The sequence below is a fragment of the Pseudonocardia nematodicida genome, assembly GCF_040105385.1.
GTDB lineage: Bacteria > Actinomycetota > Actinomycetes > Mycobacteriales > Pseudonocardiaceae > Pseudonocardia > Pseudonocardia nematodicida.
This window is the reverse complement of the sequence record NZ_JBEDNQ010000014.1, coordinates 169,496-226,203: the sequence shown is the minus strand read 5'-3', so window position 1 is coordinate 226,203 and position 56,708 is coordinate 169,496. Positions and strand designations below refer to the sequence as shown.

At 73.9% G+C, this 56,708-nt stretch carries 50 protein-coding genes (1 of these 50 cut by a window edge); 23 read left to right on the top strand and 27 right to left on the bottom strand.

Annotation, left to right across the window (positions count from 1 at the left end; translation table 11 throughout):
* Positions 1-214 precede the first annotated feature (214 nt).
* Entirely contained in the window at positions 215-703 is a 489-nt protein-coding gene (locus WIS52_RS28770; RefSeq protein ID WP_349301544.1) for an RDD family protein, read from the bottom strand.
* Positions 704-897: 194 nt separating this feature from the next.
* On the opposite strand from WIS52_RS28770, the gene glnA (WIS52_RS28765) reads away from it, so the two are divergent.
* A complete protein-coding gene (gene glnA, locus WIS52_RS28765; protein WP_349301543.1) occupies positions 898-2,319 on the top strand; it encodes a type I glutamate--ammonia ligase in 1,422 nt (473 codons plus the stop codon).
* Between the two features lie 407 nt (positions 2,320-2,726).
* Here the strand turns inward: glnA (WIS52_RS28765) and WIS52_RS28760 are convergent, their stop codons facing one another.
* The 8 genes from WIS52_RS28760 to WIS52_RS28725 all read right to left on the bottom strand — a co-directional run bounded on the left by WIS52_RS28760 (position 2,727) and on the right by WIS52_RS28725 (position 9,759).
* Positions 2,727-2,993, bottom strand: a complete 267-nt coding sequence (locus tag WIS52_RS28760; RefSeq protein WP_349301542.1) for a GlsB/YeaQ/YmgE family stress response membrane protein — start codon at positions 2,991-2,993, stop codon at positions 2,727-2,729.
* 205 nt (positions 2,994-3,198) lie between these two features.
* Positions 3,199-3,480 (bottom strand): GlsB/YeaQ/YmgE family stress response membrane protein, encoded by a 282-nt coding sequence (locus WIS52_RS28755; protein WP_349301541.1) that lies wholly within the window; start codon positions 3,478-3,480, stop codon positions 3,199-3,201.
* A gap of 213 nt (positions 3,481-3,693) precedes the next feature.
* Positions 3,694-3,966, bottom strand: a complete 273-nt coding sequence (locus WIS52_RS28750) for a GlsB/YeaQ/YmgE family stress response membrane protein (protein ID WP_379612320.1) — start codon at positions 3,964-3,966, stop codon at positions 3,694-3,696.
* A gap of 513 nt (positions 3,967-4,479) precedes the next feature.
* Complete coding sequence (locus WIS52_RS28745; RefSeq protein ID WP_349301540.1) at positions 4,480-4,914, bottom strand: GlcG/HbpS family heme-binding protein; 435 nt, start codon at positions 4,912-4,914, stop codon at positions 4,480-4,482.
* Positions 4,915-4,947: 33 nt separating this feature from the next.
* Complete coding sequence (locus tag WIS52_RS28740; protein WP_349301539.1) at positions 4,948-5,376, bottom strand: nitroreductase/quinone reductase family protein; 429 nt, start codon at positions 5,374-5,376, stop codon at positions 4,948-4,950.
* 56 nt (positions 5,377-5,432) lie between these two features.
* Positions 5,433-6,146, bottom strand: coding sequence for a M50 family metallopeptidase (locus WIS52_RS28735; protein WP_349301538.1), 714 nt, complete (start codon positions 6,144-6,146; stop codon positions 5,433-5,435).
* A 61-nt stretch (positions 6,147-6,207) separates the two neighbouring features.
* Positions 6,208-9,261, bottom strand: coding sequence for a bifunctional [glutamine synthetase] adenylyltransferase/[glutamine synthetase]-adenylyl-L-tyrosine phosphorylase (locus WIS52_RS28730; RefSeq protein ID WP_379612323.1), 3,054 nt, complete (start codon positions 9,259-9,261; stop codon positions 6,208-6,210).
* A gap of 57 nt (positions 9,262-9,318) precedes the next feature.
* Positions 9,319-9,759 (bottom strand): Rid family hydrolase, encoded by a 441-nt coding sequence (locus WIS52_RS28725; RefSeq protein WP_349301536.1) that lies wholly within the window; start codon positions 9,757-9,759, stop codon positions 9,319-9,321.
* 67 nt (positions 9,760-9,826) lie between these two features.
* Between WIS52_RS28725 and WIS52_RS28720 the strand changes: the two genes are divergently transcribed.
* Complete coding sequence (locus WIS52_RS28720) at positions 9,827-10,312, top strand: MarR family winged helix-turn-helix transcriptional regulator (RefSeq protein WP_349301535.1); 486 nt, start codon at positions 9,827-9,829, stop codon at positions 10,310-10,312.
* Here the strand turns inward: WIS52_RS28720 and glnA (WIS52_RS28715) are convergent.
* Together glnA (WIS52_RS28715) and WIS52_RS28710 are read right to left on the bottom strand one after the other, a co-directional pair.
* Complete coding sequence (gene glnA / locus WIS52_RS28715) at positions 10,309-11,652, bottom strand: type I glutamate--ammonia ligase (protein ID WP_349301534.1); 1,344 nt, start codon at positions 11,650-11,652, stop codon at positions 10,309-10,311. The genes WIS52_RS28720 and glnA (WIS52_RS28715) overlap by 4 nt on opposite strands.
* A gap of 95 nt (positions 11,653-11,747) precedes the next feature.
* Positions 11,748-13,370 (bottom strand): alpha/beta hydrolase, encoded by a 1,623-nt coding sequence (locus tag WIS52_RS28710; protein WP_349301533.1) that lies wholly within the window; start codon positions 13,368-13,370, stop codon positions 11,748-11,750.
* A 208-nt stretch (positions 13,371-13,578) separates the two neighbouring features.
* Here WIS52_RS28710 and panB point away from each other — a divergent pair, with 208 nt between their 5' ends.
* Positions 13,579-14,433 carry a 3-methyl-2-oxobutanoate hydroxymethyltransferase gene (panB, locus tag WIS52_RS28705; protein ID WP_349301532.1) on the top strand — a complete coding sequence of 285 codons (855 nt, stop codon included), beginning with the start codon at positions 13,579-13,581 and terminating at the stop codon, positions 14,431-14,433.
* Between the two features lie 81 nt (positions 14,434-14,514).
* On the opposite strand, the gene WIS52_RS28700 is transcribed toward panB, so the two are convergent.
* A complete protein-coding gene (locus tag WIS52_RS28700) occupies positions 14,515-15,714 on the bottom strand; it encodes a glutamate-cysteine ligase family protein (protein WP_349301531.1) in 1,200 nt (399 codons plus the stop codon).
* A 185-nt stretch (positions 15,715-15,899) separates the two neighbouring features.
* On the opposite strand from WIS52_RS28700, the gene WIS52_RS28695 reads away from it, so the two are divergent.
* A complete protein-coding gene (locus tag WIS52_RS28695; RefSeq protein WP_349301530.1) occupies positions 15,900-16,064 on the top strand; it encodes a hypothetical protein in 165 nt (54 codons plus the stop codon).
* 5 nt (positions 16,065-16,069) lie between these two features.
* Complete coding sequence (locus tag WIS52_RS28690; protein ID WP_349301529.1) at positions 16,070-16,963, top strand: hypothetical protein; 894 nt, start codon at positions 16,070-16,072, stop codon at positions 16,961-16,963.
* Positions 16,964-16,981: 18 nt separating this feature from the next.
* On the opposite strand, the gene WIS52_RS28685 is transcribed toward WIS52_RS28690, so the two are convergent.
* The 3 genes from WIS52_RS28685 to WIS52_RS28675 all read right to left on the bottom strand — a co-directional run bounded on the left by WIS52_RS28685 (position 16,982) and on the right by WIS52_RS28675 (position 21,092).
* Positions 16,982-17,773 (bottom strand): maleylpyruvate isomerase family mycothiol-dependent enzyme, encoded by a 792-nt coding sequence (locus WIS52_RS28685; protein ID WP_349301528.1) that lies wholly within the window; start codon positions 17,771-17,773, stop codon positions 16,982-16,984.
* Positions 17,770-18,609 carry a fumarylacetoacetate hydrolase family protein gene (locus tag WIS52_RS28680; protein WP_349301527.1) on the bottom strand — a complete coding sequence of 280 codons (840 nt, stop codon included), beginning with the start codon at positions 18,607-18,609 and terminating at the stop codon, positions 17,770-17,772. The genes WIS52_RS28685 and WIS52_RS28680 overlap by 4 nt, the downstream gene beginning before the upstream one ends.
* Before the next feature lie 101 nt (positions 18,610-18,710).
* Positions 18,711-21,092, bottom strand: a complete 2,382-nt coding sequence (locus WIS52_RS28675) for a xanthine dehydrogenase family protein molybdopterin-binding subunit (RefSeq protein WP_349301526.1) — start codon at positions 21,090-21,092, stop codon at positions 18,711-18,713.
* A 180-nt stretch (positions 21,093-21,272) separates the two neighbouring features.
* On the opposite strand from WIS52_RS28675, the gene WIS52_RS28670 reads away from it, so the two are divergent.
* Positions 21,273-22,922, top strand: a complete 1,650-nt coding sequence (locus WIS52_RS28670) for a fumarate hydratase (protein WP_349301525.1) — start codon at positions 21,273-21,275, stop codon at positions 22,920-22,922.
* Between the two features lie 349 nt (positions 22,923-23,271).
* Here the strand turns inward: WIS52_RS28670 and WIS52_RS28665 are convergent, their stop codons facing one another.
* The 3 genes from WIS52_RS28665 to WIS52_RS28655 are packed head-to-tail and all read right to left on the bottom strand — an operon-like array spanning position 23,272 to position 28,169.
* The gene (locus WIS52_RS28665; protein WP_349301524.1) at positions 23,272-25,983 is read right to left on the bottom strand and encodes a bifunctional acetate--CoA ligase family protein/GNAT family N-acetyltransferase; all 2,712 of its coding nucleotides are present in this window, start codon (positions 25,981-25,983) and stop codon (positions 23,272-23,274) included.
* 13 nt (positions 25,984-25,996) lie between these two features.
* A complete protein-coding gene (locus tag WIS52_RS28660) occupies positions 25,997-27,169 on the bottom strand; it encodes an acetoin utilization protein AcuC (RefSeq protein ID WP_349301523.1) in 1,173 nt (390 codons plus the stop codon).
* Between the two features lie 34 nt (positions 27,170-27,203).
* Positions 27,204-28,169, bottom strand: coding sequence for a sulfurtransferase (locus tag WIS52_RS28655; protein WP_349301522.1), 966 nt, complete (start codon positions 28,167-28,169; stop codon positions 27,204-27,206).
* Between the two features lie 90 nt (positions 28,170-28,259).
* Between WIS52_RS28655 and WIS52_RS28650 the strand changes: the two genes are divergently transcribed.
* Complete coding sequence (locus WIS52_RS28650) at positions 28,260-28,979, top strand: metal-dependent transcriptional regulator (protein ID WP_349301521.1); 720 nt, start codon at positions 28,260-28,262, stop codon at positions 28,977-28,979.
* A gap of 78 nt (positions 28,980-29,057) precedes the next feature.
* Entirely contained in the window at positions 29,058-30,026 is a 969-nt protein-coding gene (gene galE, locus WIS52_RS28645) for a UDP-glucose 4-epimerase GalE (RefSeq protein ID WP_349301520.1), read from the top strand.
* A gap of 5 nt (positions 30,027-30,031) precedes the next feature.
* Here galE and WIS52_RS28640 read toward each other — a convergent pair whose 3' ends face one another.
* On the bottom strand, positions 30,032-31,339 hold the full coding sequence (locus tag WIS52_RS28640; protein WP_349301519.1) for a DUF4192 domain-containing protein: 1,308 nt from the start codon (positions 31,337-31,339) through the stop codon (positions 30,032-30,034).
* A gap of 213 nt (positions 31,340-31,552) precedes the next feature.
* Here WIS52_RS28640 and WIS52_RS28635 point away from each other — a divergent pair, with 213 nt between their 5' ends.
* Together WIS52_RS28635 and sthA are read left to right on the top strand one after the other, a co-directional pair.
* A complete protein-coding gene (locus WIS52_RS28635) occupies positions 31,553-33,043 on the top strand; it encodes an FGGY-family carbohydrate kinase (RefSeq protein WP_349301518.1) in 1,491 nt (496 codons plus the stop codon).
* A 90-nt stretch (positions 33,044-33,133) separates the two neighbouring features.
* Complete coding sequence (gene sthA, locus WIS52_RS28630; protein WP_349301517.1) at positions 33,134-34,606, top strand: Si-specific NAD(P)(+) transhydrogenase; 1,473 nt, start codon at positions 33,134-33,136, stop codon at positions 34,604-34,606.
* On the opposite strand, the gene WIS52_RS28625 is transcribed toward sthA, so the two are convergent.
* Positions 34,597-35,595 carry a M23 family metallopeptidase gene (locus WIS52_RS28625; RefSeq protein ID WP_349301516.1) on the bottom strand — a complete coding sequence of 333 codons (999 nt, stop codon included), beginning with the start codon at positions 35,593-35,595 and terminating at the stop codon, positions 34,597-34,599. The genes sthA and WIS52_RS28625 overlap by 10 nt on opposite strands.
* Before the next feature lie 500 nt (positions 35,596-36,095).
* Between WIS52_RS28625 and WIS52_RS28620 the strand changes: the two genes are divergently transcribed.
* From WIS52_RS28620 to WIS52_RS28610, 3 genes are all read left to right on the top strand, one after another.
* Complete coding sequence (locus WIS52_RS28620) at positions 36,096-36,929, top strand: SGNH/GDSL hydrolase family protein (protein WP_349301515.1); 834 nt, start codon at positions 36,096-36,098, stop codon at positions 36,927-36,929.
* Positions 36,930-37,028: 99 nt separating this feature from the next.
* Complete coding sequence (locus WIS52_RS28615) at positions 37,029-37,874, top strand: glycerophosphodiester phosphodiesterase (RefSeq protein WP_349301514.1); 846 nt, start codon at positions 37,029-37,031, stop codon at positions 37,872-37,874.
* A gap of 117 nt (positions 37,875-37,991) precedes the next feature.
* A complete protein-coding gene (locus WIS52_RS28610) occupies positions 37,992-38,456 on the top strand; it encodes a hypothetical protein (RefSeq protein WP_349301513.1) in 465 nt (154 codons plus the stop codon).
* Here the strand turns inward: WIS52_RS28610 and WIS52_RS28605 are convergent.
* The gene (locus tag WIS52_RS28605; protein ID WP_349301512.1) at positions 38,432-38,827 is read right to left on the bottom strand and encodes a DUF1232 domain-containing protein; all 396 of its coding nucleotides are present in this window, start codon (positions 38,825-38,827) and stop codon (positions 38,432-38,434) included. The genes WIS52_RS28610 and WIS52_RS28605 overlap by 25 nt on opposite strands.
* A gap of 94 nt (positions 38,828-38,921) precedes the next feature.
* Positions 38,922-39,365 (bottom strand): CBS domain-containing protein, encoded by a 444-nt coding sequence (locus WIS52_RS28600; protein WP_349301511.1) that lies wholly within the window; start codon positions 39,363-39,365, stop codon positions 38,922-38,924.
* A gap of 171 nt (positions 39,366-39,536) precedes the next feature.
* Between WIS52_RS28600 and WIS52_RS28595 the strand changes: the two genes are divergently transcribed.
* Positions 39,537-40,097 (top strand): NADAR family protein, encoded by a 561-nt coding sequence (locus WIS52_RS28595; RefSeq protein WP_349301510.1) that lies wholly within the window; start codon positions 39,537-39,539, stop codon positions 40,095-40,097.
* Here the strand turns inward: WIS52_RS28595 and WIS52_RS28590 are convergent.
* Entirely contained in the window at positions 40,057-40,416 is a 360-nt protein-coding gene (locus WIS52_RS28590) for a hypothetical protein (RefSeq protein WP_349301509.1), read from the bottom strand. The two genes, WIS52_RS28595 and WIS52_RS28590, sit on opposite strands and share 41 nt — an antisense overlap.
* 336 nt (positions 40,417-40,752) lie before the next feature.
* On the opposite strand from WIS52_RS28590, the gene WIS52_RS28585 reads away from it, so the two are divergent.
* Entirely contained in the window at positions 40,753-41,436 is a 684-nt protein-coding gene (locus WIS52_RS28585) for a PadR family transcriptional regulator (protein WP_349301508.1), read from the top strand.
* Between the two features lie 55 nt (positions 41,437-41,491).
* On the opposite strand, the gene WIS52_RS28580 is transcribed toward WIS52_RS28585, so the two are convergent.
* Positions 41,492-42,802: an MFS transporter gene (locus WIS52_RS28580; RefSeq protein ID WP_349301507.1), complete on the bottom strand. Its 1,311-nt coding sequence runs from the start codon at positions 42,800-42,802 to the stop codon at positions 41,492-41,494.
* A 144-nt stretch (positions 42,803-42,946) separates the two neighbouring features.
* Here WIS52_RS28580 and WIS52_RS28575 point away from each other — a divergent pair, with 144 nt between their 5' ends.
* Both WIS52_RS28575 and WIS52_RS28570 read left to right on the top strand, forming a co-directional pair.
* Positions 42,947-43,909 (top strand): proteasome assembly chaperone family protein, encoded by a 963-nt coding sequence (locus WIS52_RS28575; RefSeq protein ID WP_349301552.1) that lies wholly within the window; start codon positions 42,947-42,949, stop codon positions 43,907-43,909.
* A gap of 97 nt (positions 43,910-44,006) precedes the next feature.
* The gene (locus WIS52_RS28570) at positions 44,007-44,489 is read left to right on the top strand and encodes a hypothetical protein (protein ID WP_349301506.1); all 483 of its coding nucleotides are present in this window, start codon (positions 44,007-44,009) and stop codon (positions 44,487-44,489) included.
* A 9-nt stretch (positions 44,490-44,498) separates the two neighbouring features.
* On the opposite strand, the gene WIS52_RS28565 is transcribed toward WIS52_RS28570, so the two are convergent.
* The gene (locus WIS52_RS28565) at positions 44,499-46,829 is read right to left on the bottom strand and encodes a transketolase-like TK C-terminal-containing protein (RefSeq protein ID WP_349301505.1); all 2,331 of its coding nucleotides are present in this window, start codon (positions 46,827-46,829) and stop codon (positions 44,499-44,501) included.
* A 134-nt stretch (positions 46,830-46,963) separates the two neighbouring features.
* On the opposite strand from WIS52_RS28565, the gene WIS52_RS28560 reads away from it, so the two are divergent.
* From WIS52_RS28560 to WIS52_RS28545, 4 genes are all read left to right on the top strand, one after another.
* Positions 46,964-47,476 carry an Lrp/AsnC family transcriptional regulator gene (locus tag WIS52_RS28560; protein WP_349301504.1) on the top strand — a complete coding sequence of 171 codons (513 nt, stop codon included), beginning with the start codon at positions 46,964-46,966 and terminating at the stop codon, positions 47,474-47,476.
* A 26-nt stretch (positions 47,477-47,502) separates the two neighbouring features.
* Positions 47,503-48,852, top strand: coding sequence for a serine hydrolase domain-containing protein (locus tag WIS52_RS28555; RefSeq protein WP_349301503.1), 1,350 nt, complete (start codon positions 47,503-47,505; stop codon positions 48,850-48,852).
* A 195-nt stretch (positions 48,853-49,047) separates the two neighbouring features.
* Positions 49,048-50,871, top strand: coding sequence for a BCCT family transporter (locus WIS52_RS28550; RefSeq protein ID WP_349301502.1), 1,824 nt, complete (start codon positions 49,048-49,050; stop codon positions 50,869-50,871).
* Positions 50,872-51,303: 432 nt separating this feature from the next.
* On the top strand, positions 51,304-53,031 hold the full coding sequence (locus tag WIS52_RS28545) for a hypothetical protein (RefSeq protein ID WP_349301501.1): 1,728 nt from the start codon (positions 51,304-51,306) through the stop codon (positions 53,029-53,031).
* A 3-nt stretch (positions 53,032-53,034) separates the two neighbouring features.
* Here WIS52_RS28545 and WIS52_RS28540 read toward each other — a convergent pair whose 3' ends face one another.
* Complete coding sequence (locus WIS52_RS28540) at positions 53,035-54,000, bottom strand: NADPH:quinone oxidoreductase family protein (RefSeq protein ID WP_349301500.1); 966 nt, start codon at positions 53,998-54,000, stop codon at positions 53,035-53,037.
* A gap of 65 nt (positions 54,001-54,065) precedes the next feature.
* Complete coding sequence (locus WIS52_RS28535) at positions 54,066-54,848, bottom strand: enoyl-CoA hydratase-related protein (RefSeq protein ID WP_349301499.1); 783 nt, start codon at positions 54,846-54,848, stop codon at positions 54,066-54,068.
* 104 nt (positions 54,849-54,952) lie between these two features.
* Between WIS52_RS28535 and WIS52_RS28530 the strand changes: the two genes are divergently transcribed.
* Both WIS52_RS28530 and solA read left to right on the top strand, forming a co-directional pair.
* Complete coding sequence (locus WIS52_RS28530) at positions 54,953-55,855, top strand: LysR family transcriptional regulator (RefSeq protein ID WP_349301498.1); 903 nt, start codon at positions 54,953-54,955, stop codon at positions 55,853-55,855.
* A 123-nt stretch (positions 55,856-55,978) separates the two neighbouring features.
* Positions 55,979-56,708, top strand: the 5' portion of a protein-coding gene (solA, locus tag WIS52_RS28525) for an N-methyl-L-tryptophan oxidase (RefSeq protein ID WP_349301497.1). It continues 473 nt past the right edge of the window; the window shows 730 of its 1,203 coding nt (coding positions 1-730); it begins with the start codon at positions 55,979-55,981; its stop codon lies off the right edge, out of view.

The following is a 56,708-nucleotide window of genomic DNA, read 5'->3' as shown; positions in this document are numbered from 1 at the left end:
GGCAAAACCGACCGCGAGATCCGCCGCTGCCTCAAGCGCTACATCGCCCGCCAGCTCCACCGCCAGCTCGAAACCCCACCCACCCGGCCCAACACCCCGCTGACCATTGACAGCCCATAGGAGCGTCTGTGGTTCGGTATGCCCGAACCACAGCGTCATGAGTGGGGAAAGGGAGCGGGAGCCGGAGCGGTAGGCGAAGGGAGTGGAGGCGCGGTCAGGTCGAGGCGGCGCGGACCACGCGGACGACGATGGTGGTGCTGGCGCGGTCGTGCCAGCCCCGGCCGTCCGGGTCACGCAGCAGCGGCGGCAGCACCAGGGCGATCATCGCGGTGCGCAGCAGCGCCCGCGGGACGCCGACGTGGCCGGCCATGTCGGTCCGCGCGACCCGCATGCCCAGGGCGATGTGCCCGGGCGTCGCGCCCAGCACCGCGACCATCAGCGCGGTGATCGTGAACCAGGTCCCCATGATCCACCAGTTGGAGTCCGGGGACCCGATGGCGTCGACGCCGGAGAACAGGACGACCAGCAGGTACGCCAGGAACCAGTCGATGCAGAGCCCGCCGACACGGCGCCCCATCCCGGCCACCGAGTAGTGCCCCGAGGCCGGGAGCCCGAACTGTTGCCCGGGATGTCCGGCGCGCTGCGTACCGCTCCCGTTACCGGTGGATGAACCGGGGAGCCAGGACTCGATCCAGCGCGCCATGCGGCCTAGCCTAGGCCTCGGCCCGGCGATGACGCCGCCGCCTCGGATCGGACAACCCGGACAACTGTGATCGTCGTCGCGCCTCGGGCAGTTAACGTCGGCGAAACAGGGCATTGATGGGTGGGCAACACGGCACTCCTACCGTCGCCTCCGATCTCCACCAGCGATACCAGCGATCGAAGGAGCCCGAGAGAGTGTTCAGCAACGCCGAAGAGGTACTCAAGTACATCTCGGACGAGAAGGTCGAGTACGTCGACATCAGGTTCTGCGACCTGCCCGGCGTCATGCAGCACCTCACCGTCCCCGCCAAGACGGCCGGCGACCTCCTGGAGAACGGCGCCGCGTTCGACGGCTCGTCGGTCCGCGGTTTCCAGGCGATCAACGAGTCCGACATGGCGCTGTTCCCGGACCCGGCGACCGCGCGGATGGACCCGTTCCGCAAGCACAGCACGCTGAACGTCAACTTCTTCGTGCACGACCCGGTCACCGGTGAGCCGTACTCCCGTGACCCGCGGAACGTCGCGCGCAAGGCCGAGGAGTACCTGGCCGCGTCCGGCATCGCCGACACCGCGTTCATGGCGCCGGAGGCGGAGTTCTACGTCTTCGACTCCATCCGGTTCGGCACGGACCCGCACCAGGCCTACCACCACATCGACTCGGCCGAGGGCTGGTGGAACACCGGCCGCGACGAGCCGGGCGGCAACCTGGGCTACAAGGTCAACTACAAGGGCGGCTACTTCCCCGTCCCGCCGGTCGACCACTACGCCGACCTGCGTGCCGACATCGTCAGCACCATGCAGAACTCCGGCTTCGAGGTGGAGCGCGAGCACCACGAGGTCGGCACCGCCGGCCAGGCGGAGATCAACTACAAGTTCAACACGCTGCTCCACGCGGCCGACGACATCATGCTCTTCAAGTACCTGGTGAAGAACGTGGCGTGGCAGAACGGCAAGACCGCGACCTTCATGCCGAAGCCGCTGTTCGGCGACAACGGCTCGGGCATGCACGTGCACCAGTCGCTCTGGAAGGACGGCCAGCCGCTCTTCCACGACGAGTCCGGCTACGGCGGGCTGTCCGACACCGCGCGCTACTACATCGGCGGCCTGCTGCACCACGCGCCGTCGCTGCTGGCCTTCACCAACCCGACGGTGAACTCCTACCACCGTCTGGTCCCGGGCTTCGAGGCGCCGGTCAACCTGGTCTACTCGGCCCGGAACCGCTCGGCCTGCATCCGGATCCCGCTGTCCGGTGACAGCCCGAAGGCCAAGCGCATCGAGTTCCGCTGCCCCGACTCGTCCGGCAACCCGTACCTCGCCTTCTCGGCGATGCTGATGGCCGGCCTCGACGGCATCAAGAACAAGATCGAGCCGGCCGCGCCGATCGACAAGGACCTGTACGAGCTCCCGCCCGAGGAGGCCAAGGACATCGCGCAGGTCCCGGGCAGCCTGGGCGCGGTCATCGACAAGCTCGAGGAGGACCACGACTACCTGCTCGACGGTGGCGTGTTCACCCCGGACCTGATCGAGACCTGGATCCAGTACAAGCGGGAGAACGAGATCGACCCGCTGCGCCTGCGTCCGCACCCGTACGAGTTCGCGCTGTACTACGACGTGTGATCCGCCCGCGCCTCCCGGCGCGACGGTGACGTCCACGAGGGCCCGGCATCCCCAAGGGGTGCCGGGCCCTCGTCGTGCGCGGTCCAGCGTCGACCCATGATCGACTCCCTCCGCCCGCTCGACGACGCCGATCTCGACCTGCTCTACGCGCCGTGCTTGCGGGCGAGGTCCGCGATCCAGGTCGCGACGGTCGGGGCGACACGGTCGGGACGGGTGCTCCCGACGAGGACGGCGAGACGGGTCGACACGGTGTACCTCCGGAGGTGGGGGTCAGGACGTCGTCGACACTGACTCCGCACCCCTCCGGAACGGCTCCGGCGACCCTCCGGAAAGCCTCCGGCCCCCCGGACACACGTCGGCGCCGCCCGGGAGGTCCCGGACGGCGCCGAATCGCGGTCACCGCAGGTCTAGCGGCGGACCTTCTTGCGTCCGGTCACCTTGTTGTAGACCACCAGCAGGACGATCGCGCCGATGATCGATCCGATCCAGCCCGTCGGCTGGAAGCCGTCCCACCCGGTGAAGATGCTCGCCAGCAGACCACCCACGAACGAACCCGCGACGCCCAGCAGGATCGTCCGCAGGATCCCGATGTCGTCCTTGCCCGGCACCACGGCCCGGGCGATGAAGCCCGCCACGAGTCCCAGCACGAGCCAACCGATGATCGTCCCGATCATGTCGTTCCCTCCCCTGTTTCCGGTTCGTCCCTCGGACGGACCGACGCACCTTGTGTGACGATCTGACAGGGAGTGACCGGCGAGCCTCCGATCGAAACCTCGGCGCTCCGGTGCTCCCTCCGGCAGACCCCCGGCCCCGGACACACGACGACGCCGTCCGGTTCGGGAACCGGACGGCGTCGCAGGCCGCGAGAGAGGCGATCCGTCAGCGACGGACCTTCTTGCGACCGGTGATCGCGTTGTAGGCCAGCAGCACGATGATCGCACCGATCACCGAACCGAAGATGCCACCGATCGAGAACGACATGAACTGGCCGGCCCCGCCGCTCGACACGAGCGACCACAGCAGACCACCCACGAGCGAGCCGACGATGCCGAGGACGATCGTGGGCAGGATGCCCATCTTGTCGTTCCCGGGAACGATGGCGCGCGCCAGGAATCCGGCGATCAGACCGACGACGATGGCGATAAGAATGGTCCAGAGCATGACATGTCTCCTCTACAGCGACGGACGGAACGAGCAGAGGCCCGGCATACCGGACCAAGCTGCCACGGAGTGTCCGGTGAGCATCACGGTGAAACGTCCCGAATGGTCACCGTTCGGACCCGATCGGGTAGCCGCAACACGTCGCCACAGCCGGCGTGGTCCGACCGGAGTCGAGCGGCGGGACCACATGCGCGGCCACGGCTCGACCAGGCGCTATCGCCCGACCTGCTTGCGCCCGGTCACCTTGTTGTAGATCACCAGCACGATGATCGCGCCGATGATGGAGCCGATCCAGCTGGCGGGCTGGAAGCTGTTGAAGCCGGTGAAGATGCTCACCAGCAGTCCGCCCACGATCGACCCGACGATCCCCAGCACGATCGTGCGCAGGATGCCGATGTCGTCCTTGCCCGGTACGACGGCCCGGGCGATGAAGCCCGCGACGAGTCCGAGCACGAGCCAGCCGATGATCGTCCCGATAGTGCCCACGGTGTTCCTCCCTGAGTCCGGCTCGTCCGCCGGGCGGACCGCCGCCTGCATGCCGATCCGGCACCGGGCGGCCGACCGAGCGTCGACCGGATCAGTGACGCTATTCCGACCGGCGCGGGCTCGTATGCGGGAACTTCCCTGGCCTTCCGATCCGGGTCCCCCAGGTCCCGATCGGGGTCATCCCCGATGCATGAGTGAAGAATGCACCACGCAACGATTTCTCGCGACACGGACGCTTCGCGTTGACAACCCGGACGATCGACTGGTTCACTCACCTCACCGTGTCCCGCGTCACACCGCGTGGCGGCCCCAACCGGCCTGCACCACGCACCGTGGCGAGTCCGCCTGTCCCGGCGCGACGACGTACCCACCCCGCGCTCGCCCCTTCGGCGCGCGCCCACGCACGTGCACGACCCTTCCTCTCGGCGGCGGGGCCGTGTTTCCTCCGCGCCCCCGGGCTGACTCCGTCGCCCGGGGGTGCGGCTCGTCCGGACCTTGCCGGCGACGGCGGCGTTACTCGGCGCCGGTGACGCCGACCAGCCCGGCGGCCTCGATCCCGGCCAGGGCGGCGGCCTCGTCGTTCAGCGACGCGTCACCGGTCACCCCGACCGCGCCCAGCAGCGTGCCGGCGGCGTCGCGCACGAACACCCCGCCCGGCACCGAGAGGATCTTCCCGCCGGCCAGGTTCGCGACCGAGGTGAAGAACTCCGGGGAGTCGGCGGCGCGCGCCGCGATGGCCCGGTTGGTCATCCCGAGCGCCAGCACACCGCTCGCCTTCCCGACCGCGAGGTCCGGGCGCAGGAAGCCCGAGTTGTCCTGTCGTGCCAGCGCGACGATCGCGCCACCCGGGTCGAGCACGGCGACCGTCAGCGGGTTGAACCCCTGCTCGGTGCCGTGCGCCAGTGCCGCGGCGGTGATGGTCTGTGCCTGCTCGAGGGTGATCGTCATGCCCCGGAGCCTGCCATCCGGACCACCGCCGCGTCAGCGCGGGACCAGCGCCACCAACGGGATCGTCCGGATGCCCTCGACCTTGCGCTGGTAGCCGGCGAAGCCGCCCTCGTTGTCGGTGATCTCGGCCCAGAGCCGCTTCCGCTCGTCGTCGGGCAGCTCCTCGGCGTGTACCTCCATGGTCTGCACCCCGCCCTCGCCGTCGGCGACCTCGGCGGTGACGTCCGGGTGCGCCATCAGGTTGTGGTACCAGGCGGGGTGGGTCGGCGCGCCCGCCGCGGAGGCCACGACGACGGCCTTCCCGCCGTCGGAGAACCATCGGAGCGGGGTGACCCGCTCGGTGCCGCTCTTCGCCCCGACGTGGTGCACGAGCACCATCGGCAGCCCGGTGAAGGGCTCACCGACCCGCCCGTCGTTCTCCCGGAACTCGCGGATGACACGGCTGTTGAAATCCTCGGCCATGCGCCCGATCCTGGCATCCCCGCAGTGCCGCTGCTTCGGCCCTCGACCGCCGGGCCTCAGGCCGGAGCACCTCCCGGCGCGAACACCACCCACCCGGCGGTCGCCGTCGCAGCCACCGCGACGAGGAGGAAGAACGCTGCCCAGACGGCACCGGACAGCGGTGTCAGCTCGGCCAGCCGGTCGGCGTCCGAATGGCGCATCCGGCCGCGACGCCGCCCCCGGCGCAGCTCGGCGCACGCCTTCACCCCGCCGAACAGCAGGAACCAGGACAGCGCGGCCGCGAAGCCGGTCCGCAGGTCCTCCTCGGCGCGCATCGCGACCAGCACCAGCACCGCCCCGGTCACGACGACGGCCAGCCCTCCGTAGAGGTTGCGGATCTGCAGCAGCGTCGCGGCCAGCAGCACGACGCCGATCCACAGCATCGCCCGCGCCGAGTCGGCGGCGACCAGCACCGCACCGCCCAGCCCGAGCAGCGGCGGGAAGACGTAGCCGGCCAGGAACATCGCGACCACGCCGGGACCGCGCCCGGCGCCGGTCGAGTAGGTGACCCCGGACGAGTCGGCGTGCAGCCGGATCCCGGTCAGCCCGCGCCCGACCAGCACCGCGACGAGCGCGTGCCCGCCCTCGTGGGCGATCGTCACCGCGGTCCGGGTCATCCGCCAGGTCGGGTGCCAGGCGACGACCGCCAGCGCGAGCACGGCCGCCAGCAGCGACGCCGGGCGCGCCGCGACAAGCTCGTAGCCACGGGTGATCAGGTCGGTGGGGGGCACCGGCCCAGTGAACCAGCGGCCGTCGCGCCGTCTCCCCCGGCCCGCCCGGACACCCGACGGCTCAGGAGGAGTCCTCGGTCCAGCCGTAGAACACCCGCTCGACGACGGCGCGGGCCCGCCGGGTCACACGCCGGTAGTCGTCGAGGAACACCCCCGGGTCCCCGCCGGCCGGGTAGCCGAGCGCGGCGGCGACGGCGGCCAGCTCCCGTCCCGAGCGCGGGAGCTGGTCGCCGGGCTTGCCCCGCACCAGCATGATCGCGTTCCGGGCGCTGGTGGCGGTCCGCCAGCCCTCCTCCAGCTCGCGGGCGTCGTCCGCGTCGACCAGCCCGGCCTCGGCGGCCTCCCGCAGGCCCTCCAGCGTCGAGGTGGTGCGCAGCTCCGGGAGGTCGCCGGCGTGCTGGAGCTGCAGCAGCTGCACGGTCCACTCGACGTCGGCGAGCCCGCCGTGCCCGAGCTTGGTGTGCGTGGTGCGGTCCGCCCCGCGCGGCAGCCGCTCGGCGTCCACCCGGGCCTTGATCCGGCGGATCTCCGCCACGGCGGAGTCGGACAGCCCGTCGGCGGGGTAGCGGACCGGGTCGATCAGCGCGGTGAACTCCCGGCCCAGCGCCCGGTCCCCGGCGATCGGGCGGGCCCGCAGCAGCGCCTGGGCCTCCCACGTCTCGGCCCAGCGCTGGTAGTACCCCTTGTAGGACGCCAGCGTGCGCACCAGCGGCCCGGACCGTCCCTCGGGGCGCAGGTCGGCGTCCACCGGCAGGGCCGGGTCCGGGCTGGGCGAGCCGAGCAGCCGGCGCACCCGCTCGACGACCGCGGTCGCCCACTTCACCGCGTCGTGGTCGTCGACGCCGTCGGCCGGGCGGCAGACGAAGAGCACGTCGGCGTCGCTGCCGTAACTGGACTCGCCGCCGCCGAGCCGGCCCATGCCGATCACCGCGATCGCGGCCTTCGGCTCGCCCCCGGCGCGCAGCACCGCGTCCAGGGTGGACGCGAGCACCGCGTCGTTCACCGAGTTCAGCGCCGCGCAGACCTGGTCGACCTCGAGCAGCCCGAGCAGGTCCGCGCAGGCGATCCGGAGCATCTCGTGCCGCCGGTAGGACCGCGCGGAGGCGACCGCGGCCTCCGGGGTCGGTTGCCGGGCCACCGTGGCCCGCAGCGCGACCGCCACCTCGACCGGGTCGCGGGTCAGCTCCGGGCTCTGCACGCCCGACGAGATCGCCAGCATCCGCAGCACCTCGGGCGCGCGGGCCAGCAGGTCCGGGACCAGCGCCGAGGTCCCCAGAAGGATCATCAGGCGCTGGGCGACGGCGCCCTCGTCGCGCAGCAGCCGCAGGTACCACGGGGTCGAGGCCAGCGCCTCGGACACCCGCCGGTAGGCCAGCAGGCCGCGGTCGGGATCGGGGGCGTGCGAGAGCTCGTCGAGCAGCACCGGCAGCAGCGCCCGCTGGATCGACGCCGCCCGGGAGACCCCGCCGGTGAGCGCCCGCAGGTGCCCCAGCGCACCCTCCGGCGAGGCCCATCCCAGGGCCTTGAGCCGGGCGCGCGCCGCGTCCGGGGACAGCGCCGCGTCGGTCGTGTCGTCGACACCCTCCGTGGCCAGCCGGGACACCGCCGCCAGCAGCGGCCGGTAGAAGAGCTTCTCGTGCAGCCGGCTGACCCGGCGCGAGTTGCGCTGCCACTCGGCGTCCAGCACGCCGACGACGTCGCGGCGCCCGTCCGGCCGGATCCGCGCCGCGCGGGCGAGCCAGCGCAGCGCGTCGGTGTCCCCGGCGGCCGGCAGCAGGTGGGTACGGCGCAGCTTCTGCAGCTGCAGCCGGTGCTCCAGCAGGCGCAGGAACCGGTAGGACGCGGCCAGGTTCGCTCCGTCGTCGCGGCCCACGTAACCGCCCTCGGCGAGCTCGCCGAGGGCCTCCAGCGTGTTCGGCGAGTGCAGCGTGTCATCGGTCCGGCCGTGCACGAGCTGCAGCAGCTGGACGGCGAACTCGACGTCGCGCAATCCGCCGCGCCCGAGCTTGAGCTCGCGTTCGCGCTTCTCGCTCGGGATGTTGTCGACCACGCGGCGCCGCATGGCCTGGACCTCGGCGACGAAGTCGTCGCGGGCCGAGGCCTGCCAGACCAGCGGGGACAGCGCCGCGACGTAGGCCTTGCCCAGCTCGGGGTCCCCGGCCACCGGGCGGGCCTTGAGCAGGGCCTGGAACTCCCAGGTCTTCGCCCAGCGCCTGTAGTACGTGACGTGCCCGTCGAGGGTGCGCACCAGCGCGCCCTGGCGACCCTCCGGACGCAGGTTGGCGTCGACCTCGAAGCAGGCCTCCCCCGCGATCCGCATCATCCGCGACGCCAGCTTCGACGCGTCCTGGGTGAGCTCGCCGCCGGGCTCGGCCACGAAGATCACGTCGACGTCCGAGACGTAGTTCAGCTCCCGGCCGCCGCACTTGCCCATGCCGATCACGGCCAGCCGCAGCTCGTCGGCCGGTTCCTGCTCGGCGACCGCGATCGCGAGTGCCGCGGTCAGCCCGGCCTCGGCGAGGTCGGCGAGCTGCGCGGCGACGTCGTCGACCTCCATCACCGGCAGCTCGGGGTCCCCGACGGCGGCCAGGTCCGCCGAGGCGAGCCCGAGCAGCTCGTCGCGGTAGGCGGTCCGCAGCGCGCCGACGGCCTCGGCCCCGGTCAGCCGCGCCCGGGCGCCACCCGCGCTGCCGGGCGGTGGCGCGGCCGGGTCGGCCCCGACCGCGCGCAGCAGGTGCGCGGTGCGCCGGGCCAGGTCCGGGGGCGGGTTCTCCCGGTCGGCGGTGTCGGCGAGCAGCCGCCACCGGTCCGGGTGGGTGATCAGGTGGTCGCCGAGCGCCGTCGACGAGCCCAGGGTCGCGAACAGCCGTCCGCGCAGGCCGCGGTCGGTGCGCAGCGCCCGGTCGATCTCCGGCCACGGCCCCGTCCGGGAGAGCCGCTCGACGGCACGCAGCGCCAGCTCCTGGTCCGGGCTGCGGGCCAGCGCCCACATGATCTGCTCGCAGCCGGCGACCGGGCCGTCGGCGTCCCACCAGCCGAGCGAGCGCAGGGTCTCCCCCGCCGTCGAGCCGGTGAGTCCCAGCCTGGCCAGTGACGTCCCCGTCCGCCGTTCCATCACGGCGGACGATCCTGCCTCATCACGGGCCGGTCACGCGCACCGATCCTGTTCCGGCTACCCCCCGACGATCGCCGTCACCCGGATCTCCACCCGCATCGCCGGGAGACCGAACGCGGTCGCCCCGGTCTGGGTCCAGATCGGGGCGCGCCCGCCGAGCCGGGCGCGGAACTCGCGGGCCATCACGTCGTTGTGGTCCGGGCCGATCGCGGCGTCTCCCGGCGCGACCTTGTGGTAGGAGTTCACGTGGACGACGTCCGCCCAGGTCGCGCCCGCCTCGGCCAGCGTCCGGCCCACGTTGTCGAAGGCCTGCACGATCTCGTCCTCCAGGTTCTCGCGGACGACGAGCTCGTCGTCCCACCCGCCCTGGCCGGAGATCTCGACGCGGTTCCCGATCCGCACCGCCTGGCTGTAGCCCAGCAGCTCGAGCGCGGTGTCGCCGTAGCCCGGCGTGACGTGGAAGGTGACGGTCTCGTTCTGCTCGATGACTTCATGCATGAACTCAAGCTACAAGCGATGACTTCATCTGTAAAGTGATCGCGCACTGCAACGGTACGGAGGAACGATGACGACAGGGCCGGCGGACGCACCGGACACCGAGCCGCGCTGGCTGGACGCCGACGACAAGGCCGCCTGGACCGGCCTCGTCTCGCTGATCATGCTGCTCCCTGCGCGGCTGGAGTCACCGCTGCAGCACGCGCACGGCATGACGCTGTTCGAGTACCTCGTGCTCAGCCACGTGTCCGAGGCACCGGGCCGCCGGCTGCGGATGAGCGAGCTCGCGTTCCTCACGAACGGCTCGCTCTCGAGGCTGTCCAACGTGGTCAAGCGCCTGGAGAAGCGGGGCTGGATGGCCCGCTCCCCCGACCCGGACGACGGCCGCTACACCCTCGCCGAACTCACCGGCGCCGGTGTCGCGGTCGTCCGGGACGCGGCCCCGACGCACCTGCGCACGGTCCGCGACGTGCTCGACCGGCTCGACGCCGGCGACCGGGCCGCGCTGGCCCGGATCGCGGCGACGTTGCAGGTGCGCCCGGCCGACCTGATCTAGAGCACCGGGAGGTAGGTGGCCAGCTCGTGCGGGGTCACGTTGCGCCGGTAGGCGTCCCACTCGGCGCGCTTGTTGCGCAGGAAGAAGTCGAACACGTGCTCGCCGAGGTACTCGGCGACCAGCTCGGAGCGCTCCATGACGTCGAGCGCCTCGGTGAGGTTCTGCGGGAGCAGCTCGTAGCCCAGCGCCTTGCGCTCGGTGTCGGTGAGCGCCCAGACGTCGTCCTCGGTGGCCGGCGGCAGCTCGTAGCCCTTCTGGATGCCGGTCAGCCCGGCGCCAAGGATCACCGCGTAGGCCAGGTACGGGTTGCAGGCGGAGTCCAGCGTGCGGACCTCCACCCGGCGCGACGACGACTTGCCGGGCGAGTACATCGGCACCCGCACCAGCGCGGAGCGGTTCGCGTGCCCCCAGGACACCGCGGTCGGCGCCTCGCCGCCCGTGATCAGCCGCTTGTAGGAGTTGACCCACTGGTTGGTGACGGCGGCGATCTCGCGGGCGTGCTTGAGGACCCCGGCGACGAACGCCTTGCCGGTCGCGGACAGCTCGTAGGGGTCGTCCGGGTCGTGGAAGGCGTTGTGGTCGCCCTCGAACAGCGAGAAGTGCGTGTGCATCGCCGAGCCGGGGTGCTCGGAGAACGGCTTGGGCATGAACGAGGCCCGCACGCCCTGGGTGAGCGCGACCTCCTTCACGACGTAGCGGAACGTCATGAGGTTGTCGGCCATCGTCAGCGCGTCGGCGTAGCGCAGGTCGATCTCCTGCTGGCCCGGCCCGCCCTCGTGGTGGCTGAACTCGACCGAGATGCCCATCGACTCGAGCGTCTCGATGGCGTTGCGCCGGAAGTGCGGCGCGACGTCGTGGCTGGCCTGGTCGAAGTAGCCGCCGGAGTCGGCGGGGGTCGGCGGGGTGCCGTCGTCGGGCAGGTTCTTGAGCAGGTAGAACTCGATCTCGGGGTGCACGTAGCAGGTGAACCCGGCCTCGCCGGCCTTGTTCAGTGCCCGGGTCAGCACGTGCCGCGGGTCGGCCCAGGACGGCGAGCCGTCGGGCATCGCGATGTCGCAGAACATCCGCGCCGAGTAGTGGTCACCGGACGCGGTCTCCCACGGCAGCACCTGGAACGTCGACGGGTCCGGCTTGGCGACCATGTCGGACTCGTAGACCCGGGCGAAGCCCTCGATCGCCGAGCCGTCGAAGCCGATGCCCTCGGCGAAGGCGCCCTCCAGCTCGGCCGGGGCGACCGCCACCGACTTGAGATAACCGAGCACGTCCGTGAACCACAGACGGACGAATCGGATGTCGCGTTCCTCGAGCGTGCGGAGCACGAACTCCTGCTGGCGGTCCATGCGGCGGAGCCTAGGAACCCCGTGTTACACCGACGTTACCGGGGTACGTGGGCGACCCGGTCGAGGTCGCCCGCGCACCGCCTGCGGCGCACCGCTCAGGCGGGCGGCAGGGCGCACTCGGCCCCGTCCTCGGGCAGCGTCAGGTCGACCAGGTAGTCGATCGCCAGCCGGTCCACGCACGGATCTCCCTGCAGGGACGCGGTGTGCTGGTCGCCGTCGACCGAGATCAGCCGGCCGCCGAGCTGCCCGGCCAGGTCCACCCCGGCCTGGTACGGCGTGGCGGGGTCACCGGTGACCGACACCACGACCGTCGGCGGCAGGCCGTCGACCTGCGGGGTGCGCGGCTCACTGGTCGGCGGGACCGGCCAGTACGCGCACGGGTCGAGCGCCCCGACCGCGCCGCGGCCGCTGGACCGGAACGGCGCGGCCTCGTCGGCGCGCTGCGCCAGGTCGAGCGCCTCGGCCGGATCCGTGATCGGGACCCGGTTCACGCAGCTGATGGCGCTGAACGCGTCCTGCATGTTCGCGTACCGGCCCTGCGGGTCACGCTGGTAGTAGAGGTCGGCGAGCTGCATCAGGATGTCGCCCTGGCCGTTCGCCACCTGCGAGATGCCCTGCTCGGCCGCGGGCCAGAGCTGGGAGACGTAGAGCGACTGCATCACCCCGAGGGTGCCGTCGGAGAAGCTCAGGGTGCGGCCGTCGCCGGTCGGGACCGGGTTGTCGAGCAACGGCTGCATGATCGCCTGGAAGGCCTCGGTGGCCCGGTCCGGGTCGGTGCCGAGCGGGCAGTTCGGCCGGGTGGTGCAGTCGCGGGCGAAGTTGTCGAACGCGAGCTGGAAGCCCCCGGCCTGCGCCACCGAGGACTCGGCGGTCGTCTGCGTGGGGTCGACCGCGCCGTCGAGCAGCAGTGCCCGGACGTTCTGCGGGAACGCCTCGGCGTAGGCGGTGCCGAGCTCGGTGCCGTAGGAGAACCCGGCGTAGGTCATCTTCTCGTCGCCGACCACGGCCCGCATGACGTCCATGTCCTTGGCCACGTCCCGGGTGCCGACGTGCGCCAGGACGTCGGCACCGACCCGCTCCGTGCACCTCTCGGCGAACTGCCGGGAGTTCGCGTCGGCCGCCTCGACGCCCGCCGGGGACGGGTCGGCGAAGTCCTTGGTCCGCTCCTCGTCGAACTCCGCGTCGGTCAGGCAGCGGATCGCCGGCTGGCTGGCGCCGACGCCGCGCGGGTCGAAGCCGATCAGGTCGAACCGCTCGTTCAGCCCGTTCTCCACCCACGTCGAGCTCGCCTGGCGGGCGACGAACGACGTGCCCGAGGCCCCGGGCCCGCCGGGGTCGGAGAACAGCGAGCCGATCCGGTCGCCGGTGGCCTTCTTGCGCAGCAACGCGATCTGCATCGTGTCGCCGTCGGGATCGTCGTAGTTCGTCGGGACGGTGACCCGGGTGCAGTCGAACTCGGGGTTCGCGAAGCCCTGCGCGTCCTCCGCGGTGGGGGCGTAGTCGGCGCACGGACCCCAGTCGAGCTGCTGGTCGTAGAACCGGGCGAGCTCCGGTGGCGGGGCCGCGGTCGGCTCGTCGTTCCCGCCCGTCGCGCCCGAGCAGGCGCCGACGAGCATCAGGGTCGCGGCACCGAGCGCGGCGACCGCGGCTCCCCGCCCCGCCCGGTGCCGTCGGATCGGACGTCGGCCGGCACGTGGTCGGAGCAGTCCCGAGAGCATGACGGCGAGCATGCCACTGGTGTCCGACAGTCACCGACCGGGCCGGGTCGGCGCCGGGCGAAGATCGGGTACCGGGCGAGCGTCGGGTGAGCGTTCCCACACCCGCGTCCACCGGGGGATCCGCGCTGTCACCCTGGCGAACGCCACCGACGGCGAACCCGGGGACCCGTGATCTGCACGGGCCTCGAGGCACGGAAGGAGCTCACTGGTGAGCACACACCCTCAGGGCGAGGTCGAGGCGCCGTACCGGACGCCCACCGCCCGGCCGAAGCGCACCCGCGTCCACCACCTGCAGCAGTGGAAGGCCGACGGCCGGCGCTGGCCGATGCTGACGGCCTACGACGTCTACACCGCGGGGATCTTCGACGACGCCGGCATCCCGGTGCTGCTCGTCGGCGACTCGGCGGGCAACAACGTCTTCGGTCACGACAACACGATCCCGGTCACCGTCGAGGAGCTGCTGCCGCTGACCCGCGCGGTCGTGCGGGGCGCGCGGAACGCGCTCGTCGTCGCCGACCTGCCGTTCGGCAGCTACCAGATCTCCCCCGCCCAGGCGCAGGAGACGGCGTTCCGGTTCATGAAGGAGGCCGGCGCGCACGCGGTGAAGCTCGAGGGCGGCGCCCGGTTCGCGCCGCAGGTCGAGGCGCTGACGTCGTCGGGCGTACCGGTGATGGCGCACCTCGGCTTCACCCCGCAGAGCGAGCACGCGCTGGGCGGATTCCGCATCCAGGGCCGCGGCGACACCGGCGACCTGCTCGTCGAGGACGCGCTGGCCCTGCAGGAGGCGGGCGCGTTCGCCGTCGTCCTGGAGCTGGTGCCCGCCGACGTGGCAAAGCGGGTGACCGCCGAGCTCCGGATCCCGACGATCGGGATCGGCGCCGGCCCGGACTGCGACGCCCAGGTGCTGGTGTGGTCGGACATGGCCGGGATGAACACCGGCCGGGTCCCGCGCTTCGTGAAGCGCTACGCCGAGGTCGGCGCGGCCCTGCACGACGCCGCCGCCGCCTTCGCCGCCGACGTGAGCGGCGGCGAGTACCCCGCCCCCGAACACTCCTACACCTGACCGGCCGGCCCTTCCGCCCGCCACCCCGGCGCCCGACTCATGACGCTTCAGTTCGGCATTACCGGACCAAAGCGTCATGAGTCAGGTCCGGTTCGGGGTGGGTGGGGCTGAGGGGACCGGAGTGACGACGGCAGTGGGTGCGATCCCGGTGACACCGCCGCCGGCGCGGTAGCGGGCCAGCATGCGGTCCGCCGGGGTCTCCCGGCGGTCCAGCCGCTCGCGCAGCAGCGCGAGCCGGTCGAGGTGGCCGGGATCGTCGTCGTCGCGCAGTGCGGCGGTCGCGGCGTCCAGCACCGCCTGTGAGCCGGCCCGGACCGCAGGGTCGGACCAGCCGCGCAGCGCGGCACGCCGGTGCGCGGCGGCGTCCGGGGTGCGACGGCGACCGGTGAGTGTGTCGTCGCGCAACACCCCGGTGAGCAGGCTGAGCAGCGGGCCGAACAGCGCGGGGCCTGCGGTGGCCGGATCCGCGGGGTCCTCCTCCGCGATCGCCGCGACGGCGTCGAACGCCTTGAACTCGATCCGCCCGACCTCGCCCGGGATCCCCGCGTGCCGCACCAGGCTCGGGTCGGTGGGCAGCAGCGGTGCCCCCGGATCCAGGTAGGCCAGTGCGGCCGGGCGGGCCCCGGTCCGGCGCGAGGTGCGCGCGGACAGCCCGCCCCACGGTCGTCCCTCCCGGAACGGGGAGGAGAACGACCACGGCACCAGGAACGGGCTGTAGCAGGTGAGCTTCGCGGCGGCGTCGGCGAGCAGGCCCGCGTCGGTGCCCGCCTCGGGGAACGAGAGGTTGAGGTCCGGGCCCCACGTCAGCATGTGCAGGTGTGCGGTGCGCTCCTCGGGCGAGGAGGCCAGCACCGCACGCTCGTGGGCGTTCGGGGGCGGGTCGAGCCGGTAGGCCGCCCGCCACGGATGGTGACCGATCGCGACCGGGCGCAGCCCGTGCCGGGCCGCGACGTCGGTGAGCAGGCGGGCGTCGTCGGCCAGGGCCCGCGCGACGGCGTCGACCGAGTCGTGGACCTGCGTGCGGATCTCGATGCCCTTGGGGTCGAACCGGGTGAGCGCACCGTCCTCGCCGAGGCGCTCGTAGCCCTCGGCGTACCAGTGCTTGCGCCGTATGCCGGCGTCGCCGATCCGCAGGTCGGCCTGCCCCTCGGGCAGACCGGGCAGCTCGTCGACGACCGCCGCGACCTCGGCGTGGGTCAGCGAGGCGAAGTCCGCGAGCGTCCCGTCCGGGCGCAGCAGTGCGAGCTCGTGCTCGATCCCGTACCGCGCCGCGCCCCGCATCGATCACCCCCGGTCCGATCACCCGATACGGACCGTGAGAGTACCGCCGTGCGGACCTGCCCCCGGTGTGATCCGAACCTGCCGCCACTCACCCGTTCCGCCCTGGACATCCTCGCCGGGACCGGTCAGCCTGGTGACGGCGGACACACGCAGATCCGCCGGGAGCCCGGAGCACGGGAGGCGTCATGAGGCTGGGCCGCAAGCTCTCCGAGGGATTCGTCACCGATCACGAGGCGGACCGGATGGTCGCCGCACCGGACCGTCCCGCCGAGGACCGCGAACCGGAGCACGCCGAGCTGCCGACGACCGGGCGCGAGCAGCCTGCGCGGTCGGGGTCCCGCGAGGACTGATCGGCGTGGGCCCGTTCCGCCGCACCCCGCAGGAACATCCCGCCGGCCCGCTGAGCGGGCACAAGCTCGCGTTCCCGATGCTGTCCGCGGACGGCACGACCGCCGGGTTCAGCGGCGTGACCCTCGGCCGCGCGCTGGTGTACCGCACGGTCGACGACGCGGTGTGCGCGCACGGCTGCCGGCACTCGTGCCCGTCGCGCTGGTGCGACTGCGGTTTCTACTGCTTCCACGCCCTCGACGACGCCCGGGAGCTGGCCTGCGCTCCCGAGCACCGCGGCGCGGTGCTGCTGGAGGTCGCGGTGTCCGGCCGGTTCCGGCGCTACGAGCTGGGCCTGCGCTACTCGCGGCAGCGGGTCCGGTCGGTGCGGATGCGACCGTGCCGGTGCGGGGCGACCGTGGCGGCGCTCGCCGACACCGGGTCGGGGCAGCGTGGCTGGCGCCGGCTCGAACCTGTCTGCGCACGCTGTGTGGGAGCACGGCCGGTACTGGCCCCCGAACGGTTCGCCCGGCTGGCGGCGGTCACGCTGGAGCCCGACGACGTCCCCACCGGCCCGCTGCGGCCGGTCGGTGCACGCGGTCCGCTGGGTCCCGGCGAGCCCGACGACTTCGGCGCGGGCGTCGACTCCGCGTTCGACGACCGGGCCTTCGGCGACCGGCGGTTCGACGAGCAGGACCTCGAGGACCGGATGCTCGGCGACCGGGTTCTCGGCGACCGGGTTCTCGACGACTCCGCGTTCGGCGGTCCCGACCCCACCACGAACCCGGTCGCGACGGCCGGGGCCGTCGCGGTGCTCACCGCCGAGATGGCGCTGCTGCAGGCCCGGCTGGACGAGATGGCGCGCCAGCTCGGCCGCGTCGCGGCGCGCCTGGACGACCTGGAGGGCCGGGACGAGCCCTGACCGCGGCCCCCGCCGGCGTCAGAGCCAGGCGGGGAGCGCGGGCGGGACGCGGTCGTCGGCGTCGCGCAGGCCGGGGCCGTGCGGACGACCGAGCAACCACGCGATGAGGTCGCCGGCGCGCCCCCGGACGACGCCGAAGTCCGCCGGTTCGGTCCGGTCGACCGCCGGGCCGGGCCCGAACTCCCGGGTCGCCCCGGTGCGCGTCTCCTCCAGCACCACGTGCGGGCAGCCGGGCCGCTCGCCCAGCGACGTCGCGACGTCGGCGACCAGCACCCGGCGCATCGGGATCGGCAGGTCCGAGAACGACGCGCCGACGTCGAGGTCGACGGCGTGGATCCACACCTCCCGGGCCCGCGACCAGGGCACCGCGACGGCCGGGACCGTGAAGCCCTGCGGGACGCGGACCTCCGCGGCCCAGGCCCGCTGGGGCAGCGTCGCGACCATCGCCGCGAGCCGGTCGGAGCTGTCGACGACGTCGGCCCGGATCTCCTCGGGGGACCGGGCCGCGCCGGCCTCGATGTCGGCGTCGCGGGTCTCCCGGTCCGGGTAGGCCGGGGTCTCGACCCCGGTCCGCGCCCAGTTCAGCAGGTTGATCATCGCGTCCGCGTTGCGGGCGACGTGCGTGAGCACGTGCGCCCGGGTCCATCCGGGCAGCAGCGACGGGGCGCCGAACGCCTCGTCGCCCATCCTGGACAGCAGCCCGCGCAGGTGGGCCTGCCCGTCGGCGGCCCAGGCGAGCGAGTCCGACAGCAGCGGCGGGACCGTGACGGGGGAGGACGCCTGGCCGGTACCGGTCGCCTCCGTGCTCACGTCACCGACCGGCAGACGTTGCGGGTCTCGCCGATCCCCTCCACCGCCGTGACGATCTCGCAGCCGTCGGTGAGGTAGCGCGGGGGCGTGCGGGCGTCGCCGACACCGCCCGGGGTCCCGGTGGCGATCACGTCGCCCGGGTTCAGCGTGAGGATCGACGACAGGTACACGACCAGGTCGACGACGCCGAAGACCAGCTGGTCCGTCGTCGAGTCCTGCATGGTCTCGCCATCGAGCTCGGAGTAGATCCGCAGCGTGCCGCCCTCGGCCGGGTCGGCGGGCAGCTCGTCCGGGGTCACCAGCTCGGGGCCGAGCGGCGTCGCGTGCTCCCAGGTCTTGCCCTGCAGGAACTGCTTGGTGCGGCGCTGGTAGTCGCGCATGCTGACGTCGTTGAGCACCGTGTAGCCGGCGATCGCGGCCTTCGCGGACTCGGCGTCGGCGTGCCGCACCGACCGTCCGATGACGACGGTCAGCTCGGCCTCGTAGTCGACGCGGTCGGACTCCGCGGGCAGCTCGATCGCGTCCCGGGCCCCGACCAGCGCCGGCGCGAACTTTCCGAAGATCGTGGGGTACTCGGGCAGCTCGTTACCCATCTCGAGCACGTGGTCGCGGTAGTTCAGCCCGACGCAGATGATCTTCTCGGGCGACGGGACCAGCGGCGCGTGGTCGAGAGTGGACGCGTCGTGCACCGGGCCGGCGGCCTGCGCGGCGTGCTCGGCCCAGTCGGGACGCTCGAGGAGCGCACGGACGTCGGCCTCCCCCGTCTCGACGGCGGTGTCGCCGTCGACGCGCACCGCCCGGTGCCCGGTCGCGGTCCGGATCGTCGCGAGCCTCATCGCGGGAGTCCCTCCATCGTGATCACCATCGGCCTACGGCGGAGAGTCTGCGACACCGGCACCCCGCGGGGGAACCGGGGGTGCCCGGTGTGGCGCGCGCCTCAGATCGCCCCGGACTCGTCGTCCGCGTCCGCACCGCGCACCGGGAGGTCGCCGAACACGTCCGGCGGCTCGTGCCACGCCGGCTCCGGGCTGCCCGCCCGCGCCGCGCTGACCGCCCGCCACACCCGCTCCGGGGTACAGGGCAGGTCGATGTGCCGCACGCCCAGGTCGGACAGCGCGTCGACCACCGCGTTCTGTACGGCCGGAGTGGACCCGATCGTCGCCGACTCGCCGATCCCCTTGGCGCCCAGCGAGTTCAGCGGCGTCGGGGTCTCGGTCGTGACGGCCTCGAAGGAGAACAGGTCGGCCGCGGTCGGGATCGTGTAGGCGGCCAGGCTGGACGTCAGCGGCTGGCCCTCGTCGTCGTAGAGCACCTGCTCGTAGAGCGCCTGGGCGATCCCCTGCGCCAGGCCGCCGTGCTGCTGTCCCTCGACCAGCAACGGGTTGAGCACCCGCCCGCAGTCGTCGACGGCGACGTGCCGGCGCGGGGTGATCCGGCCGGTGTCGGTGTCGACCTCGACGACCGAGACGTGCGCGCCGAACGGGAACGTGGCCCCGGACTGGGAGGAGTCGAGCCCGACCGACAGCTCCTCCCCCGCCGCGGCGGCCCGGCCGGCCAGCCGGGCCCAGGTCACCGTCGGCCCGGTCGGCACGCCGGTCACGCCGAACTCGCCGGCGTCGGTGAGCTCGATGTCCTCGGCGGCGGCCTCCAGCACGGTCGCGGCCTGCTTGCGGGCCCGCTCGTAGAGCTCGTGCGCGGCCTCGGCCACCGCGGTGCCGCCCAGCTGCAGCGACCGGGACCCGCCGGTGCCGCCACCGCGCGGGACGACCGCGGTGTCCGACTGCACGAAGGTGATCTTCTCCATCGGGATGCCGGTGCGGTCCGAGACGAGCATCGCGAACGACGTCGCGTGCCCCTGCCCGTGCGCCGACGTGCCGGCCGAGACGGTGGCGGTGCCGTCGTCATGCACGGTGACCGAGCCGTACTCGCCGCCCCCGCCGCCGGCGGTCACCTCGACGTAGGCGGCGATCCCGATCCCGAGCCGGACCGGGTCGCCGGCCTCGCGGCGGCGGCGCTGCTCGGTGCGCAGGTCGTCGTAGCCGACCAGGCGCAGCGCCTCGCGCAGCGGCAGGTCGTAGTCGCCGACGTCGTAGTTCGCGCCGGACGGCGTGGTCACCGGGAACGACGCCGGGTCCAGCAGGTTGCGCCGCCGCAGCTCGACCGGGTCCATGCCCAGCTCGGCCGCGGCCACGTCGACCAGGCGCTCGAGGTGCGCGGCGGCCTCCGGGCGCCCGGCCCCGCGGAACGCGCCCATCGGCGTCGTGTTGGTCAGGGCCGACGCCGCGTCGTAGCGCAGCCGCGCGATGTCGTAGACACCGGTGGCCATCAGGTAGGTCATCCGCAGCGGCAGCGCGCCACCGAACCCGGCGTAGGCGCCGGCGTCGCCGATCACCCGGACCCGCAGCCCGGTCATCCGGCCCTCGGAGGTGAGCCCGAGCTCGTAGTAGCCGACCTGGCTGCGGCCGTGCGGCATCGAGACCAGGTTCTCCGACCGGGTGTCCACCCACGACAGTGGACGGCCGAGCGTCCGGGCGGCGACGACGGTCGCGGTGTGCTCGGCGAGCACCCCCGCCTTGGCACCGAACCCGCCGCCGACGTGCGGGGCGACCACCCGGACCTGCTCGGGCTCCAGCCCGACGATCCCGGCCAGCTGGGCCTGGAAGCCGTGCGGCATCTGGGTCGAGACGTGCACGGTCAGACCGAAGTCGGTGGTGGTCGGGTCGGCGACGATCGCGTTGCCCTCCAGCGGGACCGCGGCGACCCGCTGGTTCTCCATCCGGGCCCGGACGACGACCTCGGCGCCGTCGAGCGGGTCGGGCCCGTCGCCGCGCTCCCCCGCGGCCAGGTTGCTGCCGTAGTCCGGGAACTGCAGCTCGGCACCCTCGGCCAGCGCGGCCTCCGGGTCGGTGACGGCCGGCAGCGGGTCGTAGTCGACCTCGACGAGCTCGGTCGCGTCGACCGCGGCCGCACGGCTCGCGGCGACGACCATCGCGACGGCCTCGCCGACGAACCGCACCCGGTCGGTCGCCAGCGGTGGGCGCGGCAGCTCCGGGTTGAGCACCATCAGCCCGTGGTGCGCGGGCAGGTCGAGGTCCGCGGCGGTGTACACGGCGAGAACACCGGGCGAGGCCGCGGCCTCCGACGTGTCGATGCCGGTGATCCGCGCGTGCGCCAGCGGCGAGCGGACGAACGCCACGTGGGCGAGGCCCGGCGGCGCGTCGTCACCGAACGGCAGGTTCCCGACGTAGGTGCTACGACCGGTGATCAGGTCGGCGTCCTCGACGCGGCGGACCGAGGTTCCCAGGATCGAGCCAGGCATGACCCCCACGCTAGCGCCGGGCACCGACACTGTCGCGCCCAACCGGAGGATCGTCCGCTTGCCGTCCGGGGCGGCACGGCCGGGCGGGTGTACCGGTGCCGGCGGCGCGGCCGGGGTCACGTCGTCGCGTGCGTCTCGACCAGCGGTCACGCGCCGACCGCGCCCGGTAGCGTCTCGCCCATGCCCGAGTTCCACCACACCGACGTGCTCCCGCTCGGCCCGGACGAGACCGAGTACCGCGAGTTCGACCTGCCGGCGGGCACCACCACCACCGCCGCCGGACGCACCTTCCTCGAGGTCCCACCCGAGACGATCACCGGCCTGGTCCGTGCCGCCGTCACCGACATCCAGCACCTGCTCCGGCCGTCGCACCTGGCCCAGCTGCGCGCGATCGTCGACGACCCGGAGGCGTCGGGCAACGACCGGTTCGTCGCCACCGACCTGCTGCGCAACGCCTGCGTCTCGGCCGGCGGCGTGCTGCCCATGTGCCAGGACACCGGCACCGCGATCGTCGTCGGCAAGAAGACCGAGACCGTGCTGACCGGCGGCGACGACGAGGAGTCCGTCTCCCGCGGGGTCTTCGAGGCCTACCAGGAGCTGAACCTGCGGTACTCGCAGATGGCGCCGACGACCTTCTGGGACGAGCGCAACACCGGCACCAACCTGCCCGCGCAGGTGGAGCTCTACTCCAAGCCGGGCCGGGACCCGTACTACGAGTTCCTGGTGATGGCCAAGGGCGGCGGCTCGGCGAACAAGACCTTCCTCTACCAGGAGACGAAGGCGCTGCTGAACCCGAAGCGGCTCGCGGCCTTCCTGGACGAGAAGCTGCGCAGCCTCGGGACGGCGGCCTGCCCGCCCTACCACCTGGCGATCGTCGTCGGCGGGATGTCGGCCGAGTACAACCTCAAGGTCGCCAAGCTGGCCTCGGCCCGCTACCTCGACGGGCTCCCGACGGCGGGCTCGCCGCTCGGGCACGCGATCCGGGACACCGACCTGGAGCAGCAGGTGCTGGAGCTGACCCGCAACTTCGGGATCGGCGCCCAGTTCGGCGGGAAGTACTTCTGCCACGACGTCCGGGTGATCCGGCTGCCCCGGCACGGCGCGTCGCTGCCGGTCGGCGTGGCGGTGTCCTGTTCGGCCGACCGCCAGGCCAAGGCGAAGATCACGCCGTCCGGTGTGTACCTGGAGCAGCTGGAGCGCGACCCGGCGCAGTACCTGCCGGACGCCACCGACGGGGACCTGTCCGACGAGGTCGTCCGCGTCGACCTGAACCGGCCGATGGACGAGATCCGCGCGCAGCTCTCGCAGCTGCCGGTGAAGACCCGGCTGTCGCTGACCGGGCCGCTGGTCGTCGCGCGGGACATCGCGCACGCCAAGATCGCCGAGCGGCTCGACGCCGGCGAGGAGATGCCGCAGTACCTGCGCGACCACGCCGTCTACTACGCCGGCCCGGCCAAGACCCCCGAGGGCTACGCGTCCGGCTCGTTCGGACCGACGACGGCGGGCCGGATGGACTCCTACGTCCGCCAGTTCCAGGACGCCGGCGGGTCGCTGGTGATGCTGGCCAAGGGCAACCGGTCGTCCCAGGTCGTCGAGTCGTGCGCCGCGAACGGCGGGTTCTACCTGGGCTCGATCGGCGGCCCGGCCGCCCGGCTGGCGCAGGACTGCATCCGCAAGGTCGACGTGCTCGAGTACCCGGAGCTCGGCATGGAGGCGGTCTGGAAGATCGAGGTCGAGGACTTCCCGGCGTTCATCGTGATGGACGACAAGGGCAACGACTTCTTCGCCGACACCTCCGCGCCGACGCTGCAGGTCACCTTCCGCACCTGACCGACCCGTGACGGCTGTCGCGCCCCACGGAGGGTGCGGCAGCCGTCGACGGGTCGCGGCAGCGAGGACGACCGGTGGTGCGATGGCTTCACACCCCCTCGCCACGCTTCGCACCCGTCGCAGCAGGTGTGAAGCGTGGCGAGGGGGTGCGAAGCCGAGCGCCGCGGGCGTCCGGGCCGCCCACGTGGCGCCCCGTCGGCCCGTGCGGCGCCCCACCCATGGGGTGCCGCGCGGCGCCACGGGGTGCCGCGGCCGGCCATGGGGTGCCGCGGCGGGCTCCGGGGTGGCGCGGCGGGGCGGCGACCGGCTCGCTGGGGCGGCGGCCGGCTTCGGGTGCGGCGGCTCCGGATCAGCCGAGGCGGCGAGGGCCGGTGTCCCGGCGGCTCGGGGGCGGGCCGACGGTGACCCGGGCGCCGGTGACGAACGCGCCGTCCGGCGAGGCCAGCACCGGGTCCAGCGCCAGCGACCGCACCTGCGGGATGTCCTCCACGATCCGGCCGACCCGCAGCACCACGTCCTCCAGCGCGCCGGTGTCGACCGGGTCCGAGCCGCGGTAGCCGGTCAGCAGCGGGGCGGCCCGGGGTGACCGGATCACCCGCTTCGCGTCCTCGGTGGACATCGGCAGCACCCGGTAGGCGCGGTCGTCGAGCAGCTCGGTGGCCATCCCGGACAGGCCGAACGCCAGCACCGAACCGAACGACGGGTCGTCCGTGATCTCGATCTTGCAGGACGTGCCCTTGGGTGCCATCCGCTGCACGTAGACCTCGTCGGAGCCGGTGACCCGGGACAGCTCGGCGTGCGCCGCGCGCAGCGCGTCCGGCGAGCCGAGGTCCAGCCGGACGCCGACGAAGTCCCCGCGGTGCCGCCACCGGTCACCGGTCGCCTTGAGGACCACCGGGTAACCGACCTCCTCCGCGGCGGCGATCGCGGCGTCCACCCCGGACACCCGCCGGAAGGTGATCACGTCCAGGCCGTAGCAGGCCAGCAGCTCGACGGCCTCGGAGTCGGACAGCACCTGCTCGGTGCCCGAGCCGAAGCCCTCGACCAGCCGGCGGGCACGGTCGGTGTCGATGCCCTCGGGGACGACGAACTCGCCGACCGGGGTGTCGCGCCACTCCGCGTAGCGGGTGACCCGGCTCAGCGCCGCCGTCGCCCGCTCCGGGCTGGCGTAGCTGGGCACCGACCCGCGCCCGGGCGTGCCGTCGGGCTGCACGACCGCCAGCTCGGCCGGGATGCCCTCCGCGGCGAGGAAGACCGCGATCACCGGGATCCCGGCGCCCTCCGCGGCGTCGCGCAGCGCCTTGGCGTGTGCGGTGCCCTCCACCGCGACCGGCGGGACGAACACCGCGATCAGCGCGTCCGGTGCGTCCGGACTGGTCAGCGAGGCGCGCACGGCCGCGGCGAAGGCCTCCGGCGGTGCCTGCGTACCGACGTCGACCGGGTCGCCGGCGAGCTCCAGCCCCTCGTCCAGCAGACCGTCGGTGACCAGCAGGTTCAGCGCCGTCGAGTTCCCGACGACCGCGACCCGGCGCCCGGCGGGCAGCGGCTGGTAGGCCAGCAGCAGCGCGGTGTCGAACAGCTGCGGCAGCGTCTGCACCCGGATGACGCCGGACTGCTCGAACAGCGCCTGCACGCTGGACTCGTCGATCGGCGCCGAGACCGAGGCGAGCGAGGGCAGCGGGCCGGTGTGCCGGCCGGACTTCACCGCGACGACCGGCTTCGTGCGGGCCAGCCGGCGCGCGACCCGCGCGAACTTGCGCGGGTTGCCGAACGTCTCCAGGTACAGCAGCACCTGGTCGGTCGCCGGATCGGTCTGCCAGTACTGCATGAGGTCGTTGCCGGAGACGTCGGCACGGTTGCCCGCCGACACGAACGACGACAGCCCGAGTCCGCGGGACCGGGCGCTCGCCAGGATCGCGGTGCCCAGCGCGCCGGACTGGCAGAAGAAGCCCGTCCGGCCCGGGCCGGGCAGGTTCGGCGCCAGGGTCGCGTTCAGGCGCACCGCCGGGTCCGGGTTGGCGACGCCGAGCGCGTTCGGCCCGACCACCCGCATCCCGTGCGCGCGGGCCTCGGCGACCAGCCGCCGCTCGGCGACGGTGCCGCCGCCGCCGGCGTCGGCGAACCCGGAGCTGATCACGACGAGCACCTTGACGCCCTTGGCCAGGCAGGAGTCCATGACCTCGTCGATGTTCGCCGCCGGCACCGCGACGACGGCGAGGTCCACCTCGTCCGGGATGTCGATCACCGACGGGTACGCGCGGATGCCGCGCACCGACCGGGCCTCCGGGTTCACCGGGTACACCGGCCCGGTGAACCCGGCGGCCAGCAGGTTCAGCAGGACCGCGTGGCCGATCTTGGTCTCGTCCGCGGACGCCCCGATCACCGCGACCGACGTCGGGTGCAGCAGGTTCGCGACGCTGCGCGCCTCGGCGGCCTGCTCGCGCGAGTCCCGCACCGCGATCGACTTCTCGGTCGGGTCGATGTCGAACTCCAGGTGCAGCACGCCCTCGGCGAAGGCGCGCTTGACCCCGTAGCCGGCCTCCCGGAACACCCGGACCATGGCGTGGTTCTCGACGAGCACCTCGGCCTCGAACCGGGACAGCCCGTTCTCCCGCGCGGCCGCGGCCAGGTGCTCCAGCAGGATCGAGCCCAGGCCGCGGGACTGGTGGTCGTCGCGGACCACGAACGCCACCTCGGCGTTGGTGACGGGCTCCTCGGTGCCCGCGCCCTGCGACGCCGCGGCCCCGCCGTTCGCGGTGATGCCCTCGTACCGTCCGACGGCGACGATCTCGTCCCCGAGCAGCGCCAGGAACGCGACCCGGGTGCGGTGGTCGACAACGGTGAACCGCTCCAGATCGCGCGGCGAGATCCGCGGGTAGGGCCCGAAGTAGCGCAGGTAGCGGGTGCGGTCGGACAGCTTGGAGTGGAAGTACAGCAGCGCGTCGGCGTCGTCCGGGCTGATCGGGCGCAGGTGCACGATGCCGCCGTCGGACGCGACGACGTCGGCCTCCCAGTGCCGCGGGTAGGGGTGCTCTGGCTTCTCGGGGGTCTCGTCGGGCATGGGAGTAACGCCTTCAGTCCCGGGGGTCGTCGGGTTCGAGGCCGTGCAGCGGGAACACCGCACGACGGGTCTCCAGGATGGTGGCGTCGACCCGCTCGGAGTTCGCCCCACCCCACTTCTCGAACGAGGGGTCGGCCCCGTCGGACATCGACACCGGCAGCGGCGCCCGGGTGTGGGTCGTCGCGCGCGCGGTCCAGTCCGCCGGGATCGCCGTGTCCGGGGCGAGGTCACGGTCCAGCGCGACGGCCATCAGGTGCGTCCAGGAGCGCGGGACCACCCGGTACAGCGCGTAACCGCCACCACCGAGCACCAGCCACTTGCCGCCGGCCGTGGTCTCGGCCAGCTCGCGCAGCGCGTGGTAGATCGCGCGGTGCCCGTCGACGGACAGCTCGAGGTTGGCCATCGGGTCCTCGGCGTGGGTGTCGGCGCCGCACTCGGTGACCAGGATCTGCGGGCGGAACCGCTCCAGTACCGACGGGACGACGGCGTGGAAGGCACGCAGCCACCCGGCGTCGGAGGTCCCCGGCGGCAGCGGGACGTTCACCGCGTAGCCCTCGCCGCCGCCGCGGCCGAGCTCGCCGGCCCAGCCGGTGCCCGGCCACAGCGTCAGGGGGTGCTGGTGCATCGAGACGGTGAGCACCCGCGGGTCGTCGTAGAACGCGTCCTGCACGCCGTCGCCGTGGTGGACGTCGACGTCGACGTAGGCGATCCGCTCGTAGCCCTGGTCGAGCAGCCAGGCGATGGCGACCGAGCAGTCGTTGTAGACGCAGAACCCGGCAGCCCGGTCGCGCATCGCGTGGTGCAGCCCGCCGGCCATGTTCACCGCACGGTCGGCGCGGCCCTCGGCGATCTCCCGGGCCGCGGCGATCGAGCCGCCCGCGATCAGCGACGCGGCCTCGTGCATCCCGAAGAAGATCGGGTTGTCGGTGGTGCCCAGGCCGTGCCCGATGTCGAACGGCGCGTCCGGCGCCGAGCGCACCGCGGTCTGGTACCCGGTGGTGTGCACCCGGGTCAGCTCCGCCTCGGTCGCCGGTTCCGGGACGATCAGCTCGACGTCGTCGAGCACCCCGAGCCCACGGGAGAGCTCCATCATCAGGTCCAGCCGCACCGGGTTCAGCGGATGGTCGTCGGACAGCTGGTAGCCGAGGAACTCCGGTGTCCACACGACCGAGGTGCGCGCGCTCATGGGACAGGACCGTATGTCAGATGCCCGGTTCCGGTCATTCCCGCGCCGCCCAGGGCCGGTCACCGACTGCCGCCGGCCGTTCCGGGTCGGCGCTCCACTCCGACCAGGACCCCGGGTAGAGCGCCGCGGGGGCCTCCGGTGTGGTGAGCCCGGCGTCCTCCAGCGCCTGCACCGTCGCGCAGGCGTTGACCCCGGAACCGCAGTAGGCGCCGACCGGTGCCCCCGCGGTCACCCCGGCGGCGCGGAACCGGTCGGCGAGCACGTCGCCCGGTAGCCGGCGACCGTCCGGGCCCGCCAGCGAGGCGGCCGGGACGTTGCGTGCCCCCGGGACGTGGCCCGCCCGCGGGTCGACCGGTTCGGTCTCCCCCCGGTAGCGGGCGGCGGCCCGGGCGTCGAGCAACGCCCCGTCACGGGCGAGCGCGGCGGCCCCGTCGGCGTCGACGACGGGCATCGCACCGGGCCGGACGACGACGTCGCCCTCCGGCAGCGGCGACGGCTCGGCCGCGTCCCCGGAAGTACCCGCCACCGGCAGGCCGGCGGCGTCCCAGCCGGCGAACCCGCCGTCGAGCACCCGGACCCGGTCCGGGGCCAGCCCGGCCCAGCGCAGCAGCCACCACGCCCGGGCGGCGACCGAGCCGTCTCCGTCGTCGTAGGCGACGACGAGCCGGTCGTCCTCCGAGATCCCCGCCGCGCGCAGCACCCGCTGCAAGGCCGCCGGCTCCGGGAGCGGGTGGCGACCACCGGGACCGGGCAGGGCGGGGCCGGCCGAGAGCTCGGTGTCCAGGTCGACGAACACCGCACCCGGGATCCGGCGGGCGGCGTGGTCCTCGCGGCCGGGCGGCCCGGTCAGCCGCCAGCGCACGTCGAGCACGACCGGGCGCGCGGAGGACTCCGCGCCCGCTCGTACGTCCGCACCGCCCACTCCTACGTCCGCGGTGCCCGTCGGCACGGGAACGACCAGCAGGGCGAGGTCCTCAGGGGCGATCATGGTGCCGGGCACGTGCCCATCCTGCCCGAACGACCGCGCGACGCCCGGGGCCGCGACGGGTCGACGCTGGGTAGACTGGACCCGCGACCGAAGGGGCCCCACGTGAACGACCTCATCGACACCACCGAGATGTACCTCCGCACCATCTACGAGCTCGAGGAGGAGGGCGTCGTCCCGCTGCGCGCGCGGATCGCCGAACGCCTCGGCCAGAGCGGGCCGACCGTCAGCCAGACCGTCGCCCGGATGGAGCGTGACGGCCTGGTCGTCGTGGCCGGGGACCGGCACCTCGAGCTCACCGACGAGGGCCGCGGCCGGGCGGTCGCCGTGATGCGCAAGCACCGTCTCGCCGAGCGGCTGCTGATCGACGTGATCGGCCTGGAGTGGGAGCTGGTCCACGCCGAGGCGTGCCGCTGGGAGCACGTCATGAGCGAGGACGTCGAGCGCAAGCTGGTCCGGCTGCTGGACAAGCCCACCGTCTCGCCGTACGGCAACCCGATCCCCGGTCTCGACGAGCTGGAGCGTGACCAGGACGGGCCGTCCGCGGCGTCGTCGGTGCCGCCCTCGCTGGAGGTCGGCCTGCAGCGCCTCGACGAGCTGGCGCGCCGCGGCGGCGGACCGGTCGAGGTGCGCCGGATCGCCGAGCACGTGCAGATGGATGCGGACCTGATGTCCGAGCTCAAGCTGGCCGGCATCGTGCCGGGCAACAGCGTCGAGGTCGGCGCGATCCCGCGCTTCGGCGACCCGGTGCCGGTGACGGCCGAGGGTGAGCAGGCGACCGTCGCGCCGCTGGTCGCGCACGCGGTGCTCGTCAAGCCGCAGTAGGGCCCGGGGCCACGACCTGATCTCCCGCGGGCCCGTGAGAGGCTCGATGCCCTGACACGGCACGCGGGAGGAACCCCAGTGAAGCTGCTCGTCACCGGCGGCGCAGGGTACGTCGGCAGCGTCTGCGCGGCGCACCTGATCGAGGCGGGACACGAGGTCGTCGTCCTGGACGACCTGTCCACCGGGCACCGGGACGCCGTTCCGGCCGGTGCCACGTTCGTCGAGGGCGAGCTCGGCGCCGCGGCCGGCGAGGTGCTGGGCGCCGGTGGGTTCGAGGGTGTGCTGCACTTCGCGGCCCGGTCGCTGGTCGGTGAGTCGGTGCAGCGCCCCGAGCTCTACTGGGACGGCAACGTCGTCGCCTCGTTCCGGCTCCTGGAGGCCGTGCGCGCGCACGGCGTCCCGCGGCTGGTCTTCTCCTCCACCGCCGCGACCTACGGCGAGCCGGAGCAGGTGCCGATCCCGGAGACCGCGCCGACCCGGCCGACCAACCCGTACGGGGCGAGCAAGCTCGCGATCGATCACATGATCACCTCGTACGCGACCGCGCACGGGCTCGCCGCGACGAGCCTGCGCTACTTCAACGTGGCCGGCGCGCACGTCACCGGCACCGAGCGGCTCGGTGAGCGGCACGCCGTCGAGACCCACCTGATCCCGCTGGTGCTGCAGGTCGCCGCCGGGACCCGCGAGTCGATCTCGATCTACGGCGAGGACTGGCCGACCCCGGACGGCACCTGCGTGCGGGACTACATCCACGTCGACGACCTCGCCGACGCCCACCTGCTCGCGCTGACCCACGCCACCGGGTCCCGGCACGACGTCTACAACCTCGGCAGCGGGCACGGGTTCTCCGTCCGGGAGGTCGTGGAGGCCTGCCGCACCGTCACCGGGCACCCGATCCCGGCCGTCGTCGCCCCGCGCCGGGCCGGGGACCCGGCCGTGCTGGTCGCCTCGAGCGAGCTCGCGGCCGAGCGGCTGGGCTGGAAGCCCTCGCGCACCGAGCTCGAGCGGATCGTCTCCGACGCCTGGGAGTTCGCCCGCTCCCGCTGAGGAGGTCACGACGGGTCCGCTGACGACGGGTCCGCGAACGCGTCGAGCAGTCGCCGCAGCCCCGCGGGTCCGGCGTGCGATCCGGGCCGGGACCCCGCGAGCACTCCGCGCAGCGAGACGTCGACCAGGCCGGCCAGCTCGTGCTCCGGCCGGTCGGCGAGAGCCCGCTCCACGGCCAGGGTCGCCAGCGCCCCGTCGCCGCGCAGCAGCGCGCAGGCGCCGAGCAGCGCGAGCGCGTCGGCGCGCCCGGGGGCCGGCAGCACCCGGGCCAGCACCGCCCACAGCTGCTCGGCGTGCGGTGCGACCGGGCCGAGGCAGCGACGGACGGCCTCGGTGATGAAGGCCGGGTCGGCGAACGCGGCGCAGAAGCCGAGGGCGCGTGCGTCGTCGACACCGAGCCCGCCCTCGGCGGCCTCGGCCAGGCACTCGTCGAGCAGCGGCACGCCCGGTCCCGCGGCGCGCGGCCGCACCGCGCCCGACAGCCGGGCGCGCCGGGCCCGGTCACCGGCGTCCCCGTCGAGCTGGGCCAGCACCGCGGCCCGGTCCGGCAGCACGGCGCGCCCGCCCCGGACCGCGGCGGCGACGGCGACCGGGGTGGACGACGGGTCCGGCACCGTGCCGGCGCAGTGGCAGCGCTGCCCGGGCAGGTCGTAGCAGCCCCAGCTGTCCCCCGCCCGGGTCCCGGACGTCCACAGCACCGCGAGGGGCTCGATCCCGGCCCGCAGCAGCTCCCGCCGCACCGCCGCGGCCACGTCCCGGCGCGGCGCCGCGGCGCCGGGCCCCGGCACCGGCACCACGGACTCCGGCACCACGGACTCCGGCACGACGGGCTCCGGCACCACGTGGCCCGGCACTGCCGACCCCGGCACCACGGGCCCGGGCACCAGGGGGCCCGGCACCGCGACCTCCGGCATCACGGCCTCCCGGATCACCACGGCGACCGCCCGGGCCGGGCGCTCCCCCGCCAGCACCGCGACCGCGCCGGCGCACACCCGGCGCACGTCCCGGGCCGACGGGAGGTCGACCCGCACGGTGAGCCCGAGCCGGCCCCGGCGCTCGGGGCCGGCCATGCCCACCAGGACCAGCGAGTCCCGCGGGTGGAACCCGATCAGCACCGGGACCGCCGCGACCAGGTCCTCGCTCGTCGACAGCCGGACCCGCGGCTCGTCCGCGCTCCCGGGCGCCCACGGGTCGCCCGGCACGCCGGGCGGCCACATCCCGGACGGTGCGGGCCCGGGCGGCGCGGACCCGGAGCCGGGCACCGGCGGACCGGCGCGGTCGGGATCGGACGAGGGCTGCGGCAGGGCGGTCATGCATCCAGCGTGCGGCCACCGGCGACGGTCCGGACCGGGTTGCTCCGGACGGCTGTGCACGGGCACGCGGAGCCGCGCCCGTGACCGGCAGGGTGGGGACGACCGACCGGTGCACGCCCCGTCGTGTCGGTGGTCCGTGATAGGGCACGAACTGAACGGATGTTCTCACCGGGCGCCGGTGCGCAGGACCCTCGCGGGCGGTAGGAAAGGCCCATGCGTGTGTATCTGGGGATCGACATCGGAACCTCCGGATCGAAGGGGGTCGCCGTCGATCCCGACGGTCGGGTCGTGGCCCGCGCCGACCGTGCGCACGACACCGCGCAGCCCCGTCCCGGCTGGGTCGAGCACGACGCCGAGGCGATCTGGTGGGCCGACTTCACCGCGATCGTCGGCGAGCTGCTCGCGTCCGTCCCGGACGCCGAACCCGCCGGCCTGGGCGTGTCCGGCATCGGCCCGACCCTGCTCCCCGCGGACGCCGACGGCCGGCCGCTGCGCCCGGCGATCCTCTACGGCGTCGACACCCGGGCCGGCACCGAGATCGACGAGCTGAACGCCGAGCTCGGCACCGACGCGATCCTCTCCCGCGCCGGCACCCCGCTGTCGTCGCAGGCCGTCGGGCCGAAGTGGCGCTGGCTCGCCAAGAACGAGCCGGAGGTCTACGAGCGCACCCGGAAGTTCCTCATGTGCTCGTCGTACCTGGTGCACCGGCTCACCGGCGAGTACGTGCTCGACCACCACTCGGCCAGCCAGTGCGACCCGATGTACGACCTGGAGAAGGCCGACTGGGCCGCCGACTGGGCCGAGACGACCGCCCCCGGCCTGGCCCTGCCCCGGCTGCTGTGGCCCACCGAGATCGCCGGGCAGGTCACCGCCGCGGCCGCCGCGGAGACCGGGCTGCCCGAGGGGCTGCCGGTCACCGCGGGCACCGTGGACGCCTGGGCCGAGGCGACCAGCGCCGGCGTCACCTCACCGGGCGAGGTGATGGTCATGTACGGCACGACGATGTTCCTCATCGAGGTCATCGACCGCCCGCACCCGCACCCCGCGATGTGGACGACGCGCGGCGTCGTGCCCGGCACCTTCACCCTCGCCGCCGGGATGGCCACCTCCGGGGCGATCACCGGCTGGCTGCGCGACCTGACCGGCGAGGGCTACGCCGAGCTCGTCGCCGAGGCCGCCGAGGTCCCGCCGGGCAGCGGCGGGCTGCTGCTGCTCCCCTACTTCGCCGGTGAACGGACCCCGCTGTTCGACCCGGACGCCCGCGGCATCCTCGCCGGGCTGACCACCGGGCACACCCGCGGCGAGGTGTACCGGGCCGCGCTGGAGGGGATCGCGCACGGTGTCCGGCACAACCTGGAGGTCATGCGCGAGGCCGGCGGCGGCACGAAGCGCCTGGTCGCGGTCGGCGGCGGCACGACGGGCGGGCTGTGGACCCGGATCGTGACCGACGTGACCGGCGTGCCCCAGGACGTCCCCGAGCAGACCGTCGGCGCCGCGCTCGGCGACGCCTGGCTGGCCGCCACCGCGACCGGCGCGGAGCCGGACCTGCGCACCTGGAACCCCGTCGTGGAGACCATCGAGCCCGACCCGGCGGCGTCGGAGGTCTACGACCGGTTCCACCAGCACTACCGTTCGCTCTACACCGCCACCCGCGACACCGCGCACTTCCTGGCCGAGGAACGGCGGCGGGCCTACCCCGCGTGACACGCTGTTCACGGGCTGCCGGTTGCCGACAGCCCGCCCATTCGTGAGGCTGTGGGGGCGAATCGGACGAGGCAGGCGGGGGCGGGCACCGTGTACGACTACGACCTGATGGTGATCGGCTCCGGTCCCGGCGGGCAGAAGGCCGCGATCGCGGCGGCGAAACTGGGCAAGCGGGTGGCGATCGCCGACCGCGAGCACATGATGGGCGGGGTCTGCGTCAACACCGGGACCATCCCGTCCAAGACGCTGCGCGAGGCCGTCCTCTACCTGTCCGGGTTCACCCAGCGGGAGATGTACGGCGCCAGCTACCGGGTCAAGGCCGAGATCACGATCGACGACCTGCTGGCCCGGACCCGGCACGTGATCGGGCGGGAGATCGAGATCGTGCGCAGCCAGCTGCTGCGCAACCACGTCGACATCCTGACCGGCACCGCGCGGTTCACCGACCCGCACACCGTCGTCGTCGAGGGGCACGCGCGCGGAGACCACAACACGGTCACCGCGGCGAAGTTCGTGATCGCGACCGGGACCAGCCCGGCGCGGCCGGACTCCGTCGAGTTCGACGGCGAGCGGGTCGTCGACTCCGACCAGATCCTCGAGGTCGGGCGGGTGCCGGACACGATGGTCGTCGTCGGCGCCGGGGTGATCGGCATCGAGTACGCGTCGATGTTCGCCGCGCTCGGCACCCGGGTCACGGTGGTCGAGAAGCGCGACGCGATGCTGACCTTCTGCGATCCGGAGGTCGTCGAGTCGCTCAAGTTCCACCTGCGCGACCAGGCCGTGACGTTCCGGTTCGGCGAGGAGGTGTCCTCGGTCGAGGTCACCGGGCGGGGCACCGTGACCAGCCTGGTCAGCGGCAAGAAGATCCCCGCCGACATGGTCATGTACTCGGCGGGCCGGCAGGGCATGACCGAGTCGCTCGACCTGGGCAAGGCGGGCCTGGAGGCCGACGAGCGCGGCCGGATCACCGTCGACAAGCAGTACCGCACCGGCGTCGAGCACATCGCCGCGGTCGGCGACGTCATCGGGTTCCCGGCACTGGCCTCGACCAGCATGGACCAGGGGCGGCTCGCGACCTGCCACCTGTTCGACGAGCCGGTCCGCGAGCTGGCCGAGCTGCAGCCGATCGGCATCTACACGATCCCGGAGATCTCGTTCTGCGGGCGCACCGAGGCCGAGCTGACCGCGGCCGCGATCCCCTACGAGACCGGGCTGGCGCGCTACCGCGAGCTCGCCCGCGGCGCGATCATCGGGGACTCCTACGGGATGCTCAAGCTGCTGGTGTCCACCGACGACCGGACGCTGCTGGGCGTGCACGTGTTCGGCACCAGCGCCACCGACCTCGTCCACATCGGTCAGGCGATCATGGGCTGCGGCGGGACGGTCGACTACCTGGTCGACACGGTGCTCAACTACCCGACCCTGTCCGAGGCGTACAAGGTGGCGGCCCTGGACGCGACGAACAAGATCCGCGCCCTGGAGAGCGTCCAGAACGGGCGCCCGTCGTCCCCACCGGCCCCCTCCGGCGGAGACGTGGCGGATCCGGACCAGGATCAGGTGTAGGAGAACCCGTTCGCGTCCAGCCAGGGCTTCGGGTTGATCTTCGTACCGCCCTGGATCACCTCGATGTGCAGGTGCGGCCCGGTGGACTGGCCCCGGTTGCCGACCTCGGCGATCTGCTGGCCCGCCTGCACCCGCTCGCCCACGCTGACCAGCGAGCGGTTGATGTGGCCGTAGACGGTGATCGTGCCGTCGTCGTGCTGGACCCGGACCCACATGCCGAACCCGCTGGCCGGGCCGGAGTCGATCACGGTCCCGGCGATCGGCACGTTGATCGGGGTGCCGATCGGGGCGGCGATGTCCAGGCCGTTGTGCTGGGCACCCCAGCGGGCACCGAAGCCGGAGGTGACCCGCCCGGAGACGATCGAGATCCCGCCGCCGACCGGCGCGGCGGCGGCCGCCGGTGCCGACGCGGCGGGGGCGGCCGCGGCGGCCGCGGCAGCGGCCTCGGCGGCGCGGGCCCGCTCGGCGGCGGCCTCCTGCACCGCCTGCACGGACGCGGACGCCGAACCGGCGGCCTCGGCCGCGCTGGCGTGCACCCCGGCGGGAGCGATCACGGCCTGCGCGGCGACCGAGCCGCCGCCGGCGGCCGGTGTGGCCAGCGCGGCGATCGTGGCCGGGTCGGCGATCGGGGTCGACGCCGGGAGCGCGTCGGCCGGGGTGCGCGGCGCGGGGACGGTGGCCGGGAGCTCGGCCGCGGCGGCGACACTGGACGTGGCCGGCCAGGCCGTCGGCAGCGGGAGGTCCACGGAGCCGACGGTCGCCTGGGCCGCGCCGGCGAGACCGCCGACCGCGACGACCGCGGCCGCGACCCGGGTCGTCGCCGAGAAGCCCGACCCGTCGTCGGTGCGGTGGTCGCCGGTCCGGGAACGACGGACGTGCGGACCGGCGGGGAACGGACTCGCGTAGCCACCGACCCCGGCCACCGCGAACTGCGGTGACAGGAGTGCGAGACTCGCGCGCCGCCCCTGGGGGGAGCGATGGCGTGCCACGATCTTCCTTCCAGATCGCGGAACGGTGGACAACCCGTGGGGAGCGGGGCAGCCCGTCGGGGGTCGGGCTGCGTCCGGTTCGTGACCGTTCCGTGATCCGTGGACCACGCTAACCCGGCTCCGTGACCCGGCAAACCCGATCGAGTGATCAACAGACCACCGGGACTCGGGACGCGACGAACGGACAGTGCGTGACGACAGGGGGTCGCACCCTGCCGTTCACCGCGCCCCCCGCCGCCGCGGTCCACCACGGACACTCCACTGACCTGCGGCGATGACGCCGCTCGCCGTCGGGTCGAGCGGCGCGCCGGGGCCGCCACCGGTGACGCTCGGTGCTCGAACGCGACAGCGTCTCGCCTCGTGGTCGCTGTCACCGGGCCGCCTGCGTCACACTCCGTCAACCGCGGCCACGGGAGGGAGGGCGGCCGTCGCCCGGTGGTGGGCTCCGATCACCCGGAACCGTGATTGCCCCACCCGCCCGCACGGGGTTGGGTGGAGACGTGCGCCGCCTCCTGGTCCCACTCCTGACCTGCGCCCTCCTCGTCTCCCTGGCTCCCACCGCACTCGCCGCCGACGCCCCCACGACGGCGGCGGTCCAGCCCGCCCCGTCCACCCAGCGCTACGTGGCACTCGGCGACTCCTACGCCGCCGGCGTCGGAGCGGCCCCGGACCCCGGCAGCGGCGACTGCCTGCGCAGCCCGGAGTCGTACCCGGCGCTGTGGGCGGCGCGGAACGGCCCGGCGTCCTTCACCCACGTCGCCTGCAGCGGAGCGACCAGTGGCGAGGTCGTGGCCCGGCAGGTGCGGACCGTCACGAAGGACACCACCCTGGTGACCATCACCGTCGGCGGCAACGACACCGGGTTCGGCCCGGTCCTCGCGACCTGCAGCACGGCGCCCGATGACGAGACCTGCTTCTCCGCGATCCGGGGCGGCGAGCGGATCGCGCGGCTGTTCGCCCCGGGCGGTCTCATCTCGGCCATCGTGGGGGTCCGCCTGCAGGCCCCGGACGCGCGCATCGTGGTGCTGGGCTACCCGCGGCTGTTCGAGCCCGGGCCCGGCTGCGACGTGGCCGGGGTGCCGAACGCGGCCCGCCGGGAGGCGCTGAACCGCGCGGCCGACACCCTCAACGAGTCGCTCGCGGACGCCGCCCAGCGGTTCCGGGGCGAGTTCGTCGACGTCCGGGAGGCCTTCACCGGGCACGGCGTGTGCAGCGCCGACCCGTGGATCACCCCGCCGTCCGCCCCGCCGACGGCGCAGAGCTACCACCCGACGGCACGCGGCTACGCCGAGGGCTACCTCCCGGCCCTGACCGCGGCGGCGACCCGGTCCTGACCGCCGGCCGTCGCCGCGAGGTCACCCCCTTGTCACTACGCCGACGACTCCGGTAGGGACAGTCGGGCGCGTTCCGCTCCCCCGACCGGAGGTCTTCCCGTGCGCCTCACGCGCAGCCTGCTCTGCTCCCTGTTCACCGTCGCCCTCGTACCGGCCGCGATCCTCTCCCTGGCCCCGGCGGGCGCCGCCGCCCCGCTCCCGGACGGGAACGGGGTCGAGGTCGTCGCGCACCGCGGCGCCTCCGCCGACGCCCCGGAGAACACCCTCGCCGCCGTCGAGGAGGCGATCGCCCAGGACGCCGACTCGATCGAGGTCGACGTGCAGCGCACCGCCGACGGGCACCTGGTGCTGCTGCACGACGTCACCCTCACCCGGACCACCGACGTCGAGCGGGTGTTCCCGGACCGCGCGCTCGACCCGGTCGGCGAGTTCACCCTCGACGAGCTGAAGCGCCTCGACGCCGGGTCGTGGTTCGGCCCCGAGTTCGCCGGGGAGCCGATCCCCACGTTCGACGAGCTGCTCGAGCGCACCGGCGACCGGGCCGCGCTGCTGATCGAGCTGAAGGAGCCGGCCCGCTACCCCGGGATCGGGTCCGAGGTCGCGGCCGCGATCGGCGACCCGCGCCCGGGCGTCGTCGTGCAGTCGTTCGACCACGACGTCATGACCGCCTTCGCCGCCGTCGCCCCGGACGTTCCGGCGGGGTGGCTGTTCGGCACCCGGCCCACCACCGCCGAGCTGGACGCCGCAGCCGAGCACGCCGACCAGGTGAACCCGAGCTTCCGGGTGGTCGACGAGGCGCTCCTCGCCGCCGTGGCCGAGCGCGGGATGCAGACCGGCGTCTACACCGTCAACGATGAGGCCGACATGCGCCGCATGATCGACACCGGGGTGCACCGGATCATCACCGACCGCCCGGGTGTGCTGCGCAAGGTGCTCGCCGGCTGACCGGTCCGGTCCCTCCCCGCCGCCCCGGGGTCGCCGACACGGACCTCACGGGCCCCGACCTAGACTTCTCCCCGGTGGATCGGTCACCCCGGCCGGTCCGCGAGTGGAGGAATCGAGATGACGGCTGTCCGGGGGCTCGCGCTGCTCGTTCCGGCGCTGATCCTGATCGCCGGATGCGGCGGATCCCTGGCCACCTCGCCCGGTTCGTCCCGGCCCGCGGCGACCTCCGAGGCGGCGGCGCAGGCGGTGTCACCGTTCTGCGAGGCCGTGGAGGCCAGCCGGAACGCCGCGCAGCCGGTCAGCGGCATCGGTATCGGCGGACGGCTGGACGACGTCAACCAGGTCGCCGCCGAGGTCCGGCGGGCCAACCAGCAGGTCACCAACCTGGCGCCGCAGGAGATCCGGGCCGACTTCGAGCGGGCGAACCAGCTCGTCGAGCGTCAGCTGGAGCTGCTGGAGTCCAACGGCGGGGACACTCTCGCCGTGGCCCGGGACCCGGAGATCGGGCAGGCCCGCTCGGATCCCGACTACCAGGCCGCCTCGCAGCGGATCAACGACTACGTCCGGTCGAACTGCGCCTGAGCCGGGGCGGCCTCACGGCGCCAGCCCAGGTAGCGGTCGGCCTCGACCAGCACCGCACCGCCCAGCCACATCGCGACGACGGCGTCGTCGGTCAGGCCGAGCAGTCCCAGCAGCGCCTCGGGCACCACGTCGACCGGGGACACCAGGTAGGCCAGCGCGAGCAGGAACAGGGCCATCCGGCCCTTGCCGAGACCGGGGTAGGTGCCGCGCCAGGCGTCCCCGGCCATCGCGGGAACGGCTCGCAGCCGTTCGGCGGGCCCCGGCTCACCCGGCCGGCCCCGGCGGGTGAGTGCGCGGAACAACGTGGCGAACGCGGCCGCGCGGCCGGCCCGGCCGGCCGCGCGTCCGGAGGTGGCGGATGCAGCGCTCATACCGTGCACAACGCATCGGTCGCCGGGGACGTTCCCGGCCGTCACCCCCGAAGCGGACTCACCGCCCGGACAGGTCTCGGCGCCCGGACAGGTCTCAGCGCCCGGACAGGTAGATGTCGCGCAGCACGCCGGCCTCGGTCTGCATCTCGGCCAGCCGGCGCTTGACCACGTCACCGATGCTGATGAGCCCGACCAGCTTGTGGTCCTCGACGACCGGGAGGTGGCGGTGCCGCCACCGGTTCATCAGGCCCATCGCGTCCTCGATCGAGTCGGTCGGCGCGCAGGTGACGACGTGCCGGGTCATCACGTCCGCGACGGTCAGGTTCATCACCCCGGCGCCGTCGGTCGCGAGGCGGCGGACCACGTCGCGCTCGGAGATGATGCCGTCGACCCGTTCACGGAAGCCGTCGTCGGAGACGACCAGGGCGCCGAGCGAGGGTGGTCCGGCGAGGCGTGCCGCCGCCTCGGGGAGCGTGTTCCACGACAGCACGGTGTGCACCGTGTCGCCCTTGATCCGCAGGATGTCGGCCACCTTCATGAGATGCTCCTTCGGCCAGGTCCGTCGTACGACCCGATTGTCCGCCCCAGGATTTCGCTGTGCAAGCTAAAGATCTTCTCCGAGCACCGTCAACCGAGGGGAAAGTCCGGTGATCAGACGGGGTACGACGGCCGTGGCCGGCGCACCCGGTGTGACGCACGAGTCCCGGCCGTGACCGCCGGGGACCGCGCGGCGCTGGTGGCCGCTCTCGACGCCGGGGCCCGCCCCGGGTTCACGACCTTCTGGTCGAGCACCCCCGCGCCGGGGCAGGACACCGGGCCGTGGGTGCTCGCCCAGTGGTACCGGTCCCCGTTCGAGGTCGACGGCGTCCGCTACGCGACGGCCGAGCAGTGGATGATGGCGTCGAAGGCACGGCTGTTCGGCGACGACGACGCGCTCGCCCGGGTACTGACGAGCGGCTCGCCCGCGGAGGCGAAACGGGCCGGCCGGGAGGTGCGGGGCTTCGACTCCGCGCGATGGGCCGCGTGCCGGTTCGACGTCGTGGTCGCCGGCAACCGGGCGAAGTTCGGCTCGGACCCGGTGCTGGGCGACTACCTGCGCTCGACCGGGGACACCGTGCTCGTCGAGGCGTCCCCGGCGGACCCGGTGTGGGGCGTGGGGATGGCGGCCGACGAGCCGGGCGTCACCGACCCGCGCCGGTGGCGCGGTGAGAACCTGCTCGGGTTCGCGCTCATGCGCGTGCGGGACGACCTGCGCTCCGGCGGAGCCTGACCGGCCGGGCCTCCGGCGGGAGCACCCGCGGCCGGCGCCGGTGGCGCGCGACGACGAACGCGCCGGCCCCCGCCGCGACCGCACCGCCGACGTAGGGCACGGCGGCCCGGCCGAGCTCCGCGGCGCGCGAGACGAGCGCGGCACGGCGGGCGGCGATCCCGGCGGCGAGCCGGTCCAGACTGCGCCGCAGCTCGACGGCGGCCCGCACGACCTGGTCGTCCCGCCCGTCGGACCGTGCGACCAGGCGGTCCCGCAGCTCTGCCGCCGACACGTCACTGAGGTCGAGGGGCTCGCTGCCGCTGTCGTCGTCGCGCCGCACGGCGGTCTCCTCTCCGGCCCGGAACGCCCTGGACGAGCACGAACCAGTCAACCCGCTCGGGCTCCTCCCGGCCACCCCGGCTTCGAACCGGTCGGATTGCGTGTTGCATCGCGATGAGTCACGATATATCGTGATGGCACGCGAGCCGATCGAAGGAGGCTCATCACGAGAGGAACACGCGTCATGACCACGCGAGACACACCGCGAGACATGCCCTGGGGCCCGCCCTGGGCCCGCCGGCGCGGCGCGCGCCGGCACCACCGAGGCCCGGCCGGAGGCCCCTTCGGGCGCTTCGGACCCGGCTTCCCCACCCCCTGCGACCCCGAGGAGGCCGCCATGCACGACGACGACACCGAACACGGCCCGCACGGCGGGCGCCCGCACCGGGGCCCGCACGGACTGGGCCGGCGGGGCGGCTTCGGCCGCGGCTTCGGACCGGGCGGCCCCTTCGGTCCCGGCGGCTTCGGTCCCGGCGCGTTCGGCCCCGGCGGCCCGTTCGCCGGCGCCGGCCCGGGCGGCTTCGGCCCCGGCGGGCCGGGGCGCGGCTTCGGACGGCGCGGGCGGAAGACCGCCCGCGGCGACGTCCGGTCCGCCGTCCTGGCCGTCGTCGCGGACGCCCCGCGGCACGGCTACGAGATCATCCAGGAGATCACCGCACGCTCCGGCGGGCAGTGGAAGCCCAGCCCCGGCTCGGTGTACCCGATGCTCTCCCAGCTCGAGGACGAGGGGCTCGTCCGCTCCGAGCAGACCGAGGGACGCCGCGTCGTGCACCTGACCGAGGAGGGCACCCGGCACGTCGAGGAGAACCGGGCGGCGCTGGACGCCGTCTGGGCCCCCTTCGCCGAGGACGCCGAGAACGACGCCGACGACGACCCGTCGTCGGTGCTCGCCCAGGAGCTGGGCCGGCTGCACGCGGCCGCGCACCAGGTGGCGAGCGCCGGGACACCGGAGCAGGTCGCCTCGGCGACCGAGGCGCTGACCGAGGCGCGCAAGACGCTCTACCGGCTGCTCGCCGAGTGAGCGGCTGAGCACGGGCCGGACGGCGCCACCCGCGCCGTCCGGCCCGTCCGGCTGCTCAGCGCAGGTTGCGCCGCATCCGCCGGTTGCGGCGGAGCGCCTCCCGGATCGGCGGCACCACGGTCCCCTCGGCGGCCATCACCCGGCGCGCCTTCCGGCGGGCGTCGAGCACTCCCAGCACGGCGATCGCCCAGATCGGGAACTGCACCAGCCAGGCGATCCGGAACGCGTCGGGGTGGTAGCCGCCCGCGATCCCCAGCACCGCCCCGACCAGCAGCGTCGTCGTCAGCGATGCGGTGAACCCGCCGACGTTGACGATCCCGACCGCCGTCCCGCGCCGGTGCACGGGATTGAAGGTGCGGGCGAAGTCGAACCCGACCGCCGAGCACGGCCCGTTGGCGGCCAGTACCAGCACCAGCACGACCAGCAGCCACAGCGGCGCGGGTGGCGGGACCAGCAGCACGACCGTCCACACCAGGACGGTCGCGCCGATCACCGCGAGCACCAGCCAGGAGCGCCGCAGCGGGTGCCGGGCGGTGAACTCGCCGAACACCGGCCCGGCCACCGCGCCCGCGGCGACCAGCACGGTCAGCATCACCGAGGCACCGGTCGGGCTCATCCCGTGCCCGGCCACCAGGTACGGGACACCCCACAGCAGCGCGAACACGAGCCCGGAGAACTGGGTGCCGGCGTGCGACCACAGTCCCAGCCGGGTGCCGGGGTGCCGCCAGGCGGCGACGAGGCCGTCGACCACCTCGCGCGGGCTCGCCGCCGGGCCCGGCGGCGGGCTGCCCGGCGGCCGGTCGGAGAAGACCGCGAACACCGCGACGGCGGCGACGACCCCGGCGGCGGCCGCGCTGAGGAACGCGGCCGTCCAGCCCGCCCCGTGCAGCACCGTCGCCAGCGGGATCGCCGAGAGGATCTGCCCGGACTGCCCCAGCAGCGCCGTCACCTGGGTCATCAGCGGCACCCGGCGGGCCGGGAACCAGGCGGGCAGCACCGAGAGCACGGAGATGAAGGTCAGCGCGTCCCCGGCGCCGACCAGCACCCGGGCGGTGATCGCCAGCGGCAGTGCGGTGGACACCGCGACGAGCACCTGCCCGATCGTCATGATCACCGCACCGGCCAGCACCATCGTCCGGGCACCGAACCGGTCGATCAGCACCCCGACCGGCACCTGCAGCGCGGCGTAGACCAGCAGCTGCAGCACCAGGAAGCCGGCCAGCACGGTGGGGCCGGCGTCGAACCGGTCGGCCGCCTCGAGCCCGGCGACCCCGAACGAGCTGCGCTGCAGCACCGCGACGACGTAGGCGAGTAGACCGGCGGACCAGACCAGATAGGCGCCACGCGACGCACGGATCGATGCCATGACTAACCACCATTGTGGCGCATCGCCGCCGCGAGCCGGCAGCCGGACCCGGCGGTGCGCGGGCCGCACGACGCCCGCGTGACGACTATCGTCGGCGCCGCGGCGGACCCGACCGTCGTGGCGCGCAACTCACGGAGGAAGCCGGTGCTCGATCCCGCTCAGCTCTACCAGGTCGACCCGGCCGCACCGAGGCTCGACGAACCGGTGCTGATCGTGGCGCTGGACGGGTTCGTCGACGCCGGCAACGCGGGGGCCCTGGCGGTGGGCGCGCTCACCGACGAGCGGGAGGCCGTCACGGTGGCGAGCTTCGACGTCGACCAGCTCGTCGACTACCGGTCCCGCCGCCCGCCGCTGCGGTTCGAGACCGACCGGTGGGCCGACTACGACCCGCCCGCCCTGGACGTCGTCGCGCTGACCGACACCGGCGACACGCAGTACCTGCTGCTCGCCGGCCCGGAGCCGGACACCCAGTGGGAGCGGTTCGCCGCGGCCGTCGGCCTGCTGGTCGAGCAGCTCGGGATCCGTCTGGTGATCACCCTGCACGGGATCCCGATGGCGGTGCCGCACACCCGCCCGATCGGCGTCACCGCGCACGGGACCCGCCCGGAGCTGGTCGAGGGGCACACCCCGTGGTTCGCGACGGCCGACGTCCCGGGCAGCGCCGCGGCGCTGCTGGAGTACCGGCTGGGCCAGGCCGGGCAGGACGCCATGGGGTTCGCCGTGCACGTTCCGCACTACCTGGCGCGCTCGGCCTACCCGCAGGCCGCGCGGGTGCTGCTGGACCACGCCGGACTGGCGGCCGGGCTGTACCTGCCCACCGCGACGCTGACCCGCGCCGCCGAGCAGGCCGACACCGAGATCGCCGAGCAGATGGCCGAGTCCGACGAGGTCGTCCAGGTGGTGAAGGCGCTCGAGGAGCAGTACGACCAGGTCGCCGAGGCCCGCGAGGCCGGTATGTCGCCGGGCCAGCTGGACTCCGGTGACCTCCCGAGCGGCGACGAGCTGGCCGCCGAGTTCGAGCGGTTCCTCGCCGAGGGCGGCGACGACAAACCCGGCGGCAAGTCCGGTGACCCCGAGCCCCCGCACGAGCCGCCGGCACCCACCTGAGCGACACACCCTCGCCAACGCTCGCGGAGGACGGCCGGGCACGCGAGGATCCTCACGGCCCCGGGTCGTCCGGGGCCGCGGGGGCGGGAGGCGGGCCGTGCTGGAGCCGTGGCGCGACTTCGGGGTCGCGGTCACCGGGGCGAGCGCCGCGCTGGTCGGCCTGCTCTACGTCGCGATCTCGATCAACCTGCGGCAGATCGTCGGCACCAGCGTGCTGCCCGCGCGGGCGCTGCTCGCGCTGGTCCTGCTGGTGGTCCCGCTGGTGTCGACGATCCTGCTGCTGGTGCCCCAGCCGCCGGTCGCCCTCGGCGTCGAGCTGCTGGTGGTCGCCTGCACGGCCGGGCCGTGCCTGGCGCACCTCGTCCGGCCGAGCGCGCGCCCGGCGCAGCAGACCGTGGCCGAGCGTGCGGCGGGGACGGTGCTGCCCGCCGGGCTGACCGTCGCCGGGACGCTGGTCGCGGGGGTGCTGCTGCTCGCCGGGTACCCCGCGGGTGTCTACGGCGTCGTGGTCGCCGCCCTGGCCGCGTTCACCGGGGCGCTGGCCGGGACCTGGGTGCTGCTGATCGAGATCCTCCGGTAGGCCGCACGGTCAGAGCAGGTCGAGCGCCGCCCCGACCACCGCGTCGGCGTCCAGCCCGTGGTGGGCGTAGACCGAGGCGAGGTCCCCGGACTGCCCGAACCGGGTCACCCCCAGGTGCACCGCCGGCACCCGGTTGATCCCGGCGAGGAACGCCAGCGTGTGCGGGTGCCCGTCGAGCAGGGTCACCAGCGGGGCGGCCCGGCGGGCCGGGAACGCCGAGTCCAGCACCCACGGCTCGGCCTGCGCCGCCGCGGGGCGCCCGGCGCGGGACTGCAGCGCGCCGAACAGCAGGCCGGGGCTGGTCACGCACACGACGTCGACGGCGTGACCCTGCCCGGCCAGCCGGTCGGCGGCGGCCAGCGCCTCGGTCACCATCGCCCCCATCGCCGCGATGGTCAGGTCCGGCTCCCCCGCCGCCCGGCGCAGCGGGTAGGCGCCCGCGACGACCTGCCGCCGGCGACGCTCCCGTGCGGCCGGGTCCTCCGGCACGGCGGCGAGCGACTGGTCCACCGGCCGGGTCGACAGGCGCAGGTAGGCCGAGGTGCCGTCGGGCTGCCCGAGCCGGGCCAGCGAGGCCAGCAGCGTCCACTCGACGTCGATGGCGAAGGCCGGCTCGTAGGTCACGCAGCCCGGTTGCTCCAGCCCGACCGACGGCGTCGTGATCGACTGGTGGGCGCCGCCCTCGGGCGCCAGGGACACCCCGGACGGCGTCCCGACCAGGATGGACTGCCCGCCGGCGTAGATCCCGAACGACCACGGCTCCAGGGCCCGCTCGACGAACGGGTCGTAGAGCACCCCGATCGGCAGCACCGGGCGGCCCCAGCGCGACCAGGTCGCGCCGAGCTCGCCGAGCGCGCCGACCAGGTTGCCCTCGGCGATGCCCAGCTCCAGGTGCTGCCCGGTCGGGCGCTCGCGCCAGTGCAGGATGGTCTCGGGGTCGTCGTCGAACCAGTCCTTGCGCTCGGCGGTCGACCACACCCCGACCTTGTTGACCCAGCCGCCGAGGTTGGTCGACGACGACACGTCCGGGCAGAGCGTGACCACCCGGGATGCGGCGTCCGGGGTCTCCCGGGTGAGGTCGAGCAGGGCGCGGCCGAGCGCGGCCTGGGTGGTCGCCCGCCCGGTGGGGGTGCGGCCGATGTCGGTGGGCAGCGCCGGCACCGGGTCGACGTCCGGGGCCTCGCGGTGCAGCCGCCGCGCGGTCGTCGCGCACAGCCGTGCCGCGGCCGATCCGTCGGGGAACCGCCGCCACGGGTCGTCGACGTCGGTGCCGAGATCGGTGGCCAGGTCGGCCATCTGCGCGGCGGTCAGGATCGAGCCGTGGTTCTGCGGGTGGCCCGCGGTGGCCAGGCCGTGCCCCTTGACCGTGTAGGCGAGGACGACCGTCGGACGGGAGTCGTCGATCGCGTCGAACGCCTCGCCGAGCGCCGCGACGTCGTGCCCGCCGAGGTTGCGGACGGCGGCGAGGAGGGTGGCGTCGTCGAGATCGGCGACGAGCCGGGCCAGTTCGGCGTTCCCGTCGGGCAGGCGGGTGCGGACCTCGTCGGCGTCGCAGCGCAGCAGGCGCTGGTACTCCGGGTTGGACATGCCGTCGATCCGGGCCCGCAGCGCGTCGCCGCCCGGGCGGGCGAACAGCTCGTGCAGCAGCCGCCCGTACTTGACGGTCAGCACCTGCCAGCCCGCGGCGGCGAACATCCCCTCGATCCGCGGGGCGCCGATGGCGGGCACGACGCGGTCCAGTGACTGCCGGTTGAGGTCGACGATCCAGACGATCTCGCCGAGCTCGCCGACCATCGGGTCGAGGATGGCCTCCCAGACCGCACCCTCGTCGAGCTCGGCGTCGCCGACCAGCGAGTACTGCCGGCCCTCCCCCGCCCCGCCGAAGTGGCCCTCGACGTACCGGCGGGCCAGCGCGCCCCAGATCGGGGCGGTGGCACCGATGCCGACCGAGCCGGTGGAGTAGTCGACCGGGTCGGGGTCCTTCGACCGCGACGGGTAGCTCTGCAGCCCGCCGAACGCGCGCAGCGTGGGCAGGTAGCGCTCGTCGAGCTCGCCGAGCAGGTAGTTGATCGCGTGCAGCACCGGCGAGGCGTGCGGCTTGACCGAGACCCGGTCCCCGGCACGCAGGTGCTCGAACCAGAGCGCGGTCATGATCGTCACCATCGACGCCGACGACGCCTGGTGCCCGCCGACCTTCAGCCCGCTCGGGTCGCCGCGGCGGTTGGCCGCGTCGATGATCGCCGTGGAGAGCCACAGCACCCGTCGCTCGATCTCGGTGAGCGCCGCCGGATCGTCGGCGGGGGCCCGGGTGACGTCGGCGGGGCCGTTGGTGGTGCTCATCGGTGTTCTCCAGCTCCCTCGCTGCAGGTTGCCCGCTCAGCCCACCATCATGATGATGACTGCACAACTGTCGACGCCAGCGATGAGCAGAATGCACGCCCCGGCGCCGACCGGACCGACACGAGGCGGGCAGAGTGACAACCGACGACGCCGCCGTACCGCCCCGGGGGCGGACCGATCTGGACGGGAACGACGCGCGGCTGCTGCTCGCCCTGGCCGAGGACCCGCGGGCGACCGTGCTGGCCCTGGCCGAGCGGGTCGGGCTCTCCCGCAACACCGTGCAGGCCCGGCTGGCCAAGCTCGACCGGCTCGGCGCGCTGGACACCTTCGAGCGCCGGGTCGACCCGGCCGCACTCGGCTACCCGCTGACCGCCTTCGTCCGGGTCCGGGTCGTGCAGCGCGAGCTGGCCGCGGTGGCCGGCGCACTGGACCGGGTGCCCGAGGTGCTGGAGGTGCACGGGGTGTCCGGAGAGGAGGACCTGCTGGTGCACCTGGTGGCCCGGGACGCCGACGATCTCTACCGGATCGCCGGGCACCTGCTGGCGATCGAGGGGGTGGAGCGGACGTCGACATCGCTGGTGATGCGGTCGCTGGTCGGCTTCCGCACCGCCCCACTGCTGGAGCGCCTCGCCCGCGACGGCCGCTGACAGGCGTCGCGACTACCGTCGCCGTCGTGCCCGAACCGCTCCCCAGCACGCTGTTGCCGACCACCCAGCGCACCCTGCTCGCCCGCGTCGCCCGCGCCCAGCGCGACGGGCGGGTGCCCTCGCTCATCGCGGGCGTCGTCCGGGACTCCCGCCTCGCCTGGCACGCCGGCCGCGGCGCGCTGCCCGACGGCGTGCCGGCGTCGGACGTCCAGTACCGGATCGGGTCGATCACCAAGACGGTCTGTGCCGTCACCGTGCTGCGGCTGCGCGACGAGGGCCGCCTCGACCTCGACGACCGCCTGGAGGTCCACCTGCCGGGCACCCCGCTGGGTGACCGCACGATCGGGCAGCTGCTGTCCCACCTCGGCGGCGCCGGCGCGGAGAGCCCCGGGCGGTGGTGGGAGCGCACCCCCGGCGGATCGCTCGAGGAGCTGGGCCTCACCGACGCCGACCGGGTGCTGCCGTCCGCGCGCCGGTTCCACTACTCCAACCTCGGCTTCGGGCTCCTCGGCGAGCTGGTGGCCAGGCTCCGGGGCCGGAGCTGGGCCGAGGTCGCGACCGGCGAGGTGCTGCTCCCGCTCGGGATGGCCCGCACCTCCCCGCGCCCGCAGGAACCGGCTGCGCGGGGACGCGCGGTGCACCCGTGGGCCGAGCTGACGCTGCCCGAGCCCGAGCACGACGCCGGGGTGATGGCCCCGGCCGGTCAGCTCTGGTGCACCGCGACCGACCTGGCCCGGCTCGGCGCGTTCCTGCTCGGCGACACCGCCGGCGTGCTCTCCCCGGCCACGGTGGAGGAGATGACGCTGCCGGCCGGGATCGACCCGTCGTCGCCGGTCTGGGCGGGGTACGGGCTGGGCGTGCAGGTGCTCCGCGCCGAGGACCGGGTCCTGGTCGGGCACGGGGGCTCGATGCCCGGGTTCCTCGCCGGGCTCTGGGTGGACCGCGAGGAGGGCACCGGCGCGCTGGCCCTGGGCAACACGACGTCCGGAATGGACTCCGGCCTGGCCGCGGGCCTGCTCGCCGACCTGCGGGCGGCCGAGCCCCGGATCGTCGACGCCTGGGTGCCGGAACCGTCGCCGGTGGATCCCGCCGTGCTCGGCCCGTGGTTCTGGGGACCGTCGCCGTACGTGCTGCGCGCGGTCCCGGGCGGGCTGCTGCACCTGGGGGGTCTGGGGCGCCCGGGACGCGCGTCGCGGTTCCGGCCCGGACCGGACGGGACGTGGGTCGGACTGGACGGCTACTTCGCGGGCGAGACCCTGCGGATCGCCGCCGACCACCTCGATCTCGCGACGTTCGTGTTCACCCGCACGCCCTACGATCCGGTGGCCCCGGTGCCGGGCGACGTCGACGCCGCAGGGTGGCGACCCACCCCCTGATCCGGACATATCTCACCGATACCGAATCGAAACACCCGTTCGGTCGCGCCTGACCAGGCCCGATGGAGTTCGGACCCATCGTTTGCCTGCGACACGGTCGCCTCTCCTCCCTACACTTACCCGGCGAAACGCCGTGCGCGCCGTGCACGGTGTCGAACCCGGAGGGAGGAACGCCCGCCGCGGGCGTGTCCTGACATGACCCAAGCTGAACCACATACGGATCCCGGGGCGGCCGGAGCCGCCGACGGCCGGTCCCGCACGGACTGGACGGTCTTCGGAGTCGGCGCCGCGCTCGCCCTGCTGTTCGTCGTGTGGGGCCTCGTCAGCCCCACCACCCTCGCGAGCACCGCGAGCACGATGCTCGACGGCGTCATGCGCGGTGGCGGCTGGGGCTTCATCCTGGCCGCGACGGCGTTCGTGGCGTTCGCGCTGTTCCTGGCCTTCTCCCGGTTCGGCCGGATCAAGCTGGGCACCGACACCGAGGAACCCGAGTTCCGCACGGTGTCCTGGATCGCGATGATGTTCTCCGCCGGCATGGGCATCGGCCTGATGTTCTTCGGCGTCACCGAGCCGCTGTCCTTCTTCCAGGACCCGCCGCCCGGCTCTGCCGAGCCCGGCAGCATCGGTGCCCTGCAGACCTCGATGGCGACGTCGCTGTTCCACTGGACCCTGCACCCGTGGTCCATCTACGCCGTGGTCGGGCTCGCGATCGCCTACTCCACCTTCCGCAAGGGCCGCCGTCAGCTGATCTCCCAGGCGTTCATCCCGCTGATCGGCGCCCGCGCCGCCGAGGGCCCGGTCGGCAAGGCCATCGACATCCTGGCCATCTTCGCCACCCTGTTCGGCTCCGCCGCCTCGCTGGGGCTGGGCGCTTATCAGATCGGCGGCGGCATGCAGACCGTCGGCTGGGTCGACGGCGAGGTCGGGCCCGGGGTGCTCTCGATCATCATCATCGTGCTCACCGCGGCCTTCATCCTCTCCGCGGTCTCCGGCATCGCCCGTGGCATCCAGTGGCTGTCCAACACCAACATGGTCCTCGCCGCGGTCCTGGCGCTGTTCGTGTTCGTCGCCGGGCCGACGGTGATCATCCTCGACCTGGTGCCGACGTCCATCGGTGCCTACTTCTCCCAGTTCTTCGAGATGGTCGGCCGCACCGAGGCCGTCGGCGGCCAGCCGATGCTCGAGTGGCTGTCGGGCTGGACGGTCTTCTACTGGGCCTGGTGGATCTCCTGGACCCCGTTCGTGGGGATGTTCCTGGCCCGGATCAGCCGCGGTCGCACCATCCGTGAGTTCGTCGGCGGCGTCATCCTCGCTCCGTCGCTGGTCTCATTGGTCTGGTTCTGCATCTTCGGTGGCACCGCCATCACCCAGGCCCAGGCCGGCGTGGCGTTCTCCGACGACTCCAACGTCCAGCTGTTCCAGATGCTCGGCGCCTACCCGTGGGCGACCTTCACCGGCCTGCTGGTCATGCTCCTGGTCGCGATCTTCTTCGTCTCCGGTGCCGACGCCGCCTCGATCGTCATGGGCACCCTGTCCCAGCGCGGCACCATCGAGCCGTCCCGCTGGATCGTGATCTTCTGGGGCTCGGTCATGGGTGCGGTCGCGGTCCTGATGCTGGTCACCGGGGGCGCGGATGCGCTCGACGGCATCCAGAGCCTGACCATCCTGGTCGCCGCACCGTTCGTGGTGATCATGGTGCTGCTCTGCTTCGCCCTGTTCCGCGACCTGCGGCGCGACCCCGTCGTGCTGCGGGACCTGAAGGGCTCGGCCGTGATCGAGCAGGCCGTCGACTGGGCGACCGACCGGCACGGCGACGACTTCTACGTCAAGGTCGGCGCGTTCCCGAAGGACCACGTCGACGACGACGTGCCCGGCAACGGCAGCAACGGGCCCGGCACCGGGCGCGGCTACGCCATGACCGCGCCGGGTGAGACGGCCGCCGACCCCGGATCCGCACCGGTGGCGGAACCGGACGGTCCGGCCCCGGGGAAGAAGGACACCCCGGTCGGCGGCGACTGACCCCCCGGTCGATCGAGGCACACCGAGCGATCGACACGGTGCTGCTGTTCCGGCCCTCGACCGCCGGACCTCAATGGCGGCCGGACACCCCTCATGGGTGTCCGGCCGCCACTCTTTGTGGCAGGGTCTCTCACGCGGCGCGACCGGGTGGGGGGCGGAGTCGGCGGAAGGGGGTCGCCGACACTCCGGAGCGGTCACCGTCCGTCGAGTCCATGGGCACCGCCGGTACCCGGTCACCGCCCGCGGACGCCCGCCCGGGAGTCACCCGTGCCGGGCCCGCTCGTTGCACCGGTGGGACATCGCCGCGCAACGGACGCGGGAGCCGGTGTGGGAGTCCCCGAGCACACCGGGAATGATCGACAGTCCGCCCGGAGTGGATCACCGACCACCCCGGGACCGCACGAACGGGAGGGAACTGACACAGTGGGCCGGATGCGTCTCGTGTTCACCCCCGGGGACGACCAGGGGTACGCCGAGGCCCGGAGCCGGCTCCTGGAGCAGTTCGGAGTCTGGGCGCGGCGTCGCCGCGTCGAGGTCGACACCACCCTGGTCGCGGCCGCCGTCGACTACAAGTACGCCCGGGACCGCCGGCTCGGCCGGTGGACCCGCGCGCACGTCGCCGACGCGCTCGGGATGTGGTTCCCGCGCCAGGTGACCGTCCTCGAGCCCGACGACGTCCCGCCGGCCTTCCATGCCCTGATCGACTTCCTGCACGACCACGACTGGCTCGACCCGCAGTCGTCCGAGACGGGGGCCCTGCACCGCCAGGTCGCCGACTCCACCCCGGCGCTGCACGACGGGCTGGCCGACGAGCGCAACTACGACCTCGGCAAGTTCTGGGGCGTGCAGCTGCACCGCAACGGCGTCGACCCGGCCGACCCGTTCGCCGTCCAGCGGTTCCTGGACCGCGCCGGGGCCGGCGAGGCCGACGTCGACCGGCACGCGCTCGCCGAGATCATGCGCCGGGACGCCGAGCGGCCCGCCGGCACCGAGTGGAACCCGGAGCTCCCGCCGGTCCCGATGCCGCGCGCGTCGACGCTCGTCGAGTCGGCCGAGTCCGCCGAGGCCCTCGAGCACCTGCGCAAGCTCACCCGCTGGGTCCGGGCCGGGCGCCGGCTCACCTCCGACGGCCGCCTCGACCGGGCCGACGCCCTCGACCTGGCCGCGCACCTGCAGCTCGACCACATCTACCGGGAGACCGCGCGCACCAGCGACGACCTGCCCGAGGTGTCGCTGCTGCTGCGCTGGGCCCGCGCCGCGCGGCTGGTACGGACGGTCCGCGGGCACCTGGTCCCGGTGAAGAGCGCCGGCCCGGAGCTGAACCGGCCGATCGAGCTGTGGCGGCGGGTCTTCGAGTCCGTCGGCCGGCTCGGCGACAGCCTCGGTGGCACCGACGTGTTCGGCGCGCCGTCGCTGTTCGGGATGTCGATGTCCGACGCGATCCCGCTGCTGTGGGTGAGCCTGTACTCCGCCGGCGGCGGCCCGGTCCCGCTGGAGCACTTCCACCGCCAGGTCCGGGACACGGTCAACACCGAGGCCGGCTGCGTCGTCGACGACCTCGCCGGCGACGTCGAGCAGCGGCTGTGGCGGCGCGACGTCACCGCCCTGCTGGACGCCTGCGAGCTGCTCGGCGCGATCGAGCTCAGCGAGACCCTCGACGGCGACGAGCTCGACGAGCTGTCCCAGGTCGCCCAGCGCGACGACCCGGACCCCACCGTGGTCACGCTGACGCCGATGGGGCTGTGGGCGGTGCACGAGTACCTGCTGGAGCAGGGCGTGCACGTGCCCGCCCCGGGCGAGCTGGCCGACGAGGACCTGGAGTACGTCTGCGTCCGGATGGGCGGGGTGCGCCCCGAGATCGCCCGCGGCGAGCTCGCCGCGTGGGCACTGGCCCGTCCCGCGGGTGACGCCGTGTACGAGCTCGACCGGTTCCTGCGCCGGTGCGAGGTCCCCGCGCACCGGGCCCTGGCGCTGCACGCACTGTCGGTCACCGGGCCCACCGGTCGCACCGTCGCCGCCCGGCACCGCCTGCACGTCGCCGAGCACGGCGCCGCCCGCCCGGTGCACCCGGCGCCCGCACCGCGGGACCCGGCACCGGCCGGAGCGGCGGCACCGCACCCCCGCTCCCCGCTGCGCGAGGACCTCGAGCCGGCCGGCTGACCCTCAGACCTCCAGGACGACCTTGCCCGTCACCGTGCGGGTGTCCAGACGGGACAGTGCCTCGCCGGCCCCGTCGAGCCCGAACCGCTCGCTGATCAGCGGGTCCAGGGCGCCGGACCGCAGGTGCGGCAGCAGCTCGTCCCATGCGGACCGGACGAAGTCCTCCCGGGGCAGCGCGTAGGCACCCCAGCCGACGCCGCGGACGTCGATGTTGTTCAGCAGCAGCCGGTTCACCCGGACCGTCGGGATGTCGCCGGCGGTGAACCCGACGACCATCAGCCGGCCCAGCGGGGCCAGGCTGCGCAGCGAGTCGGTGAACCGGTCCCCGCCGACCGGGTCCACGACCATGTCGACACCGGCACCGCCGGTCAGCTCCTTCACCGCATCCTTGAACCCGTCGGCCCCGACCGCGTGCGCCGCCCCGGCCCGGCGGGCGACCTCCGCCTTCGCCTCGGTGGACGTCACGCCGATCACGGTCGCGCCCAGCGCCGCGGCGAGCTGGACGACCGCGGTGCCGACACCGCCCGCGGCGCCGTGCACCAGCACCGTCTCCCCCGCCCGCATCCCGCCGCGCACGGCGAGCGTGAAGTGCGCGGTCAGGTAGTTCATCGGCAGGCAGGCCCCGGCCGCGAAGCCGACCTCGTCGGGCAGCGGGAGCACCGTCGCCTCCGGCACCGACACGACCTCGGCGAACACCCCGGACATCGTGAAGGCGACCACCCGGTCACCGGGCGAGAACCGGCTGCCCGGCGCGGCCTCGCGCACCGTGCCGGCGCACTCCGAGCCCAGGGTGAACGGCGGGTCGGGCTTGTACTGGTACAGACCGCGGGTGAGCAGCAGGTCCGGGAAGTTCACCCCGGCCGCCGCGACGTCGATCAGGACCTCGCCGTCGCCGCGCACCGGCGGATCGACCTCCTGGACACGGACCGACGACGGCCCCTCCGGCTCGACGACCTGCACTGCGCGCACGGGCAACTCCCTCGACGACGGCGATGTCTGGAGGGATCATCGAACCACGGCGCGGGGCCCGGGGCTCAGCTCCAGGTGAAGCGGGGTAGACGCTTCTCCAGGAACGACCGCACGCCCTCGGCGAAGTCCTCGGTGCCGAACGACGAGTTCCGCAGCGCGACGCTGTCGGCGTCGTCGTGACGCTGACCGGCCACGATCCGGTTCACCATCTCCTTGCCCGCACGCACGCTGAACTGGGCCCGCGAGCAGATCGTGCCGGCCAGCTCGTCGACGGCTGCCTGCAGCCCGTCCGGCTGATACGTCTCGTCGAACAGGCCGAGCTCGCGGGCGCGCGCCGCCGGGATGCGCAGGCCGCTCATCAGGACCCACTTGGCGCGGGACGGCCCGACCAGGTCCACCAGCCGCCGGGTCGACTCCAGGCCGTACACCAGTCCGAGCTTCGACGGGGTGATCGCGAACGTGGCGGCGGTGTCGGCGATCCGGATGTCGCAGGCCAGCGCCAGCCCGGCGCCACCACCGATGCAGTACCCGTGGATCATCGCGATCGTCGGCTTGGTGAGGCCCGAGATCGCCCGCTCCGCCGCGGCGACCTTCTCGTTGTAGACCTTCGCCCGCTCCGGGTCGCCGCGCTCGGCCTCGAACTCGGCGATGTCGGCACCGGAGGCGAACGCCCGCCGGCCGGCTCCGCGCAGCACGACCAGCCGGACCGAGGGGTCGTCGTCGAGCCCGGCCAGGATCCCGGGGAGGTCGCGGTACATCCCGGCTGCGATCGCGTTGTGCCGCTCCGGGCGATTGAGGACCAGCGTCGCCACCGCGTCCCGCCGCTCGACCACCAGCTGATCCGACACGGTCGTCCTCCCTCGGTCGCTGCCCACCGGCGACTGTGCCAGATCGACCGGCCGCGCCCGGGTGACCGCCGCCACAGCGGAATCCGTGCAATGATCCCCGCACTGTGGGCCTCGAACTGCGCCATCTGCACGCCTTCACGGTCGTCGCCGAGGAGCTCCACTTCGGACGCGCCGCGGCCCGGCTGCACATCAGCCAGCCCGCGCTGTCCCAGCAGATCCGGGTCCTGGAGAAGGGCCTCGGCGCCGTGTTGTTCCGGCGCAGCAGCCACTCCGTGACCCTCACCGAGGCCGGCCGGGAGCTGCGCGACTCGGCGCCGCGGGTGCTCTTCGAGGCGAAACGGGCCGAGGACCGGGTGCGGGAGGCGCACGAGGGCACCCGCGGCACGCTGACCGTCGGCTCGGTCGGCTCGGCCCTGGCCAGCATCACCCCACGGATCATGGCCCGGCTCGGCGCGGACGCCCCGGACGTCCGCATCGACCTCTCGCTGACCGACACCGTGCCCGCGATGACCGCGCTGGAGGAGCGCCGGCTCGACGTCGCCGTGGTCCGCCCGGCCGCGCCGCACCCCCGCATCGACCGCGAGCTGCTGCTCAGCGAACCGCTGGTGGCGGTCCTGCCGGCCGGGCACCGGCTGGCCGGCGTCGACGTCGTCGACATCACCGAGCTGGCCGACGAGCCGTTCGTGCTCTGGGACCGGGGCAGCGGGCCGGAGTTCTTCGACACGATCGTCGGCTACTGCCGGGACAACGGAGTGGACCCCCGGGTCGTCGTCGAGGGCGAGGAGGTCCAGACCCAGCTCGCGCTCGTCGCGGCCGGGCTCGGGGTGTCGCTGCTGCCGTCGTACTGGACCTCGCTGCAGAACCGCAGCCTGGTCTTCCGTCCACTGTGTCCCGAGCCGCCGCGGGTGGCGCTGCACCTGGCGTGGCGGCGCAACGACCCCTCGCCGCTGCTGCGCCGGTTCCTCGACGCGGCCCGTGCGGTCGTGCGCACGCCGGACTCCCCCTGACCGGGCGCGATAAGCACGGCCTCTCGCACGATCGCCGACGTCCATCGCCGGATCGCTTCCCGCACCCCCCGCGCCGGGTCACGATCGCTTCGCATCCCTCGACGGATCAAGGAAGTGGATCGCATGACATCCCGGCGGAAGTTCGTCGTCGTCGGCTGCGGGGGCATCGGCTCCGCGGCCCTCTACTGGCTCTCCCGGCAGCACGGCGGCGGTGGTGGTCTGGACGGCGCGGTGCTCGGCCTCGACCGCCACGGTCTCGGCCACCCGCACGGCGCCTCCGGTGACCACTCGCGGATCATCCGGCTCGCCCAGCACGAGGACGTCTACTCCCGGCTCGCGCCGGCGGCCTACGACACCTGGCGGGAGGTGGAGCGGGCCTCGGGCCAGACGCTGGTGACCGAGACCGGCGGACTGGTGATCGAGGACGTCGAGGCCCGCCGCGGGCTGGACACCGGCTCACGCAACATCGACGGCTACCTCGAGGTCGCCGCCCGGCACGGCGTCCCGATGCAGCTCCTGGACGCCGACGCGCTCATCGCCCGCTGGCCGCAGTTCCGGCTCTCGGGCACCGAGCGGGCCGTCTACCAGGAGCGCAGCGGCATCGTCGACGCGCAGCGCGCGGTGTCCACACATATCGCGCTGGCCCGCGCGCACGGCGGCGAGTTCCGGGAGAACGCCCCCGTCCGCGCACTGCACGACGCCGGGTCGCACATCGAGGTGGTGCTCGACGACGAGGTGGTCCACGCCGAGCACGTGATCGTCACCGCGGACGCCCGCACCAACGAGGTCCTCTCCGGACTGCACGCGATCCCGCTGACGGTCACCCAGGAGCAGGTGACCTACTACTCGACCC

Bases quoted from the DNA above. Each gene is read 5' to 3' on its own strand.
- WIS52_RS28770 (WP_349301544.1), bottom strand. From the start codon at position 703: ATGGCGCGCTGGATCGAGTCCTGGCTCCCCGGTTCATCCACCGGTAAC.
- WIS52_RS28760 (WP_349301542.1), bottom strand. From the start codon at position 2,993: ATGATCGGGACGATCATCGGTTGGCTCGTGCTGGGACTCGTGGCGGGC.
- WIS52_RS28755 (WP_349301541.1), bottom strand. From the start codon at position 3,480: ATGCTCTGGACCATTCTTATCGCCATCGTCGTCGGTCTGATCGCCGGA.
- WIS52_RS28745 (WP_349301540.1), bottom strand. From the start codon at position 4,914: ATGACGATCACCCTCGAGCAGGCACAGACCATCACCGCCGCGGCACTG.
- WIS52_RS28740 (WP_349301539.1), bottom strand. From the start codon at position 5,376: ATGGCCGAGGATTTCAACAGCCGTGTCATCCGCGAGTTCCGGGAGAAC.
- WIS52_RS28730 (WP_379612323.1), bottom strand. From the start codon at position 9,261: ATGGAACGGCGGACGGGGACGTCACTGGCCAGGCTGGGACTCACCGGC.
- WIS52_RS28725 (WP_349301536.1), bottom strand. From the start codon at position 9,759: ATGCATGAAGTCATCGAGCAGAACGAGACCGTCACCTTCCACGTCACG.
- WIS52_RS28720 (WP_349301535.1), top strand. From the start codon at position 9,827: ATGACGACAGGGCCGGCGGACGCACCGGACACCGAGCCGCGCTGGCTG.
- glnA (WP_349301534.1), bottom strand. From the start codon at position 11,652: ATGGACCGCCAGCAGGAGTTCGTGCTCCGCACGCTCGAGGAACGCGAC.
- WIS52_RS28710 (WP_349301533.1), bottom strand. From the start codon at position 13,370: ATGCTCTCGGGACTGCTCCGACCACGTGCCGGCCGACGTCCGATCCGA.
- WIS52_RS28700 (WP_349301531.1), bottom strand. From the start codon at position 15,714: ATGCGGGGCGCGGCGCGGTACGGGATCGAGCACGAGCTCGCACTGCTG.
- WIS52_RS28695 (WP_349301530.1), top strand. From the start codon at position 15,900: ATGAGGCTGGGCCGCAAGCTCTCCGAGGGATTCGTCACCGATCACGAG.
- WIS52_RS28680 (WP_349301527.1), bottom strand. From the start codon at position 18,609: ATGAGGCTCGCGACGATCCGGACCGCGACCGGGCACCGGGCGGTGCGC.
- WIS52_RS28675 (WP_349301526.1), bottom strand. From the start codon at position 21,092: ATGCCTGGCTCGATCCTGGGAACCTCGGTCCGCCGCGTCGAGGACGCC.
- WIS52_RS28670 (WP_349301525.1), top strand. From the start codon at position 21,273: ATGCCCGAGTTCCACCACACCGACGTGCTCCCGCTCGGCCCGGACGAG.
- WIS52_RS28665 (WP_349301524.1), bottom strand. From the start codon at position 25,983: ATGCCCGACGAGACCCCCGAGAAGCCAGAGCACCCCTACCCGCGGCAC.
- WIS52_RS28660 (WP_349301523.1), bottom strand. From the start codon at position 27,169: ATGAGCGCGCGCACCTCGGTCGTGTGGACACCGGAGTTCCTCGGCTAC.
- WIS52_RS28640 (WP_349301519.1), bottom strand. From the start codon at position 31,339: ATGACCGCCCTGCCGCAGCCCTCGTCCGATCCCGACCGCGCCGGTCCG.
- WIS52_RS28635 (WP_349301518.1), top strand. From the start codon at position 31,553: ATGCGTGTGTATCTGGGGATCGACATCGGAACCTCCGGATCGAAGGGG.
- WIS52_RS28610 (WP_349301513.1), top strand. From the start codon at position 37,992: ATGACGGCTGTCCGGGGGCTCGCGCTGCTCGTTCCGGCGCTGATCCTG.
- WIS52_RS28605 (WP_349301512.1), bottom strand. From the start codon at position 38,827: ATGAGCGCTGCATCCGCCACCTCCGGACGCGCGGCCGGCCGGGCCGGC.
- WIS52_RS28600 (WP_349301511.1), bottom strand. From the start codon at position 39,365: ATGAAGGTGGCCGACATCCTGCGGATCAAGGGCGACACGGTGCACACC.
- WIS52_RS28585 (WP_349301508.1), top strand. From the start codon at position 40,753: ATGCACGACGACGACACCGAACACGGCCCGCACGGCGGGCGCCCGCAC.
- WIS52_RS28580 (WP_349301507.1), bottom strand. From the start codon at position 42,802: ATGGCATCGATCCGTGCGTCGCGTGGCGCCTATCTGGTCTGGTCCGCC.
- WIS52_RS28565 (WP_349301505.1), bottom strand. From the start codon at position 46,829: ATGAGCACCACCAACGGCCCCGCCGACGTCACCCGGGCCCCCGCCGAC.
- WIS52_RS28550 (WP_349301502.1), top strand. From the start codon at position 49,048: ATGACCCAAGCTGAACCACATACGGATCCCGGGGCGGCCGGAGCCGCC.
- WIS52_RS28545 (WP_349301501.1), top strand. From the start codon at position 51,304: ATGCGTCTCGTGTTCACCCCCGGGGACGACCAGGGGTACGCCGAGGCC.